This window comes from Dickeya oryzae, assembly GCF_020406815.2.
GTDB lineage: Bacteria > Pseudomonadota > Gammaproteobacteria > Enterobacterales > Enterobacteriaceae > Dickeya > Dickeya oryzae.
Map to the genome: position 1 here is coordinate 2941243 of NZ_CP162670.1, position 57671 is coordinate 2998913.

The 57671-nt window shown below is 48.8% G+C and carries 56 protein-coding genes (2 of these 56 only partly in view); 20 read left to right on the top strand and 36 right to left on the bottom strand.

The annotated features are described in order from the left end of the window. The 10 genes from phoH to LF929_RS13000 all read right to left on the bottom strand — a co-directional run. Positions 1–270, bottom strand: the start of a protein-coding gene (phoH, locus tag LF929_RS12955; RefSeq protein WP_038904909.1) for a phosphate starvation-inducible protein PhoH. It extends 519 nt beyond the left edge of the window; the window shows 270 of its 789 coding nt (coding positions 1–270); it begins with the start codon at positions 268–270; its stop codon lies off the left edge, out of view. 644 nt (positions 271–914) lie between these two features. Then, entirely contained in the window at positions 915–1427 is a 513-nt protein-coding gene (gene fliZ, locus LF929_RS12960) for a flagella biosynthesis regulatory protein FliZ (protein WP_012884248.1), read from the bottom strand. Between the two features lie 52 nt (positions 1428–1479). After that, positions 1480–2202 carry an RNA polymerase sigma factor FliA gene (locus tag LF929_RS12965; RefSeq protein WP_012884247.1) on the bottom strand — a complete coding sequence of 241 codons (723 nt, stop codon included), beginning with the start codon at positions 2200–2202 and terminating at the stop codon, positions 1480–1482. Between the two features lie 342 nt (positions 2203–2544). After that, positions 2545–3972: a hypothetical protein gene (locus LF929_RS12970; protein WP_038907573.1), complete on the bottom strand. Its 1428-nt coding sequence runs from the start codon at positions 3970–3972 to the stop codon at positions 2545–2547. A 102-nt stretch (positions 3973–4074) separates the two neighbouring features. Continuing rightward, a complete protein-coding gene (locus LF929_RS12975) occupies positions 4075–5160 on the bottom strand; it encodes an FkbM family methyltransferase (protein WP_210174265.1) in 1086 nt (361 codons plus the stop codon). Positions 5161–5350: 190 nt separating this feature from the next. Then, on the bottom strand, positions 5351–6484 hold the full coding sequence (locus LF929_RS12980; RefSeq protein ID WP_038907571.1) for a Gfo/Idh/MocA family protein: 1134 nt from the start codon (positions 6482–6484) through the stop codon (positions 5351–5353). Beyond that, positions 6481–7662, bottom strand: a complete 1182-nt coding sequence (locus tag LF929_RS12985) for an acetyl-CoA carboxylase biotin carboxylase subunit family protein (protein ID WP_038909520.1) — start codon at positions 7660–7662, stop codon at positions 6481–6483. The genes LF929_RS12980 and LF929_RS12985 overlap by 4 nt, the downstream gene beginning before the upstream one ends. Before the next feature lie 89 nt (positions 7663–7751). Continuing rightward, positions 7752–8876, bottom strand: a complete 1125-nt coding sequence (locus LF929_RS12990; protein ID WP_038906394.1) for a DegT/DnrJ/EryC1/StrS aminotransferase family protein — start codon at positions 8874–8876, stop codon at positions 7752–7754. A 121-nt stretch (positions 8877–8997) separates the two neighbouring features. After that, positions 8998–12444: a methyltransferase regulatory domain-containing protein gene (locus LF929_RS12995; RefSeq protein WP_210174329.1), complete on the bottom strand. Its 3447-nt coding sequence runs from the start codon at positions 12442–12444 to the stop codon at positions 8998–9000. 228 nt (positions 12445–12672) lie between these two features. After that, on the bottom strand, positions 12673–13515 hold the full coding sequence (locus LF929_RS13000) for a flagellin (RefSeq protein ID WP_246753575.1): 843 nt from the start codon (positions 13513–13515) through the stop codon (positions 12673–12675). Between the two features lie 571 nt (positions 13516–14086). Between LF929_RS13000 and fliD the strand changes: the two genes are divergently transcribed. The 3 genes from fliD to fliT all read left to right on the top strand — a co-directional run bounded on the left by fliD (position 14087) and on the right by fliT (position 16411). Then, the gene (gene fliD / locus LF929_RS13005) at positions 14087–15541 is read left to right on the top strand and encodes a flagellar filament capping protein FliD (RefSeq protein ID WP_210174263.1); all 1455 of its coding nucleotides are present in this window, start codon (positions 14087–14089) and stop codon (positions 15539–15541) included. Positions 15542–15638: 97 nt separating this feature from the next. After that, a complete protein-coding gene (fliS, locus tag LF929_RS13010; RefSeq protein ID WP_038907568.1) occupies positions 15639–16049 on the top strand; it encodes a flagellar export chaperone FliS in 411 nt (136 codons plus the stop codon). Continuing rightward, the gene (fliT, locus tag LF929_RS13015; RefSeq protein WP_038907567.1) at positions 16049–16411 is read left to right on the top strand and encodes a flagellar protein FliT; all 363 of its coding nucleotides are present in this window, start codon (positions 16049–16051) and stop codon (positions 16409–16411) included. The genes fliS and fliT overlap by 1 nt, the downstream gene beginning before the upstream one ends. A 181-nt stretch (positions 16412–16592) precedes the next feature. Here fliT and fliE read toward each other — a convergent pair whose 3' ends face one another. Then, positions 16593–16907: a flagellar hook-basal body complex protein FliE gene (gene fliE / locus LF929_RS13020; RefSeq protein ID WP_038904918.1), complete on the bottom strand. Its 315-nt coding sequence runs from the start codon at positions 16905–16907 to the stop codon at positions 16593–16595. 332 nt (positions 16908–17239) lie between these two features. Here fliE and fliF point away from each other — a divergent pair, with 332 nt between their 5' ends. From fliF to fliR, 13 genes are all read left to right on the top strand, one after another. After that, positions 17240–18964, top strand: coding sequence for a flagellar basal-body MS-ring/collar protein FliF (gene fliF / locus LF929_RS13025; protein ID WP_038907566.1), 1725 nt, complete (start codon positions 17240–17242; stop codon positions 18962–18964). After that, entirely contained in the window at positions 18961–19953 is a 993-nt protein-coding gene (fliG, locus tag LF929_RS13030; protein ID WP_038904920.1) for a flagellar motor switch protein FliG, read from the top strand. Before fliF ends, fliG begins: the two co-directional genes overlap by 4 nt. After that, positions 19946–20689, top strand: a complete 744-nt coding sequence (fliH, locus tag LF929_RS13035) for a flagellar assembly protein FliH (RefSeq protein ID WP_226092952.1) — start codon at positions 19946–19948, stop codon at positions 20687–20689. The genes fliG and fliH overlap by 8 nt, the downstream gene beginning before the upstream one ends. Further along, positions 20689–22059, top strand: coding sequence for a flagellar protein export ATPase FliI (gene fliI / locus LF929_RS13040; RefSeq protein WP_038904921.1), 1371 nt, complete (start codon positions 20689–20691; stop codon positions 22057–22059). The genes fliH and fliI overlap by 1 nt, the downstream gene beginning before the upstream one ends. An 8-nt stretch (positions 22060–22067) precedes the next feature. After that, positions 22068–22508 (top strand): flagellar export protein FliJ, encoded by a 441-nt coding sequence (gene fliJ / locus LF929_RS13045; RefSeq protein ID WP_038904922.1) that lies wholly within the window; start codon positions 22068–22070, stop codon positions 22506–22508. 2 nt (positions 22509–22510) lie between these two features. Next, on the top strand, positions 22511–23851 hold the full coding sequence (locus tag LF929_RS13050) for a flagellar hook-length control protein FliK (RefSeq protein ID WP_226092947.1): 1341 nt from the start codon (positions 22511–22513) through the stop codon (positions 23849–23851). Positions 23852–23984: 133 nt separating this feature from the next. Next, positions 23985–24473 carry a flagellar basal body-associated protein FliL gene (gene fliL / locus LF929_RS13055; protein ID WP_012884229.1) on the top strand — a complete coding sequence of 163 codons (489 nt, stop codon included), beginning with the start codon at positions 23985–23987 and terminating at the stop codon, positions 24471–24473. Between the two features lie 5 nt (positions 24474–24478). Continuing rightward, positions 24479–25495, top strand: coding sequence for a flagellar motor switch protein FliM (gene fliM, locus LF929_RS13060; RefSeq protein WP_038904925.1), 1017 nt, complete (start codon positions 24479–24481; stop codon positions 25493–25495). Beyond that, positions 25488–25904 (top strand): flagellar motor switch protein FliN, encoded by a 417-nt coding sequence (gene fliN / locus LF929_RS13065; protein WP_016940902.1) that lies wholly within the window; start codon positions 25488–25490, stop codon positions 25902–25904. The genes fliM and fliN overlap by 8 nt, the downstream gene beginning before the upstream one ends. Next, complete coding sequence (gene fliO / locus LF929_RS13070) at positions 25904–26323, top strand: flagellar biosynthetic protein FliO (RefSeq protein ID WP_038904926.1); 420 nt, start codon at positions 25904–25906, stop codon at positions 26321–26323. Before fliN ends, fliO begins: the two co-directional genes overlap by 1 nt. A 65-nt stretch (positions 26324–26388) precedes the next feature. Next, a complete protein-coding gene (gene fliP, locus LF929_RS13075) occupies positions 26389–27096 on the top strand; it encodes a flagellar type III secretion system pore protein FliP (RefSeq protein WP_193744885.1) in 708 nt (235 codons plus the stop codon). Between the two features lie 43 nt (positions 27097–27139). Beyond that, entirely contained in the window at positions 27140–27409 is a 270-nt protein-coding gene (gene fliQ, locus LF929_RS13080; protein ID WP_038904928.1) for a flagellar biosynthesis protein FliQ, read from the top strand. Positions 27410–27411: 2 nt separating this feature from the next. Further along, on the top strand, positions 27412–28194 hold the full coding sequence (gene fliR, locus LF929_RS13085) for a flagellar biosynthetic protein FliR (RefSeq protein ID WP_038907562.1): 783 nt from the start codon (positions 27412–27414) through the stop codon (positions 28192–28194). Positions 28195–28331: 137 nt separating this feature from the next. Here fliR and flgL read toward each other — a convergent pair whose 3' ends face one another. The 11 genes from flgL to flgB all read right to left on the bottom strand — a co-directional run bounded on the left by flgL (position 28332) and on the right by flgB (position 38667). Beyond that, positions 28332–29261: a flagellar hook-associated protein FlgL gene (gene flgL / locus LF929_RS13090; protein WP_210174257.1), complete on the bottom strand. Its 930-nt coding sequence runs from the start codon at positions 29259–29261 to the stop codon at positions 28332–28334. A 34-nt stretch (positions 29262–29295) separates the two neighbouring features. Beyond that, positions 29296–31215 carry a flagellar hook-associated protein FlgK gene (gene flgK, locus LF929_RS13095; protein WP_210174256.1) on the bottom strand — a complete coding sequence of 640 codons (1920 nt, stop codon included), beginning with the start codon at positions 31213–31215 and terminating at the stop codon, positions 29296–29298. A 126-nt stretch (positions 31216–31341) separates the two neighbouring features. Then, entirely contained in the window at positions 31342–32295 is a 954-nt protein-coding gene (flgJ, locus tag LF929_RS13100; protein ID WP_038904940.1) for a flagellar assembly peptidoglycan hydrolase FlgJ, read from the bottom strand. Continuing rightward, positions 32295–33404, bottom strand: coding sequence for a flagellar basal body P-ring protein FlgI (locus LF929_RS13105; protein WP_038904941.1), 1110 nt, complete (start codon positions 33402–33404; stop codon positions 32295–32297). The genes flgJ and LF929_RS13105 overlap by 1 nt, the downstream gene beginning before the upstream one ends. A gap of 16 nt (positions 33405–33420) precedes the next feature. After that, on the bottom strand, positions 33421–34137 hold the full coding sequence (locus tag LF929_RS13110) for a flagellar basal body L-ring protein FlgH (protein ID WP_033581297.1): 717 nt from the start codon (positions 34135–34137) through the stop codon (positions 33421–33423). 137 nt (positions 34138–34274) lie between these two features. Further along, positions 34275–35057 carry a flagellar basal-body rod protein FlgG gene (gene flgG / locus LF929_RS13115; RefSeq protein WP_012884217.1) on the bottom strand — a complete coding sequence of 261 codons (783 nt, stop codon included), beginning with the start codon at positions 35055–35057 and terminating at the stop codon, positions 34275–34277. Positions 35058–35083: 26 nt separating this feature from the next. Continuing rightward, positions 35084–35839 (bottom strand): flagellar basal body rod protein FlgF, encoded by a 756-nt coding sequence (locus LF929_RS13120; RefSeq protein WP_038904942.1) that lies wholly within the window; start codon positions 35837–35839, stop codon positions 35084–35086. Between the two features lie 21 nt (positions 35840–35860). Beyond that, entirely contained in the window at positions 35861–37060 is a 1200-nt protein-coding gene (gene flgE, locus LF929_RS13125) for a flagellar hook protein FlgE (RefSeq protein ID WP_038904943.1), read from the bottom strand. A 66-nt stretch (positions 37061–37126) separates the two neighbouring features. After that, complete coding sequence (gene flgD, locus LF929_RS13130; RefSeq protein ID WP_038907557.1) at positions 37127–37798, bottom strand: flagellar hook assembly protein FlgD; 672 nt, start codon at positions 37796–37798, stop codon at positions 37127–37129. Between the two features lie 12 nt (positions 37799–37810). After that, positions 37811–38215: a flagellar basal body rod protein FlgC gene (gene flgC, locus LF929_RS13135; protein WP_012769280.1), complete on the bottom strand. Its 405-nt coding sequence runs from the start codon at positions 38213–38215 to the stop codon at positions 37811–37813. Positions 38216–38247: 32 nt separating this feature from the next. Then, the gene (gene flgB, locus LF929_RS13140; protein WP_038904945.1) at positions 38248–38667 is read right to left on the bottom strand and encodes a flagellar basal body rod protein FlgB; all 420 of its coding nucleotides are present in this window, start codon (positions 38665–38667) and stop codon (positions 38248–38250) included. Between the two features lie 166 nt (positions 38668–38833). Between flgB and flgA the strand changes: the two genes are divergently transcribed. The 3 genes from flgA to LF929_RS13155 all read left to right on the top strand — a co-directional run bounded on the left by flgA (position 38834) and on the right by LF929_RS13155 (position 40389). Beyond that, positions 38834–39502: a flagellar basal body P-ring formation chaperone FlgA gene (flgA, locus tag LF929_RS13145; protein ID WP_038907555.1), complete on the top strand. Its 669-nt coding sequence runs from the start codon at positions 38834–38836 to the stop codon at positions 39500–39502. Positions 39503–39647: 145 nt separating this feature from the next. Further along, the gene (gene flgM / locus LF929_RS13150; RefSeq protein ID WP_038904947.1) at positions 39648–39947 is read left to right on the top strand and encodes a flagellar biosynthesis anti-sigma factor FlgM; all 300 of its coding nucleotides are present in this window, start codon (positions 39648–39650) and stop codon (positions 39945–39947) included. A 4-nt stretch (positions 39948–39951) separates the two neighbouring features. Further along, positions 39952–40389, top strand: a complete 438-nt coding sequence (locus LF929_RS13155) for a flagella synthesis protein FlgN (protein WP_038907554.1) — start codon at positions 39952–39954, stop codon at positions 40387–40389. Between the two features lie 76 nt (positions 40390–40465). Here the strand turns inward: LF929_RS13155 and LF929_RS13160 are convergent, their stop codons facing one another. The 14 genes from LF929_RS13160 to flhD form a co-directional block, all read right to left on the bottom strand. Next, positions 40466–40888, bottom strand: a complete 423-nt coding sequence (locus LF929_RS13160; protein ID WP_050570658.1) for a flagellar protein FlhE — start codon at positions 40886–40888, stop codon at positions 40466–40468. Next, positions 40888–42981 carry a flagellar biosynthesis protein FlhA gene (flhA, locus tag LF929_RS13165; RefSeq protein WP_038907553.1) on the bottom strand — a complete coding sequence of 698 codons (2094 nt, stop codon included), beginning with the start codon at positions 42979–42981 and terminating at the stop codon, positions 40888–40890. Before flhA ends, LF929_RS13160 begins: the two co-directional genes overlap by 1 nt. Next, complete coding sequence (gene flhB / locus LF929_RS13170; RefSeq protein WP_038904952.1) at positions 42974–44125, bottom strand: flagellar biosynthesis protein FlhB; 1152 nt, start codon at positions 44123–44125, stop codon at positions 42974–42976. Before flhB ends, flhA begins: the two co-directional genes overlap by 8 nt. A gap of 230 nt (positions 44126–44355) precedes the next feature. After that, positions 44356–45000, bottom strand: coding sequence for a protein phosphatase CheZ (cheZ, locus tag LF929_RS13175; RefSeq protein WP_012884206.1), 645 nt, complete (start codon positions 44998–45000; stop codon positions 44356–44358). A 9-nt stretch (positions 45001–45009) separates the two neighbouring features. After that, positions 45010–45399: a chemotaxis response regulator CheY gene (gene cheY, locus LF929_RS13180; protein WP_012884205.1), complete on the bottom strand. Its 390-nt coding sequence runs from the start codon at positions 45397–45399 to the stop codon at positions 45010–45012. 35 nt (positions 45400–45434) lie between these two features. Further along, the gene (locus tag LF929_RS13185) at positions 45435–46487 is read right to left on the bottom strand and encodes a chemotaxis response regulator protein-glutamate methylesterase (protein WP_038907551.1); all 1053 of its coding nucleotides are present in this window, start codon (positions 46485–46487) and stop codon (positions 45435–45437) included. Then, entirely contained in the window at positions 46487–47362 is an 876-nt protein-coding gene (gene cheR / locus LF929_RS13190) for a protein-glutamate O-methyltransferase CheR (RefSeq protein WP_016940924.1), read from the bottom strand. The genes LF929_RS13185 and cheR overlap by 1 nt, the downstream gene beginning before the upstream one ends. Before the next feature lie 714 nt (positions 47363–48076). Then, complete coding sequence (locus LF929_RS13195) at positions 48077–49780, bottom strand: methyl-accepting chemotaxis protein (protein WP_038907550.1); 1704 nt, start codon at positions 49778–49780, stop codon at positions 48077–48079. Positions 49781–49899: 119 nt separating this feature from the next. Continuing rightward, positions 49900–50397, bottom strand: a complete 498-nt coding sequence (gene cheW, locus LF929_RS13200) for a chemotaxis protein CheW (RefSeq protein WP_016940926.1) — start codon at positions 50395–50397, stop codon at positions 49900–49902. 35 nt (positions 50398–50432) lie between these two features. After that, on the bottom strand, positions 50433–52475 hold the full coding sequence (gene cheA, locus LF929_RS13205; RefSeq protein ID WP_193744499.1) for a chemotaxis protein CheA: 2043 nt from the start codon (positions 52473–52475) through the stop codon (positions 50433–50435). Positions 52476–52492: 17 nt separating this feature from the next. Further along, positions 52493–53623, bottom strand: a complete 1131-nt coding sequence (motB, locus tag LF929_RS13210) for a flagellar motor protein MotB (protein WP_038907548.1) — start codon at positions 53621–53623, stop codon at positions 52493–52495. Further along, positions 53620–54507, bottom strand: coding sequence for a flagellar motor stator protein MotA (gene motA / locus LF929_RS13215; RefSeq protein ID WP_012884198.1), 888 nt, complete (start codon positions 54505–54507; stop codon positions 53620–53622). The genes motB and motA overlap by 4 nt, the downstream gene beginning before the upstream one ends. 133 nt (positions 54508–54640) lie before the next feature. After that, positions 54641–55219, bottom strand: a complete 579-nt coding sequence (gene flhC, locus LF929_RS13220) for a flagellar transcriptional regulator FlhC (RefSeq protein ID WP_038906399.1) — start codon at positions 55217–55219, stop codon at positions 54641–54643. 2 nt (positions 55220–55221) lie between these two features. Continuing rightward, complete coding sequence (gene flhD, locus LF929_RS13225; protein ID WP_016940930.1) at positions 55222–55572, bottom strand: flagellar transcriptional regulator FlhD; 351 nt, start codon at positions 55570–55572, stop codon at positions 55222–55224. A 1423-nt stretch (positions 55573–56995) separates the two neighbouring features. Here flhD and LF929_RS13230 point away from each other — a divergent pair. After that, positions 56996–57671, top strand: partial view of a methyl-accepting chemotaxis protein gene (locus tag LF929_RS13230; protein WP_210174250.1) — the 5' end (the start) only. It continues 1061 nt past the right edge of the window; the window shows 676 of its 1737 coding nt (coding positions 1–676); its start codon is at positions 56996–56998; its stop codon lies off the right edge, out of view.

Below are 57671 nucleotides of genomic sequence, written 5' to 3' on the forward strand. Positions count from 1 at the left end.
GAGAAACGTTTTGCCACAACCTGCCTCCCCGGTGGCAAAGATTAACTGTTTATTTTCTATTGCAGACAAGTAGTGTTCCTGCGCCGGGTTTCGGGCCTCAATGATTGAGGAGTCACGGCTCTCACGCGCCATACCGATAGCTTCAATGCCGCCCAACTGAACCAGAGAAGTGACCGAATCTTCTTCACGCTGACGATGACTGCGCGACTCACGTCTGATAACACGTTTGGCTTCACGACGCGCTTTGATCACTGCTTTTTGTCTTCCCATAGTGGCACCTTACAGTTTGTTTCACTGACCGAACGACCTGAGATCGGCGGTGTTTTGTTCACAAATGAGGTTTGGCTTCCTTATTAAGCCGTAGCGTTGGAAATGACGAAAACCAATGCATAACCGACACCGCTCCCCTTGCGAAGAGTCGTGTTCAACATTGGCATAAGTGAATGGAGCGGAAATCGCTCTATGGGGATTATCGCAACAACCGGGAGACAGTGAAAAAACGGAGCGGGAGAGAGAACCTCCACCTTGACAAGGCGGCAGAAACGGGCGAATTTGCTGACTATTCCGTCCAGGAAAGGACTCTACCATTCGCGTTCCTCACTGTGACAATAACTATTCGGATGAATAATGATTGACCGCATCAGGCATCCGACAACTGGGATGAAATTACCGTCCGTAGATGTCATTACGATGACAGTGCTATATTTTGCCCCGTCATGGCAAGTATTTTTGCATAGCCATAACATAAAACTCTATATTGCGCCCACTCTGGGTCAGGCCAGTTATACCCAAAATAATTCAAGTTGCAGGGCAACACGCCGGCAACTTCAAGTATGACGGGTATATATTGGATTAGTCACACGGGATTCGTGCAAGGGAGATATCCTCCGCCAACTGACGGAGGAATCCGGGGGTTAGTAATGTTTCTGCCAGTGCAGATATTGGTCATACTTGCGCAGGGCACTGCGGTATGTGTTTTGTTCGATATCAGGTAAATAATCGCAGACACGCTGCTGAATATTACCGTCTGAGGTGAAACTTTCCTGTGGGTAATTTTTCGCCAACAGTAATTCATCCAGACGTCGTAAGCGAATGACATATTCACGCATAGTGCTGTGTCGCACTTCTGTCTGCTCTATCAAATACTGCGTAAACGCTTTGATATCGAAATAATTGGCGTGCGTATTGCAGGAGACCTCGCTGCAAAAACGGCATAGTGGGATAAGTTCTTCCTGCACAGACTCCCAGATCGTGTTGTCAATCAGTCTATCCATCATGGCAATCGACTTCTTGTTGATCAGCTGATCACGAAATACCAGCGACACGCGATCCAATTCTTTGGCGCAATGAGCGCAGTGTGTTTGTCTGTGCTTGAAGTCCTTCAAATAACGGCTAAGAAGCTGCTTCTTCCTGGTTGATTGAGGCATGAGTCCATTCCTGACTGTAGGGTGGTACAACTACATGTCTGTGTGCTCCAAATTAAACGTCACTCATTAATTTTGCACGCAGACGCTTTATCGCCTGGCTATGCAACTGACTAACGCGCGACTCGCCCACCTCAAGAACCGCACCGATTTCCTTCAGGTTCAGTTCTTCCTGGTAGTAGAGAGTCAACACCATTTTTTCGCGCTCTGGCAGGTTTTCAATCGCGTCCATCACCCGTTGACGTAGATTTACGTCCATCAACAGGTTTAATGGATTGGCATCCTCATTCCCTTCCAGTAACGCCTCAGCGCTATCCCCATGCTCTTCTCGCCACTCATCGTAAGAAAACAACTGGCTATTGTTGGTATCCAGCAGAATCTGACGATATTCCTCTAACGAGATGTTCAGGGTTTGGGCCACTTCCTGTTCGGTTGGGGCCCGGCCGAGTGACTGTTCAGCCTGCTGCATTGCCTGCGCCACTTCCCGGGCGTTACGCCTGACGCTACGCGGCGCCCAGTCCCGGCTGCGCAACTCATCCAGCATCGCGCCACGAATACGTTGCACGGCATAGGTAGTAAATGCCGTGCCTTGCAACGAATCATAACGCTCTACGGCACTGAGCAGCCCAATGCCCCCTGCCTGCAGGAGATCATCAAGCTCAACGCTCGCCGGAAGACGAACCTGCAACCGCAAGGCTTCATGGCGCACCAACGGAACATAGCGCTTCCATAATGAATTTTTATCCATTGTGCCTTCAGCGGTATACAGTTCGCTCACAGTGATAAATACCTATAAAATTAAGGTGCTCAACATCATTATGCGTTTAGCATACTATGACAATCGGAAGAATAGGTGCAGAAAAAAGGCTTTTTTCAGATATGCTGCCAAATTCCCATTTCTGAAAATTGTAGCGGCTATAGCGCAAGGTGGATACCTGTCCCACCAGGAAAGGCGCATTTTTTGTGATATTGATGTGCAGTTACTGACTGATAATGAAAGAAACTATTAACACAATAATTGTCATGATGAAGGAAAAATCAGACTGCTATTACTGCACAATCCGCTTTATGCTGAATAAGGTGGTGTAGCCACCACCTTATTCCTACTCATCGACTGATCTTATTGATTAATTTTATTACCATATTTTTCAGACAGATAGTCTTTATATTCTGCGTAGCGATTTTTGGCATCCTTGATGGTCGTCACCACCCAGGAAAATGAGCCTTCCCTGTGATTAACATCACAGACAAAAGAAGCATCAATACGCGATACATGGGTCGACTTTCCAATACCATCCAGGACAGCAGATAACGCAACCTGATCTAGAAACCAGACGGCGTTATTTTTCATCAAGTTATTCCATATAAAAAGCGCAACTTTTTTGATGAATCGTCTGGACTCTTCGCTACCATTTAGATAAACAAACCCAGCAATCGCTTTTTCCCAAAACGGTGCACTATCGCTTTTCGTCAAAGCAATGTCAGCACTCCCTACCCTATGGCTGATAAATTGCCAGTCATTTCTCATCAGACAATCTGCATCGACAACGATCAGCGGTCCTTTAATGAGAGGCAACAGATAATTGGCAGCAACAAATCGTCTGCAGGCGTAATGCACATTGATACCCGTTACATCAGCAATAAATTCGGATGTACAAGAGATAGTTAACTCAGGGAATTGAGCATGCTTGATTTTTATATCTTCAGCTGTTGCATCATCAATATTATAAACATGCAGATGCACATTGAATTTTTCACGGTTCGTCTCGTAAAGAGAGTAAATCAGATACGCGGCATGCTGATGATAATACTTGACATCACAGGCAATCAATACAGTAGGTTTATCATTATCTGACTCTCTTTTCAGTAGCCACTGATAATGATCGTAATTGATATCCTCTGTTTTTGATATGAGTGAGCTAAAATCAATGTAGGAATCAGGGTAACCACCATTTTTGAAAATGGTCGAGACCACCATCAATAACGTCAACGGATCTTCGCCAATAAGATAGGAGTTCGCCGTCATTTTTTTGACAAGTAAGAATGCATACTCGTAATCCTCTTCCAGAATACAAGTAAGCAATAGAATCTTAAAGATAACAGGCACATCTTGCAGAGTATCTAAATTGTTCTCGATGAGTCCAATCGCCTGTTCTGTCGCACCAATACGAAAAAGAAGCTGGATCGATGCGACCAAATACTCAAGATTCGGAGCTAACTCCAGCACGTCACTGAGATAGCTGATAATACTGTTAATATATTCGGTCGGCATGCGTACCTGCTGACCGTCCCACTTTTCATCGAAAGACAGATTAGACAGTGCTATCGCATTAAGCAGCTGTTTTAACGCGCGATCCTGAGCTTCGGGTAAATTACTCTGACTGGTGGACAGACTTTTGTTCAGGGTATAGAGATCGCTGCTTCTATTGACGATAACATCAAGGACAATTTTTTTCGGCAGATCACCAATGCTGCCAATCATCAATTCACGACTGAACACATCCCGATAGTATTGATGTGTTGATTTTACCTGCGTGTAATCTGCCATAAACAACCTTCAATTGTTGTATTTACTGTTACAGCAACATGACCATACATATAACAGAATGTCTTTTCGGGTGATGAATATCATCACCCGAATAAGAACGTATCAGTCGGCCACAGGGATAAAGAACATAATGGTTTCAGCCCACCCTTCGGTGTAATGACGCAAATAAATGCGATAGTCACTCCGAAGACTCAGAATATATTCGGGGATTGTCCAAAAGTCGCTAGGGTAATGATAAACCGCCACCGCCAGCTTCGGATGATCATCCAGAATATGCTGCTTCATTCCGGTTAATGCGGCGATTTCCGCCCCTTCCAGATCAAGCTTGATAAAGCTAACCGGTTCATTCACCACGCTATCCAGCGTCGCGACTTCAATTTTCACATCCCCGTCTTCCGAAATATGGCTGGCTGAACCGTCACCCGAGGAAAAGCTCAGCGTCGTATTACGGTCGAACAGCCCCAGCAGATGATAGTTAACGTTATGCAAATTACGCATATTTTCTTTCGCTAACACCAGGGTATCACTGCCCGGTTCGAAGAAATGAATACTGCCATAACCAGGGCAGCGTTTAGCAAACTCCAGGCTGGTAAAACCATCAAACCCGCCACCATCGACAAAGACTTCTCCTTCGGAAAACACAACGAATGGTTCGAAGTACTGTCTGTCGACACAAAAGTCGTATTTTTCGATGGCAGCCAGATTGGCTTCAAGGCGGAAACGCAAAATATCGTCAAATACCTGGCGAGACTCATCGTCTATCAGCAACCCACGAATCCACTCAAATTTTGCGGAATTGGTCGCATGTTCTTTGCGCATATCCGTGATGCATTCAAGCTGTGGAACGCTACCATTGCTCAGATCAGCAAACGCGAAATAGTCCATCACCTCTTTAACGCCGGCCGCTTTCAGTTTTTCTACGCCAGTTTTGGGCCGGGAATTGGTCACCGCAGACACCACCATGCTGTCTTTATCGATTTGATTCAGGCGCAGCACCGGCTTACCCAGCCATGTCGTTAGGGTAGTGTACTCGTCAATAAAACCATCAACCGGTGCGACTCTGGCGACCGCCTCTGCATACGGGTTCACACCCAGTACATAGCGTTTAGTCCCATCTGTACGGGTAAAACGCTCAAAAAAGTTAGCTGTTGCGCTGTTTGCTGCCGCAGGCTTACTGGTTGTATTCATTCGTTTTCTCTCCAATACCTTCTGATATCGCCATGAGTCATCACCCTCATCATGTACTGCTCTGACATGGCTGTTATCCGTCATCGCAGTTTTACCAGTAAAAGTTTAGCGACAATAACACCGGGTGATCTCTAAACCGATACAGTACAAAATCAGCAACACATTATTTTGGGTATAATCAGGTCATCGCTTATTCCGTGATCCTAACCTTTTCGCCTTTATGCGCACTGGCTGCCGCGGCCTGAAGATAACGTATCCCCCTCATCGCAACATCACTACCAAACACATACTCGCACGCGCCATCTTTAAGATAAGAAGCGATGTCCTCGTAATAGTTGGCGAACGCTTCTATAAATCCAGCCGGGTGCCCAGCTTTAAAACGGTGGTATCGCGGTTGCGACGCCACCAGATTATCTGGGTGAGTTCGGTCTATTACACTGGAAATGCCATTGATATTGCTGAGTTTCAAATGCTCAGGATCCATTTGTAGCCATTCAGCCGCCCCTTTGCTGCCATAAATCCGGATACGTAAGCCGTTGCGGCAACCCAGTGCTGCTTTGGTGTACCAGTAGTTACACACCACCTGGTTGGTATAACCGGAAATGCAATGAACGGTATCCTCCACATCAGGGATCTCACCAAAACGGTGGTGTACGGCATACACATCCTCAGCCTGCTCACCGATAATGTAATCCACCATCTGATGAGCATGAGCGCCCAGATCCAATGACACGGTAGGGATCACACCATCATGCTGCCGCCAGTCTTGTGGACGAGGTACCTCCCCACTTTTGACATGACGCAGAAATCCCTCTTGAGGCATCTCAACCATCACCTGTCTGATCTGGCCCAGCTCGCCACTGGCAACACGCTGCCTTAGCTCTCTAACCATCGGGTAACCGGAATAGTTAAAGGTAACCAGCAAGGTTCCATTCATTTTTTCCAGCGCATGCTGGATGGCAGCGACCTCTTCAACATTGGTAGCCAGCGATTTTTCACAAATGACCGGTAGTTGATGTTCAATACAGGCAATAACAATGTCTTTATGCGTCGGTGTCGGCGTCAGGATAACGACCGCATCCAGCTTACTGGCTTCCGCCTGTAAGAAACTGGCCAGGTCACGATATACGCGATCTGCCTGGATTCCCCAACTGGCGGCAGTCTGCTGATTAATATCCTCATGACGGCTAAAGAAACCCGACACCAGTTCGAAATGACCATCCATTTGCGAAGCTATCTTATGTGTTTCGCCAATTGCCGAATTAATACCACCACCGATGAACCCAATTTTGAGTGCGCCACCGGCGCTTGTTATATTTTTCATTTCATTCTTCCCAGAAAAGAGTGGCACACATTCAGATGATGTTTCAGACTCTCGGTATTACCTAATAGTTGGGTTTGATCAGCAAAGGTCATAAAGACCACCGCCGCACGATCACCTGGTGCCGGGTTTAGAATTTCGCCACTTTTCTTCAGCACAACACTTTCCAGTAACTCACCAGGTAGCTTGCGATAACGCAACGCATTGAAGATAGTCTTTTCAGACACCGATACCGTGTGTCTGGCAACATAGTGGTGGGCAGGCGGGCGCTTATTGGCAAATGTCGTAGGTGACGACAAGAAAGGCGCCACAAAATATTCCGCATAAGGAATATCAGTGGAATAACGAATCAACTGACAATAAAGATCGCCGGGGCAACGTCGGGTGAGCTCAATCAGCCAAAAATTATCACCATTAGCAATAAACTGTGTATGCAGCAGGCCATCGCATAATTTCAGGTCGGCAACAATGCTATTAATACAATCGCTCACCGCATTTTTCAGCGCTTCACTCATCTGATGGGCAACACAACTGCTATCCACCTGATAAGGGTAAACGGTGCAATATTCATTAACGAAGAACTCGCAGGCTATCTCACCATTGCGAATAAAGGCCGAGTGACTGTGCAATGAGCCCTGCTTGAACTCTTCTATCACGACTTGACCGCTTGCAGAGGAGGATGCCGCCAGTTGATAAGCCGGTAAAATATCCTGCTCACACTGGACTAACGTAATACCACGGCCACTATAGGCATCCACGGGCTTCACCAAAATCGGGTACGACAGTTGTCCTGCGCAGGCAATATCACGTACCGCGGTGGGAACAGGCAAGCCTTTGCGCTGAGCATAACTACGAAATTCATCTTTTCTCAGCAAAATGTTGGTTGTCTCAACCGAATCGAAACCAGGCATACCTAATGATTCAGCAACCCAAGCTCCGGTTTCGTAAGACACATCCGTCACACCGGGTAGGATAGCCTTAACATTTTCCTTTCTGACAATACCGAGGATTGCCTCTTTGTCCGAATAATCCTCAACAATCGACCGGGTTGCACGGATATGACCAGGATCGCCCGGTTTACCGCTACACACACCGATGGCAACCCCCTGCTCCAGGCACGCTTCCAGCAGTGGTAACGCAGAAAAACCGGCATCAAGCATTAAGGCATCTATCGTCGACATATCCATTCTCTGTTACAAAATTTCAGGTATCTCCTGAGGAGATATGCCCCCTTTGCTCGCGTTCAGTCGCGATAAGGGGAGCCGGTTTATTAACACACGTTTTCGTTCAACGTGCGCTCGATAATCTCAATGATGCGATCCTGGTCGTCAGCTTCCAGCCCTGGATAAATAGGAAGACACAACACCGAGTTGGCCACATTCGTCGCTACAGGCAAGTTAGCAGCACTCGCGCTGTTAATACCGCGGTACATTGGGAAGCTGCTGATTAACGGATAGAAATACCGACGAGACATAATGCCTTGCGCTTTTAACGCACTATATAGTTTCTCTCGTGTGTCGAATGAGCAATCATCCATAAAAAGCGGAAAATAGGCATAATTCCAGTCAATTGAGTCAGGTACGCTCAGCGTTGTTAAACCTTGAATACGGGCTAACCCGTCACGGTAATAGTGATAAATACGTTTTCTATCTTCCAATGCCTGTTCAATATATTTCAGCTGTAATAAGCCAAACGCAGCCTGCACTTCGTTCATCTTGCCGTTAATACCTGGCGCTACAACGGTAGTCTCATCCGCAAAACCAAAGTTTTTCAGATAATCAATCCGCTTCTTCATTTTCGCATCAGGGCAGATAATCGCACCGCCTTCTATGGTGTTGAATACCTTGGTTGCATGAAAACTCAGGATAGAGAGATCGCCATAATTCAGAATACTGGATCCCTCTTTTTTTACGCCGAAAGAATGTGCTGCGTCATAAATTACTTTCAGACCATACACATCGGCAATTTCCTGAATTTTATCCACATCACAGGGAATACCATAGCAATGGACAGGAAGAATCGCGGATGTGAGAGGTGTAATCGCCTCTTCGATCTTTTTAGGATCCAGATTACAGGTGACGGGGTCGATATCCACAAAAACAGGTTTCAGGTTATTCCACAGTAACGAATGCGATGTCGCCACAAACGAATAAGGTGTGGTGATAACTTCACCGGTGATACGCAATGCCTGCAATGCCGTCAGTAGCGCCAGCGTGCCATTGGTAAACAAGCACAGGTGCTTAACACCCAGATGCTCTGCCAGTTCCTGCTCAAGTTGCTGATGAAAAGGCCCACCATTTGTCAGGTACTTGTTATCCCATATCTTTTCCAGATAGGGCATAAACTCATCAAGCTGAGGCAGTAAAGGGCTCGTTACATAGATATTCTTGCTCATCATTCACCTGTCCTTGCGCTTATGTCGCCATGCATAACGCAGCGTTATCTATTTTTTATCGCTATCACTGCTCCCGCCAAACCTTGCCACACAAACGAAAACAGCGGTACCTTCGTCAGTTTTATGACTCACTTTCCCAGTCAATGCTAAATGAACTGGGTTCTTTTCCTTCGCAGTACATCTGCCATGCGTTGCGTATCGCATGCTCGAAATACACAGACGGAGACAGGACGGAGTTCATTCTGGCAGCAATGCGTCCCCGAATTCCGGCACGCACATCGCTCAGTTTTTCTAACGACTGGCTCCAATACAACGCTTTTTGGAGAAACTCGTCTTCACTCGTCGAGATAAAGTCATCCAGCCCCAGAATGCGCATCGTGACGCTGCCTTGCCGTGAGGCGATAGACTCCCCTTCAAGGGTCAGTACAGGGACGCCCATCCAGGCCGCATGACTCACCGTCGTACCACCGGTATACGGATAGGTATCCAGCAATAAATCCACTTCGCGGTGCATTCCCAGATACTCTTTCAAACCGGTCCGCATGCGGAAAGATAGCTGTTCCTCGTTGACACCATATTCAAGCAGCCGTGTACGGAAATAATCTATTGTTTCCTGGCCCGTCATGTATCCCATGATCAAACGCGAATTCGGTATTGTCGTCAGAACATTAGCCCATAAAGCCAGTGTTTCATCAGAAATTTTCTGCGGGCGGTTAAAACTGGCAAACGTCAGATAGCCATTCTTTAAGGCCGGAAGCTCGTTTACATCTGGGCTGTCTTTAACCGGCTCAAAGTATTTAACCGAGGGCAAATAAATGATTTTTTCTGTCAGATACGGATCCAGTGCCCCGCCTTGACGGTAATGTACATCAAGCAGAATGTAGTCAACCGTCTTCATCCCCGTGGTGCCGGGATAACCTATCCAGGTCATCTGGATCGGTGCGGGCTTCAATGCCAAAACCGGCAGGCGGTTATAGGCCGTATGACCGGACAGATCAATCAGGATGTCTATCTCATCCTGATTGATGAGCATCGCCAGTTCCAGGTCGCCCATCTTATCGACGTTATGCCAACTGGCTGCAGTCTGTTTTAAGCTTTCAGCCTTTGCATCATTACGTTGAAAACTTGAATAGGCATAAAGCGAGAATAGAGTGCGATCAAGCGAGTTCCAGATAGGCTCCAGGAAGTTGGTTACGGGATGATCACCAAAATCGCCGGAAATAAAACCAATGCGTAACGGGCGTTGGCTATCTTTGTTCTGTATATAGCTAAAGTGCTGATGATAATTCGCAGCAGCGGCTTCAACGCGGTTACCAAATAAGACATGCTCCTGATACAACGCTTGCGGCGTCACGTCGACATCATGGGACAGCCCCAGTAACAAGTTACTGTACAGATGGAACGCCTCTGGCATCAATTCAATCGTTTTACGGTGATACTTGATGGCGTCCTTACGGCCCAGATTATGGCAAATCATCCCCATATGGCTGATAAAGTTGGGGTTTTCAGGGTCTATTTGCAGCGCTTTTTCCATACAAATAAACGCCGAATCAAGATTATGGGTAATGTTCAGCAATACCGCCAACGTGTCCCACGCCAACCCTTTTCGCTTATCACAACGCAGTACCTTTCTGGTCAGTGCCATGCCATGGTGCCATTCATTCTTTTTCCAGAAGCACACCGATAAATCGACATAGAAATCCCAGTTAAAAGGCATCAGTGCGATGGCCCGAGTAATGACGCCCAGTGCGCCATCAAAATCACCGGTTCGCACATAGGTATTCACAAAGGGGTACCAAACACTCAGGTTATCTGGATAGGTACTGATAATTTCTTCCGCTTTCGTTCTGACTTCAGCGAAATGCCCCAGCGCAGTGAGGCGATCCATCTCTTCGTATACCTTGCGACTAAGCGGGTTCTTATCCTGTAGTTTATTCTTTTTATGTGTCACGGGCTTTTCTGGTTCGATGAAGCCACCCGCATTCGTTTCACTGACGTACACCACCAGTGACTGAATATAGACCGCAACCTGCGTGGCATCCGCTTTTACTATCGCCTCCTGCAGGTAATCTCGCCATGCCCGTGGCGTTCCCCATACCACGCCTTTATTACGCAGCGCCCAGAGTTGGCTATAAAAGGCGTTGTCGTTATCCTTGAGCGATGGGGGTAATTGCTGCAGAAAAAGTCGCTCATCACTATCGAGCGAAACCGGTTCATGCCAAAAATTGAATGCTAAATCTGTTGTAGCAAGGCCTGGCAACCCAGTCAGCGTCTTATGCCGACTGTTACGATAAGGACAATTTCCTATCCGGATATAAACGCCGTCGATCCCTTTTGCAAACAAACTTCTGAGTGCATCCAGCACATCCTGCTGGTGATTATCCGTTTCTTTTTCCGGGAAACGCGTATTAAAGACCAATTGATCCAGACTCAAGCTGGCAGGCCAAGCCTCACCTAACGCATCGAGAATACTCAAGACCACTGGGTTGTCAGTACTGATGGTTTCGCCGTTACCGGAAGTGTGAGCATTTAATATTCGATTGCCATCGGCTCTGACACGTTGAAAATTTCCAGCCCAATTGAAATCCGCAAGTTTTGCCAGATCAGGCCCGGACAGGATATCGCCTGCGCGTTCCTGCGGAACCAGTATGCTAAAACGCTGAGAACGATTGACGGCGAAATCCAGATACTGCTGGCGCAAATAGACCGTATTTTCAGGGCAAATCGTCTCATGCAAATGCGAAACCTGATCGCCATAATGCTCCGCCAGCTCGGTGTATGCGCGAACATCTCCTACATAGGCGAAGCCCGCCTGCGTAATTTGTGAATAGAAATCAACAAAATAGCAAGGCTGATTCAGCCCTTGTAGATAGAGCAACGCGAAGTCTACATCAGACTGTTTTTCAGCTTGTTCAATGAACGATTTCAGTGCGGCATTTTGAGGGTTATCCGGCGCAGTCCCTAAAGACATGTAGGTCAACATGGCTCGGGCACTGGCATTTGCCGTCTGTTCATCGCTAGCAAGACCGCTATGAAGTTGAATAGCATCTCGTAGAATTTCGCCGGTTTTCCATCCAGGGTAAGTATTGTAGCAATAGCAGACAATGCCTTCTGTTGTCAGATGTTCATGGCAGAATCGCAGCAAGGCATCTCGCGTTTCACCGCCAATGAGACTAAACAGACCGTGGATAATAATGTAATCGAATGTCCCAGGATCGCAGGCCAGTAGAGACTCCAGGTCCAGTGCGAATAATGCAATGTTCTCCAGTTCGAGCTGCTGTATCAGTCCGTTGCCTTTTTCAATTTGCTCCGCATCAAGATCGACCCCGACAGCCTGCGCCTGTGGATTTGCCAGCGCAAAAGGCAACAAATTGCCACCATCTTTACACCCAATCTCAAGTACACGCGCCTTTTCCGGCGCAGCGGACTTGATACCGTAAAGATGTGCTGTGGCTTGCAAATGAAAGGGGGCGGTATGAGGGATGGGAGGTGACATCGAACTCAGTGGTGCTTTACCAGTATCTTCACCCAGGTCAGTATTATTCGCTAAAGGCTGTGTATCTGGCATGGTCACAAGGCATTTCCTTCAATACTTTATGCGGAGATAAAATTGCTTCCAGTATATAAGAAAACCTTTTTCACCAATCCTCTGAGCATCAAATTATAACTTCCCTATTTCATCGCTTAAGAAGTCGATTTTTATTCTGATAATTTTATTTATCGCGATAACATCACAGAATAAAAAAAACCAACCCCTAAGGGTTGGTTTCTGAATTCATCACTGCGTAAACCGAGATTACTGCAACAGTTTCAGAACAGTCTGCGGAACCTGGTTAGCCTGAGCCAGTACAGAAGTACCAGCCTGCTGCAGAATCTGCGCACGGCTCATGTTAGATACTTCGGTCGCGTAGTCAGCATCCTGAATACGGCTACGAGCACCGCTCAGGTTGTTGATGGTGTTGCTCAGGTTGTCAATGGTAGACTGGAAGCGGTTCAGAGTCGCACCAATGTTTGCCTTAGAGGTGTTTACAGTCTGCAGAGCTGTGTCGATTGCAGCAACCAGAGCAGTTGCGCCAGCAGAGGTAGACACGTCGGTATTGGTAGCGGTGATACCCAGGCCACCAGCAGTCGCGTTGATCAGTGCAGAGCTACCAACGGAGATGGAGTCGTTAGTTGTGGTGCCGGCACCAACCTGAATGTTGAAACCAGTAGCGGTAACAGAACCGTCCAGCAGTTTTTTGCCGTTGAAGTTTGCGCTGCTAGCAACACGGTTGATTTCGTCAACACGACGGTTGATTTCAGTCTGGATTGCAGAACGGTCGTTAGTACCGTTGGTGTCGTTCGCTGCCTGTACGGCCAGCTCACGAATACGCTGCAAGTTGTCGTTGATGGTGTCCAGGTTACCTTCAGCGGTCTGAACCAGAGATACACCGTCGTTGGCGTTTTTGGAAGCCTGGGTCAGACCTTTGATCTGAGCAGTCATGCCGTTAACGATACCAGAACCTGCTGCGTTGTCTTTGGCGCTGTTGATAGCCAGACCAGAGGACAGACGTTCGATAGCAGTCTGCAGGGATGATTGAGATTTGTTCAGGTTGGACTGGGCCAACAGCGACATGCTGTTAGTATTAATGACTGCCATAATTGTATTCCTTTCATCTCTATTAATGGGGATGGGCTGTTGCCCCCGGTGTCATCACCGTCACTAACTGTATCGGCCGGGGTAAAACAACCTTTAGTTTTTTTTTGAAATTTTCGCGGTTCCCTTAAAAACCCAGACTGCGCAGCCGTTGCAAAGAGGAAAGTGAGGGGAAAATGCGATGACGGAATACGCCAATCATCCTACTTCTATAAATGACGGCTTATCAAACCATCCTAAAGAGCCAACCGGATAAACGTTCGCTATGCGCAACTGCCATCACCTTTACTGATGTCGTCGCAAAAAACCATGGATGGAAAACGCGCATGCAATGTGATAACCAGAGCTCAGGCGCACGACATTCGATGTGTTACCAGCCGGGCCCTGGATGCGAACGCAACAATGTTTCTTTGCATTACGTTCATAATACCGTGATAGAGTCCCCAGTGTGGGTAGGCGTGATGGAAATCAAGGTGAATAACGATTACGCTGAAATTTACATTACGCCTGTAAACTTTTCGGATACAGTGCCGATAAGACTGTCAGTTCACAATTTAAATGCAAGGGTGTTTCTATGGCTACGACGGTTAGCAGTAACTCAGACATTATCTCTTCGATAGGTATGAACTTGGGTACCTCGGTCAGTGGTTCCTCACTCGACCTGAGCACTCTGCTTACCAAGCTGCAAACCGTCGAAGAACAGCGTTTGACGCCTTACCAAAACAAGCAAACCTCGCTGAGTGCACAAGCAACAGCTTATAGCGCTGTCGAAGCATCAATGAAGAGCCTGCAGACGGCAACCACAACGCTGCAGAATATGAAGAGCATTACATCGACTGCAGTGACAAGTACCAACACAGCATTCAGCGCCAGCACAGACAGTACGGCTGTGGCAGGGACTTACAGTATTTTTGTTAATAACCTCGCCCAGGCCCAATCGCAAATCTCTGGGGCTTTTAGCAGCGCCTCTACCGCGCTGGTCTCCGGCGGCACCTCCAGCACCAGCAGTACGATCACGATTTCTCAATCCAGCCAGTCTACGCCACTGACCATTACATTGACGGATGACAAAACGTCATTGAATGACATTCGTGACGCTATTAACAATGCCGGTGGCGGCGTTAGCGCCAGTATCATTAATAACGGCACCAGTAACTACCTGATGCTGACCGCAAAAGACACCGGTACAAAGTCGGCGATGACCATCTCCGTAAGCGGTAATCTGTCCAGTTCACTGGGTAGCTTTACTGAACAGGTAGCCGCCAAAGATGCGTCATTTACGCTTAATGGCATGTCAGTCACTAGCCAGAGTAATACGGTAACTACCGCTATCACTGGTGTAACGCTGAATCTTAAAGCGGCATCAGCGACAGGTTCGTCTGCAGAAAGTCTGAGCATTTCCTCAGATACTACCAGTACACAACAAGCGATCCAGAATTGGGTCACAGCTTACAATAATGTGCTGGATACAATTAACAAGCAGACGACTTATACCGCCCCAACATCCACTGAGCAGAGTAACGGCACTCAGTCTGCCAGTAATGGTGCCCTGGTTGGTGACAGTACCGTTCGTACCATTCAACGTCAATTACAGAGCCTGATGACCAACCTACAAAGTGGTAGTGGGAGTCTGCATACCATGGCTGACCTGGGGATTACTCAGGACCCAACCAATAACGGCAAACTGCTTGTCGATAACACCAAACTGACAAATACACTGAAAACCAGCGCTGGTAGTGTAACCACATTCTTCGCCGGCAACGGATCCACTACTGGATTTGCAACGCAGGCAGGTAATTATCTGAGCCAGACGCTGGATTCAAGCGATGGCCTAATAAAATCAGCTCAGGCTAGCATCAAAACTAGCCAGGCATCAGTAACGAAACAGCTTGCCAGTATTCAGGACAGTATTGATGCGACGATGAGTCGTTATAAAACTCAATTTACCCAGCTTAACACCCTGCTGGCTACACTGTCGTCAACCAGTAGTTACCTGACGCAGCAATTTAATAAAACCAGCAGTAGCTAATTAGCCCGGATGTATCTGACGTGCTCTATTTGGGGCACGTCAGATAACAATAAGTATTATTTTTTATCATTATTAATCGGTTATTCAACGCATGGTCATGTATAGAAAGAGTGCCAGTCAGGCGTATGCTCAGGTGAGTGTGGAAAGCGCAGTAATGAGCGCCACCCCCCATCAGCTGATCGTTATGTTATTTGACGGGACTAAAAGTGCACTTGTCCGGGCAAGAATTCTTCTTGAGCAGAATGATGTCGTCGGCAAAGGGAATGCGCTATCGAAAGCCATTGACATTATCAGCAATGGCTTAAAGCTCGGATTAGATATGGAAAACGGCGGTGAACTGGCAGAAAATCTCGCCGACCTTTACGACTATATGGTGCGTCGATTATTGCATGCCAATATTAATAATGACTTGCAGGCGATTATGGAAGTGGAAGCTCTCCTTGATAACATTGCGGATGCATGGAAACAAATTGGGCCGGGTTATCAACCAACGACGGAAACGCGCTAATGGAAAATCTCTCTCCATTACTAACTGAGTATCAGGGGTTACTCACACTCATCCGGAATATCAGAACCATGGCCCTCAATGGATTATGGGATGATGTTGTTGAACAGGAAATTGTTTATATTCAGTCAATAGAGAGAATCAGCCAGATTACAGTCCCTGCCAATATCCCCAGCACGGTGCAATTACAGTTCCGGCAACTGCTTCAGGATATACTGGATACGGAAGCGCAAGTGAAGGAACTGCTACAAAACAGAATGCAAGAGCTGGCGGTCTTGATCCAGCAGTCTCAAAATCAAAAATCGGTCAATAATACATATGCCGAGTTTTCCAACGATATTCTTCCTGGAAAACCCCAGCCCTGATTCACACCGCCGCTTTATCCGCTGACGAGCCCTGACCACGCAGAACGGGCTCATCGCTACGATGTTTATAACGATACGTTTTTCTTAAAAACCAGGGTGAATAACCACTGGCTATTCACCCTGATACCAAAGCGCAATATATAACGCCCCCAGATTGCATCGCAATGTGACCGGCTTGCGATTATATCGTCATATTCATCACTTCCTGGTAGGCCGACACCAGCTTATTGCGCACCTGAACGCCCATCTGCAAAGCAATGGAAGCCTTCTGGTTATCAATCATCACATCGTTCAGGGCAACCCCAGGCTTACCTAACGTAAATGCCTCGCCTTGTGCCTGAGCTTGTGTGCGTGTTTCGTTGATTTTCTCAATTGCAGCTTTCAGCTCACTGGCAAAGCCAGATTGCGACGCCGTGGTGGAATCTACCCCACCGGCAGCTTTGGTTGCGGTGACCTGCATTTGTTGCAATACCGCATCAATACCCTGAATAGACATGCCCTATTCCTCAACTAAAGATTGAGAACATAATAAAAACCAAATAAATTATAAACATACATAACACCAGCAAGAAAAAAACGCTGGTAACGCAGTTTATTTCACATACATCTCTTTACCGGTTTACTACGCTATCATATCCATCAGGTAGTAAATCGTATAAATGACATTAAAAATGCCAGCTTATCGACCCATCAATTTTCGCGTTACGGAAAATAATGGCATGCCGGTAAATGTAAGTGATGAGTTTTTATGATTGCGCAATCAGGGAGTTCTGTTTTGTTACGTTACAACGTTATCCATATCGTTCAGCAACCAGGCAGAGATAGAGTATGAACGCCTTAACATCCGGAGCCGCTACCGGAGGGAAAAGCTTTGGCGAGATACTCAACCGTTTACGCGCCAATCCTAAAATCCCTTTGTTGATTGCTGCGGCAGCAACGATTGCTATTGTTGTCGCCTTATCCTTGTGGGCTCGTGGCCCAGATTATCGTGTGCTCTATACCAATCTGAACGAGCGCGATGGTGGCAGTATTATTTCCGAACTGGGCAAAATGAATATCCCCTACCGCTTTGCGGAAAACGGTGCAGCCATTCTGGTCCCGGCAGACAAAGTTTATGACACCCGATTGAAACTGGCGCAGCAAGGTTTGCCGAAAGGTGGTGCCGTCGGTTTCGAACTGCTCGATCAAGAAAAATTCGGTATCAGCCAGTTCAGCGAGCAAATTAACTACCAGCGCGCCCTTGAAGGTGAACTGGCAAGAACCATGGAAACGCTGGGGCCAATCCAAAGCGCCCGCGTTCACCTTGCCATTCCTAAACCCTCGCTGTTCGTACGTGAGCAGAAATCTCCCTCTGCGGCGGTTACCGTCACACTGCAACCAGGTCGTGCACTGGATGATAGCCAAATCAACGCGATTACCTATCTCGTTTCCAGCAGTGTAGCCGGACTCCCAGCCGACAAGGTGACCGTTGTTGATCAGACTGGCAAACTGCTGACGCAAAACGATGGTTCAGGGCGCGATCTGAATGCCGCGCAGTTGAAATATGCCAACGAGGTGGAAAGTAATTACCAACGTCGCATTGAAGCCATCCTGACACCGGTTGTTGGCGCGGGTAATGTGCATGCGCAGGTCACGGCTCAAATCGATTTCGCCAATCGTGAGCAGACTGATGAACAATATCAACCGAACCAGACGCCGAATCAGGCCGCAGTACGTTCTCAACAGACCAGTCAAAGCGACCAGCGTGGTGGACCCAATGTAGGTGGTGTGCCTGGCGCGCTGTCTAATACCCCGACTCCTGCGCCGACAGCACCTATTTCAACGCCGCCGGCAAACAACGCAAATAATGCCAATAACGCTAACAATACCAATAACGCGAACAATGCTAATGCTGCGGGGAACAATACCCAAACATCGGCAAGCAATTCGGCAAACCAGACATTCAATAGCCGTCACGACCAGACGATCAACTATGAAGTTGACCGTACTATCCGGCATACCAAACAAAGCACAGGGAGCGTCCAGCGTTTATCTGTCGCAGTTGTGGTTAACTACACACAAGGTGAGGATGGTAAACCAGCCGCGCTCAGCGATGAGCAGCTCAAGAAAATTGAAGCGTTAGTCCGTGAATCCATGGGCTTTTCCAGTGACCGTGGTGACTCTGTCAACGTAGTCAACACGCCATTCACCGTCACAGATACCTCTGCAGGTGAACTGCCCTTCTGGAAGAAACAGGCATTCTTCGATCTGCTGATTGAAGCAGGCCGCTGGTTGCTGGTACTGATTGTCGGCTGGATTATGTATCGCAAACTGGTACGTCCACAGTTGCAAAAACGTGCTCAGATACAACAAGCTGCTGAGGCTGCTGCGGCGCTTCGTGGTCAGGATTCGGGTGTCTCCGTCACCATCAGTGCAATGGAAGAGGAAATACAGAAGAAATCCGAGCAGCGGGCCCATGCCGAGCTGCACAGCCAGCGTATTCGTGAGCTGGCCGAGAACGATCCTCGCGTTGTCGCACTGGTAATCCGCCACTGGATGAGTAACGAACTATGAGTCTGACAGGTACAGAAAAAAGCGCCGTCTTGTTAATGACCATCGGCGAAGATCGTGCAGCGGAAGTTTTTACGCACCTTTCGACGCGTGAAGTACAGCACCTCAGTACTGCGATGGCCAACATGAAACAGGTCTCTCAATCCGAGTTGCTGGAAGTATTGCGCGAGTTTGATCTTGAAGCCGAGCAGTATGCCGCATTGGGTGTCAATGCCGGCGATTACCTGCGCTCAGTGCTGGTGAAAGCACTGGGTGAAGAACGTGCCTCTAGCCTGCTGGAAGACATTCTTGAAAGCAAAGAAACGTCTTCTGGTATGGAAACGCTCAACTTCATGGAGCCGCAAAGTGCGGCCGACCTTATTCGCGACGAGCACCCGCAGATTATCGCGACCATCCTGGTGCACCTAAAACGTGCGCAGGCAGCGGATATTCTGGCGCATTTCGATGAGCGTATGCGTAATGATGTGATGTTGCGTATCGCCACCTTTGGTGGGGTGCAGCCATCAGCATTGGCGGAATTGACCGAAGTGCTTAACGGACTGTTGGATGGTCAAAACCTCAAACGCAGTAAGATGGGTGGTGTTCGTACTGCGGCGGAAATCATCAACCTGATGAAAACGCAGCACGAAGAAGCTGTTATCGATGCGGTACGCGAATTCGACGGCGAACTGGCACAGAAAATTATCGACGAAATGTTCCTGTTCGAAAACCTGGTGGAAGTGGACGACCGCAGTATCCAACGTCTGTTGCAGGAAGTGGAGTCCGAGTCTTTGCTGGTTGCCCTGAAAGGCGCCGATCAGCCGTTGCGCGAGAAGTTCCTGCGCAACATGTCGCAGCGTGCGGCAGAAATTCTGCGCGACGACCTGGCAACCCGTGGCCCAGTCCGTATGTCTCAGGTGGAAAACGAACAGAAAGCCATTCTGCTTATTGTGCGTCGTCTGGCAGACAGCGGAGAAATGATTATCGGTGGTGGTGATGACGCGTTTGTCTAATTCTTCCAGTGATCTTAACTGGCAACCGTGGAAGTTGGATGACCTTTCCGCTCCTACCGCCCCTGCAGTTAAAGAGGCGGCAGCACCGGCTGCGCCCTCTTCCGCGTCAGCCGCGATGTCGTCAGAAGATGATAACGGCTTTTTTGCCATGTCTGATTTCCAGCAACCGCAGGATGACCTGGCAACATTACGCGAACAAGTGCTGCAACAGGCTCGGGAAACCGGATTTGCTGAAGGTAAGCAACAGGGATATGCAGCCGGTTATCAGGATGGACTCCAGGCGGGTACACAGCAGGGCTTGCAAAATGCAGCCCAACAGCAGCAGCCAGTTATTGCCCAGATGCAGCAAATGGTCAATGAATTCCAGCAAACATTGGATTCTCTTGACAGCGTCATCGTTTCACGGCTGATGCAACTGGCTTTAACCGCCGCCAGGCAGGTCATTGGACAGTCGCCGGTTTGTGACGGAACCGCATTAATGGGGCAAATACAGCAGCTTATCCAGCAAGAGCCCATGTTTAGCGGTAAGCCGCAGTTGCGGGTGCACCCTTCAGACCTGGAAATGGTGGATCAGCACCTCGGCCCAACCCTCAGTCTGCATGGCTGGCGGTTATTGGCGGATAATCAGTTACACCCCGGTGGATGCAAAGTCAGCGCTGAAGAAGGTGATCTCGACGCGAGTATTGCCACACGCTGGCATGAACTTTGCCGACTGGCCGCACCGGGAGAACTTTGATGACAGTGCGTCTCTCCCGTTGGCTTTCTTCCATTGATGCATTTGAGAAACGCATCACCAATACGCCTTCAATACGCCGTTACGGACGGCTAACGCGGGCAACGGGATTGGTGCTTGAAGCAACTGGCCTTCATATGCCATTAGGCTCAACCTGTTTGATTGAACGGCAAACCGGCAATCAGGTTGACGAAGTTGAAAGTGAAGTCGTCGGATTTAATGGCCAGAAATTGTTCCTGATGCCACTTGAAGAAGTCGAGGGCATCATCCCAGGTGCTCGTGTCTACGAGCGTGTTGGCCTGACCGGTAGCAGCCAGGGTAAACAATTGCCATTAGGCCCGGCATTGCTGGGACGAGTGCTGGATGGCAGCGCCAAACCGCTGGATGGCCTGCCGACGCCGGATACCGGCTATAGTGCTCCGCTGGTGACAGCACCGTTTAACCCTCTTCAGCGCACGCCCATCGAACATGTGCTGGACGTGGGTGTTCGGGCCATTAATGCCTTGCTGACCGTTGGTCGAGGTCAGCGTATGGGGCTTTTCGCTGGCTCCGGCGTGGGTAAAAGTGTGCTACTCGGTATGATGGCGCGCTATACTCAAGCTGATGTTATTGTTGTTGGGTTGATCGGGGAGCGTGGACGTGAAGTCAAAGACTTCATTGAAAACATTCTCGGTACCGAAGGGCTCGCCCGCTCGGTGGTGATCGCAGCACCAGCGGATGTCTCTCCCCTACTGCGTATGCAGGGTGCGGCTTATGCTACACGTATCGCAGAAGATTTCCGCGATCGTGGACATCATGTATTGTTAATTATGGATTCGCTAACGCGTTATGCGATGGCTCAGCGTGAAATCGCGCTGGCAATTGGCGAACCACCGGCAACTAAAGGTTATCCGCCTTCAGTTTTCGCAAAACTGCCTGCGCTGGTAGAACGTGCAGGTAACGGTATTTCAGGCGGCGGTTCGATCACTGCGTTTTATACGGTGTTGACCGAGGGCGACGATCAGCAAGATCCGATTGCTGATTCAGCCCGTGCGATTCTGGACGGCCACATTGTGTTGTCCCGCCAGTTGGCAGAATCCGGGCATTATCCGGCTATTGATATAGAGGCATCGATTAGTCGTGCTATGACAGCATTAATCGATGAGAACCATTATTCTGCAGTGAGGCAGTTCAAACAGTCGTTATCCAGTTATCAGCGCAATCGTGACCTGATTAGCGTTGGTGCCTATGCCGCGGGTAGTGACCCGATGCTTGATCGGGCAATACAGCTGTATCCGCAAATGCAACATTTTTTGCAGCAGGGAATGTTTGAGCGCAGTTCGTTTGATGAAGCCTGTCAGGCACTCAATAACATTTTCCCGTATAATAGATAGGAGGGCGAATGAGTACTCAGTCAACCTTCGTCATGCTCCGTGATTTGGCTCAAAAGGAAGTCGATGCGGCAACAACGCATCTGGGCCAGGTGCAAAAAGCCTATTCACAGGCTGAACAGCAATTGAATATGTTGTTAGGCTACCATGATGATTATCGCCAGCGGCTCAACGATTCGATGACCGAAGGTATGGCCAATACCGCCTGGCAGAATTATCAGCAATTTATTTTGACTCTGGAAAAAGCGATTGAGCAGCATCAGAATCAGTTATTAAATTGGTCTTCTCGTTTGGAGCAGGCGATGAAAGCCTGGCAGCAAAAGCAACAGCGATTAAATGCATTTAGTACGCTGCAACAACGTGAACAAACCAAAATGCTGGCACACGAAAATCGCCTGGAACAAAAGCGGATGGATGAGTTCGCCCAACGTGCATCAATGAGGAAAACATAATTATGAACTTGCCAGCAATGACAACCACTACAACGATTGACGCAAGCAGCACGACTACGCCTCAGGGGAACTCTCTACTTGCGCTGCTGGGCAAGGATCAACTGCCAGAGAATTTTGTGCAATTACTCTCGCAAAAACTCTCTGCAACGCAATCTGCCAAGAAAACGGTCATCAGTGATCAGGAAGCGGCTGAATTCAAAGATGCTCTTGCAAAGAGTGGTATTGAGGCTAACAGTGATGAATTAAATGCCATCCTGACCGCCTTGACCAAAGGAACGCTGACACTAAGTGATCTACAGTCGGGTAATTCCCTTGAGTCGCTCCTGGCAAAAGCGCAGAAAAAAGACAGCGTAAAAGACGAAAAAACAACGAATACCGACGCATTAGCGATGCAAGCGTTGTTTGCGATGATTCCGGCGCAGACTTCTGCTCAGGGGAAATTAGCCACTGACGGTACAAGCTCAGCGCAATCTGTATCTGATGCGCTGGATGCACTGAAAAATGGTAAAGGCGACAACAGTGTTCTGAGTTCGTTAATCAGCTCAACGAAAAACACTGACACATCAGCACAAGGCAATTTTGCGCTGAACGCCTCTACAACAGCGACAAATAACACCGGCTCAACACTGTCTGGCACCGGTGCATCAGTTGCTGCCGCCCCAAATGCTGGATTACGCGCCACTGACAATAGCTACGATCAATCCAAAGAGAATGCTCTGCTGGTATCGCGTAAAGAAGACAGTGCCAGCAACCCGATTGCCGCCACCGCGCCTGCCGATGCCGGCACACACTCGTCATTACAAGCACTATCTACATTGTTTGCCAGTAATGCGGCGCCAACCCAACCGGCAGCGCAGCATGTCACCAGCCAGATTAGTGCGCCTTTGGGTACTCAACAGTGGAATGACGCACTGGGTCAGCAAGTTGTCATGTTTACCCGTAACGGGCAGCAGACAGCAGAACTGAAGTTGCACCCGGAAGAACTCGGTTCACTGCATATTACGTTGAAAATCGAAGATAATCAGGCCCAGATTCATCTGGTCTCTGGCAATAGTCAGGTGCGTTCCGCACTGGAATCCGCTCTCCCCCATCTGCGCAATGCCATGGCTGAGAATGGTATCAATCTGGGACAAAGCAGCGTAGGCTCAGACGCCAGCAGCTGGCAGCAGTCCCAGCAACAGGTGGCAAGTAATGCCAACGGGAATGGCGGCGGCAACGCTTCGTCTTACCAACAGCAATTTGGTCAACCTGATCGTACAGGCGCTGAAGCGGACACACTGGCTGTACCAGCACAGTTGCAATCAATGGTAACGGGGCTTAATGGCGTTGATATCTTTGCCTAATGAAAAAGTTAACGCTTTTTTTATTGTTTATTCATTGTATTGAAGCGGTGAATAGGCAGGATAATCATGATATCACGCATTTATCTCATGGCTAACATTGCCATGAGATACTGATAAATAACAGGATACATCATTGGCTACGTCTAATAAGAAAGCCCAGTCAGGTGGTAAAAAACGCTCCCTCTGGCTGATAATCTTGATTGTTATCGCCCTGGCAGCTACAGCAGGGGCGGGTGCTGGCTGGTGGTTCTTGAATCATAAAAAAACCGAGACGGCATCCAGCGAGCCGCCTCCGCCGCCGGCACCTGTATTCATGCCGTTGGATACATTCACCGTTAACTTGTTATCCCCAGATAACAACCCGGATCGGGTGTTGTACGTGGGCATTACCCTGCGACTGCCGGATGAAGCAACCCGTGCACGCCTGACGAACTATCTGCCGGAAATTCGCAGTCGTTTGATTATGCTGTTTTCCCGCCAGAGCTCATCTGTTCTGGCAACGGAACAAGGTAAACAAAAACTGGTTGAAGATATCAAGCAGGTATTAAGCCCACCGCTGGTCCCTGGACAACCTAACCAGGTCGTCAGCGATGTCCTGTTCACTGCTTTTATTTTGCGGTAATCACTATGGGTGACAGCATTCTTTCACAAGCAGAGATTGATGCTCTGCTAAACGGTGACAGTGGTGATAGCAGCGCTGATGCCAGCAGCGCCGCTTCCCAAAAAGATGGGGATGTTAAGCCCTATGATCCCAATACACAGCGACGCGTTATCCGTGAGCGTCTGCAAGCGCTGGAGATCATCAACGAGCGTTTCGCGCGCCAATTCCGTATGGGCTTGTTTAACCTGCTTCGTCGTAGCCCTGATATTACCGTTGGTGCTATCAAGATTCAGCCGTATCATGAGTTTGCACGTAACCTGCCGGTTCCAACCAACCTCAACCTGATACACCTGAAGCCCTTGCGCGGTACTGCGCTATTCGTGTTTTCACCCAGTCTGGTTTTCATTGCCGTCGACAACCTGTTTGGTGGCGATGGTCGTTTTCCTACCAAGGTTGAAGGCCGAGAATTTACACATACCGAGCAGCGCGTAGTGCGTCGTATGCTGAAACTGGCTCTCGAATCCTACAGTGACGCCTGGAACGCGATTTACAAGCTGGATGTGGAGTATGTGCGTTCGGAAATGCAGGTAAAATTCACCAATATCACCACATCGCCAAACGATATCGTGGTAACTACCCCTTTCCATCTGGAAATTGGTACGCTGACCGGTGAATTCAGCATCTGTATTCCATTCTCCATGATTGAACCTTTACGCGAATTGCTCGCCAACCCGCCGCTGGAAAACTCGCAGCAGGAAGACCAGCACTGGCGTGAAACACTGGCAAAACAGGTACAGCACTCAGAGTTAGAGCTGGTTGCTAACTTTGTTGATATTCCGGTTCGACTGTCAAAGGTATTAAAACTCAAGCCCGGAGATATTTTGCCGATTGATAAACCTGAACGCCTGGTAGCACATGTGGATGGCGTGCCTGTATTGACATGCCAATACGGTACGTTAGATGGTCAGTATGCCTTGCGTGTTGAACACTTGATTAACCCCATTTTAAATTCTCTGAATGACGAGGAACCGCTCAATGAGTGACATCAAGAAACCGTCCGAAGAAACGGATTCCGTGGACGATCTGTGGGCTGATGCATTTAATGAGCAGCAGTCGGCAGAAAAAGGCGCGTCGGGTAGTACTGATAATATCTTCAAAAACTTTGATGTGCAGGATACCCAAGGGTCAATGCAGGATATCGACCTGATTTTGGATATCCCGGTTAAATTGACCGTGGAGTTAGGGCGCACCAAAATGACGATCAAGGAGCTACTGCGCTTGTCACAGGGCTCTGTCGTGGCACTAGACGGTTTGGCTGGTGAGCCACTGGATATCATGATTAACGGGTATCTGATTGCTCAGGGTGAAGTGGTTGTCGTTTCCGACAAGTATGGTGTGCGTATCACCGATATTATTACACCATCAGAACGTATGCGCAGGCTAGGCCGTTAATGGCTGGCACCACCGCACAACAGACTACATCGACCATTCAGCAGCCACCAGTGGCTGCTGAATCCGTTATTTCTGGCGGTGCGCTCTTGTCACAAGTGGGTACCGCCCTGTGCGGCGTGTTATTGCTGATTTTACTGGTCGCCTGGGCACTGCGAAAACTGGGATTTGCGCCGCAGACTAAGAAAAGCAACGTCATGAAAATGGTGTCGACTTATCCAGTTGGACAGCGTGAGCGTATTGTGATCGTTGAAGTTGATGACACCTGGCTTGTATTGGGGGTTACAGCCCAACAAATAACCCACTTGCACACCCTGCCCGCTCATCCCATTAACGATGTACCGTCGGCAGAAAGTATTGCGCCAGCCGATTTTCTTCAGTTCCTTAAGAAAGCGACCAAGCGTCCGGAAAAAACCGAATGAGTACCCCCCTGCGTCCGATTTCACTTTCTCCCTGGTTCCGCCTGCTTCGTTACCCTGCGGCCTTCATGTTGTTGCTGATTGCGCCTTACGCACTTGCACAGTTGCCAAGCATTATCAGCCACCCACTACCTAATGGTGGGCAGAGCTGGTCCTTACCCGTTCAGACACTGATCTTCATCACTGCGCTGAGCTTTATTCCCGCCGTACTGCTGATGATGACCTGCTTTACGCGTATCATCATCGTGCTGAGCTTGCTGCGTAACGCATTAGGAACCCCCACGGCACCCCCTAACCAGGTTCTGCTAGGTCTCAGTCTGTTTCTGACTTTTTTTGTTATGTCGCCCGTACTGAACCGTATTTACGATGAGGCTTATCGCCCGTTCAGTGAAGACAAAATCAGCATGGAAGTCGCTATTGATAAAGGTTCAAAACCGCTGCGTGAGTTTATGCTGCGGCAAACCCGGGAAGCAGATTTAGCGTTGTTTACCCGTTTGGCTCAGATTCCCTCGCTGCAAGGCCCGGAAGCTGTACCGATGCGAGTATTAGTACCGGCTTATGTTACCAGCGAACTGAAAACCGCCTTTCAGATTGGTTTTACGATTTTCATTCCTTTTCTGCTGATTGACCTGGTTGTCGCCAGCGTATTAATGGCACTGGGTATGATGATGGTTCCTCCAGCGACGATTTCGTTGCCATTCAAACTGATGCTTTTTGTGTTGGTTGACGGATGGCAATTACTGCTGGGGTCGCTGGCCCAGAGTTTTTATACTTAGTTAGTGCGGACGCTGCTGTCCACCACATCAGAGGAATGCCTGTATGACTCCTGAATCCGTCATGGCTTTAGGCTATGAAGCAATGAAAATAGCGCTGATGCTGGCAGGCCCTCCTCTTATCGCTGCGCTAGTTAGCGGTTTGATTGTCAGCATGCTTCAGGCGGCTACACAAATCAACGAAATGACCTTGTCATTCATCCCCAAGGTTCTTACGGTGTTTTTTACCCTTGTGGTCGCCGGGCCTTGGATGCTTAGTGTCATTCTCGACTACATGCGTACAATGTTCAGCCAGTTCCCTAACATGATCGGGTAGATATGGTTACCCTCAGCAGCATCGATATGATCGGCTGGTTCAATCAATTTTTCTGGCCACTGGTCAGGATTCTGGCACTGATTAGCACTGCCCCTATTTTTAGCGAACGGGCTATTACCCGCCGAGTGAAAATCGGTATAGGCGTGCTCATCACTATTGTCATTGCGCCAAATATCCCACATTCCTCGATCCCTGTCTTTTCTGCAGCAGGTGTATGGATGCTGTTTCAGCAAGTCGTGATCGGCGTCATGTTGGGTTTCACCATGCAACTGGCGTTTGCGGCAATCCGACTAGCAGGAGAGATTATCGGTCTGCAAATGGGGCTGTCATTCGCCACGTTCTTTGACCCCAGCGGTGGGCCCAACATGCCAGTCGTATCCCGGTTCATGAACCTACTGGCATTATTGCTTTTTCTGACGATGAATGGGCATTTATGGCTGATTTCATTGCTGGTTGACAGTTTTCATACCATTCCGATTGGGGCTGCACCTGTCAGCGGTAATGTCTTTATGACTCTCGCTGGCGCTGGTGGAAGGATCTTCTCTAACGGGCTGATGCTTGCACTCCCGCTCATTACATTACTGCTCACCATTAACATGGCGCTTGGGTTATTGAGTCGGCTGGCGCCACAGTTAACCATCTTCGCTATCGGTTTTCCTATCACCCTTTTTACCGGGATTATTACCGTAGGATTCCTGCTTTTCCTTATTTCCCCTTATGCCGAAAAACTGTTTGGCGAAACCTATGATCTTCTGGCTGATTTGCTAAACCAGTTTGCCGGATAGTCCCTCGATCATTGGGCCTCGAATCTTTTTCATGCACTGCGCACAATAAAAAAAAGCATGTCATCTTATGAAGGATGACATGCCAAAAAGAATACGCCCGGTTTAAGCGTATCCAAATACTGGACCGCTATTCCATATTATTTGTTTAGCTGGAACAGCGAGAGGCCCTGCATATCGCTAAATGCTTTATATGATGCTTGCAAGGATTGCTGTTGCATCATGTATGTGGAGATGGTTGCGACCATATCGATATCAACCAAATCGCTCAATGTTTGCTTATTGGCATTGCTGCGATCAGTACCAATACTGTTCAATGTATCGACTTCCTGCAACTGAACGCCCAAGGTGGCTTGCGCAGAAGAAACATTCGTCAGCGCATTTTTGAGGTTCTGGCTAGCCGCGTTGATAGACGCCGTATTGGCAGCCTTTACCGCATCCGTTGCCCCTTCCAGCGGTGTTTCCAACGCACTAATCGCACTGTCCAGAGCACCAAAGATATCCGCGGTACCGCTAGCGTTATTAAATACGTCTGACCCGATATGCCCGACCGTCATGACGCGATCCGCATCCACCTGCTGAGAAATAGCCTGAGTACCACCAACATAGCTCACTGTACCGGCAGCATTGGTAGTAAACGGTTGAGCATCGGTCTTGTAACCGCCGAAGATAAAATTACCATTACCGTCGGTGCTGTTCCCCAGGTTGAGCAACTGAGCTTTCAAGCCACGCAAAGAGGTAGCGATGAGCTGACGATCGTTATCATTCTTTGTACCATCAGCACTTAACAGTGTGGTACTGGCGCTGGTCAATGCAGTCGCAACGTTAGTCAGTACAGAAAGCTCACTATTCATGCCATTTTCGGCAAATGTACGCGCCAAAGAATATTGATCGTTTTGAGCCTGAGCCTGGTTGACCATTACCGCTTTAGAGGCCGCAATCGGATCATCAGAAGGGTTCACCACCCGGGTATTACTGGCTAACTGTTGACCCGTCTTGCTGAAATTTGACAGCCCGTCTGTGACGCCCTGCATGCCTTGCTGAAAAATAATACTGGTACTCAGTCGCATAATCTATTTCCTTACTGATTTTATCGTCACAAACTTAGCTACGGATCGCCAACAGGGAATCAAAGATCGTCGAAGCCGTCTGGATTACCTTGGCATTGGCCATGTAGTACTGTTGGTAACGAACAAGATCACCGTACTCTTCATCCAGGTTTACACCAGACACAGACTGCTGCTCCGTGGTTAACTGCGACACCACGTTCTTCTGAGATGTATCAGTCACCTTAGCCGTACTCGTCTTGTTACCAATGTCCCCAACCAGACTGGCATATGCCTGACTGATACTCGATTTACCTTCAACGACTTTAACCGTCTGCAAATTCAGTAATGCTTTAGCATTCGTGTTATCACTAACCCCACCACCGGTAGAGGTTAGCGAAGAACCCGCCGCTGCTATCTTGGAAGAATCTGAGATGACAACAGACATACCAACGACGACATCGCGCACACCTTTCACAGTAAACACGTCTTTAGCCGCTGGTGTACCGGTGATATCTAATTTCATACCATCAAAAATCAGACTGGCGGGTGTAGACCCACTGGCTGCGGCATAGGTGGCAGAAGAAGACAAATCAGCGCCATCTGACAGACGGGTAATCGACCAGTCGCTGGCAGCTGGACCTACGAATTTAACGGTGTAATCGCTCGCTTTGATGTAGTTGTTATCATTGCGTGTCAGCGACGCAGCCGAGGCTGTCGCTGGCGCAGTTTGCGAAATGGAAGACTGTCCCGGTGATACTTTGAAGCTGAAGGTATCCCCCGACGCGGCGGAACCGGAAATATCGATAGTGAAACCATCAAACGTTAACGCCGAACCCGACAACGTTGAGCTGGCAGTGGTACCGTCAGACCGGGTAACACTCCAGGACGTTCCGTTGTACTGCATCGAGTACGTATCACTGAGATAGGAAGAACTCAGCTCCGCAGCAGACGTATTTTTAGCGCTTTTCAATGTGACGGACGAACCGACGCCAAAGAAGTCCCCACCCTGGGCGTTGTTCAAGTCAAAACCGGCTTTGTGTTGCTGGTTGAAAGCATCAGTAAACGCCAACGCCATCTGGCCTAATTGGTTACGGGCGCTATCGAGCGTACTGGTACGGAAATTAAGTAGCCCGCCGAGAGAGCCACCGGTAATCGTGCTCTCTTTCACTTCACTCACACCAGCAATAGCATCGTTGTAAGCAACGGTAGTACGGGTAGGGTCAGTGCTGGATGTCGTCGCAACAAGCGTATTAAAGCTTTTACCTTGTACCAGTGTCAGGCCGTTTTTCAGCGAGACGTTGTACATATCGCCATCCTGAACCGCGACATCGACACCAACCAGCTTGTTCAACGAATCAACCAATGAGTCACGTTGGTCCAGCAAATCATTTGGCGCCGCGCCATTATTCGCGCCTTTCAAGCGCACAATCTGATCGTTGATATTGGCGATTTGCTGGGCATAAGTGTTAATCTGCGTCACTGTGACGGAGAGCTCGCCATTGATGTTGCTGTCCATATCACGCAAATACTGATCGGTGATTTTGAACTGGTTGACCAACGCATTGGCTTTACCCAACACAGTCTGACGAACGGACGAATCACTGGAGTTACTGGTCAGGTTCTGCAGGTTCTTAAAGAAATCCTGAATAGAAGTTGACAAGCTGGATGAACTGCTCGATAGCAGGTTGTCAATTTTGGAAATCTGGTCGTAATAAGAAGTCGTCGCGCTACTGGTTGCCTGCGCCGCACGCAACTGCTTGGCGATAAAATCGTTGTAATCACGGTTAATGCTGACAACCGTCACCCCGTTACCAATGTAACCGGCAGAGGTCGTTGTACCATTATTCTGTGCCAACAGCGCGTTTTGACGGCTATACCCTGCAACAGCCTGATTACTGATGTTGTTACTGACAGTGCTCAGTGCCGCTTGTGCTGCACTCAAACCACTCATTCCGGTGTTAATCAAATTGGACATGCTGGGTTCCTTTTACTCTTACTCATGCGCAGACAGGGCACAACCTATTGCCGGGCACAAAAAGATATCGCCGTTATAAATTAACTTGTATAACTATCGGCAAGCGGGCTGAAAACTTGAGAAAAATTAGAAAATCCCGCTCAGATCATGTGTATAGGCCTGAACTGCCTTTTCACCTGTATTTTTCATCTGCTGGATCATGCTGACCAGCTTCTTCGCATAAGCTGGATCCGTCGCATACCCCGCCTGCTGTAATGCTACCGCGGCCTGTTCCGCCGTTGCCGCCGCAGACACGCCAGCATAACGGGGATTCTGAGTTAACAGTTTGGCATAATCATTCAACGCTTCCAGATAAGAACCATACACGCGGAAAGCAGCAGTGACTTTTTTGGCAACACCTTGTTCGTACTCTGTCGTGGTGATTTCCGTGACCGGTCCATCCCAGTTGCTACCAGCCTTAATACCGAAAATGTTGTGGCTACGACGCCCATCGGTGGTAGGGATTTCATGCTGTCCCCAACCCGATTCAAGAGCGGCCTGAGCCATAATGAGGTGATGTGGAATACCACTTTGCTGACTAACCAGCATGGCGGGTGTGGACAAACGCGAAATAAAATCAGCACTGCTCATGGGCAATGGTGATGACTTTTCCGATAGCTTAGGCATCGCTTTACGCACCATCTGCTCCACGGCAAATGAAGGCATATTGCGAGCCAGTTGACCATCAGGCTTAAATGGCGTCGATGGTGCAGGTTGCTCAATTCCGACTATACCCTGCCCCATCATCTGTTTTTCAATAACAGCGGCCAGTCCTACCCCTTTGCCTGACGACATTTGTTGAGCCAACTGCTGGTCATACATTGAGGTGATCATACGCGTCTGATCACTACTGAACATACCATCCTTCGGTAGCGTATCACGCATGCTCTTCATCATCATTTGCACGAAGACGCCTTCCAACTGCTTGGCCACAGCACGGATCCCTTCCCGGCTCTGGGGATGGCTCGATACATCCCGCTTTAGCGCGTTAAGCGACTGTGTTTCATAAGCCGGGTTGTTAAACGTCTTCATGTCACTCATCAGATGATTTCCAGCTTCGCTCTCAGGCAACCTGCACTTTCCATTGCCTGAAGAATTGACATCAAATCCATGGGTGTGGCACCAAGTGAGTTCAAGGCTCTAACTACACTGTTGAGGTTAGCACTCGAGTTCACGCGCTGTAATGCTCCACCTTCCTGACGCATAGAAATTTCCGTTTGCGGCGTAACGACCGTCTGCCCACCAGCCAGCGGTGTATTTGGCTGACTCACCACATTCTGTTGATTGATAGTCACCGACAGATTGCCCTGTGCAACGGCACAATTTTCCAGTTGGACATTGCGGTTCATCACCACTGAGCCGGTACGGGAATTGACGATGACTTTGGCATCCAGCGTACCGACATTGACTTCGATATTCTGCATATCCGCCAGGAAGCGAACCTGAGCACTGTTACCAGCAGGTACGATAACTCTTACGGTGCGTGAATCCAGCGGTGCCGCCGAACCGCCACGACCGAAACGGTTAATCGCATCACTAATACTCTGCGCCATAGTGAAATCGTCTTGATTCAACTGCAGCATGATCGTATTGCCGGTCCCAAAGGTGTTCGGTAGCTCACGTTCAATAATCGCACCACCGCTAATACGACCACCTGATAACTGGTTGACCTGAACACTGCTACCACCAGCCGCCGCACCCGCGCCACCGATCAAAAGGTTACCTTGTGCGATGGCATAGACCTGATTGTCTACACCCTTCAGCGGCGTCATCAGCAATGTACCGCCTCTCAGGCTCTTGGCATTACCCATAGAAGAAACAACCACATCGACAGTCTGCCCTGCGCGAGCAAACGGCGGCAATTTAGCCGTTACCATTACTGCCGCTACGTTTTTCAACTGCATATTGGTGCCGGCAGGTACGGTTATCCCCAATTGGGATAGCATGTTATTCAAACTTTGAGTGGTGAACGGCGTCTGAGTAGTCTGGTCACCTGTACCATCAAGCCCTACCACCAGACCATAACCGATGAGTGCGTTATCACGCACCCCCTGAATCGTCACCAAATCGCGGATACGCTCAGCTGATGCTGGCGGAGCCACCATCACCAGCAAAGCAAGAAAAAGAGTAAAAACTGAAGTGATCCGCATTATGTGCCTCATCAATTTAGAACGGCGAAACATTAAGGAAGAAGCGCTGCAGCCAGCCCATGGTCTGCGTTTCGTTAATGTAGCCATTACCCACATATTCCATACGCGCGTCCGCCACTTGCGTCGACGGCACGGTGTTGCTGCCGCTGATAGTCCTTGGGTTTACCACCCCAGAGAAACGAATAAACTCGGTTCCCTGATTAACGGCGATTTGTTTCTCACCAACGACATGCAAATTGCCGTTTGTCAGCACCTGATCGACCGTCACGGTGATTGTGCCAGTGAAGGTATTATTCGCGTTAGCTCCGCCCTTCCCGGTAAACGCATCTTTACCGGTAGCATCAAGTGCCGCCCGGTTGTTGCCCAAAGGCCCTTCAAGTAAACGTGGTGTCGTGGTCATACCAAAGGAGCTGGATGCATCCCGGCTGGCATTCGCCGACGAGTTCTTGCTGGCACTGACGTTTTCCTGCAACACGATAGTCAGCGTATCCCCGACGTTTCTCGGTCGACGATCCTCAAACATCGGCTGATATCCGTAATTCATCGCCTGACCGGTCTGGAAAATAGACCCATTAGGGATAGCCTGTAACGGCGATGCAGGTTGCGCTGTCGTTGGTCCAGTGACAACCTTATCATGAGGTACATAGGCGCAACCGGACAGTGTTAACATCATCACGTATGCCAGCAACCGGGGCCGACACGGCTGCAATGCGGCAACCGACTTCGTATTCATCATCACTACGGATATCGCCTTACTTTCAGTAACCTATCCACATATTGAATCAAGGTGGCTACTTCACCCATTTGCGCGCTACACGCAAATCAGTAAAAAGCCACCCTATCTTATACACAAACGCTACCCAGGAAAGATTACAACTGGGTCAGTTTTTGCAGCATCTGGTCCGTGGACGAGATGGCCTTACTGTTGATTTCATACGCACGCTGAGTCTGAATCATGGAGACCAGTTCTTCAGCCACATTCACGTTCGATGTTTCAACATATTTTTGCATAATCAGACCTGCGCCATTCAATCCAGGCGTACTCTGGGTCGGGGCACCGGAACTGGCCGTTTCTGCATACAGGTTTTCACCCATATTCTGCAATCCAGCTTCGTTGATAAACATGGCCAGGTTGAGCTGTCCGACCTGAACGGGTGCAGTTTGCCCTTGCTGAGTCACGGTCACCACACCGTCACGACCAACCGTAATATTGGTCGCATTCGCTGGAATAGTGATCGCAGGCTGAACCTGAAAACCGCTGGATGTCACCAACTGACCATTCGAGTCCAGTTGAAAAGAACCATCACGGGTATACTGAGTTGTGCCATCTGGCATCAATACCTGAAAGAAACCTGCGCCGTTGATTGCCAGGTCTTTAGCGTTACCGGTTTCAGTCAACCCCCCTTGAGTGTGGATACGCTCGGTCGACACCGGACGCACACCCGTCCCCAGTTGCAGACCTGAGGGCAAAGTGGTCTGTTCAGAAGACTGCGCCCCCGGCTGGCGTACAGTTTGATACATCAGGTCTTCAAATACGGCACGCTGACGTTTAAAACCGTTGGTACTGACGTTTGCCAGGTTGTTGGATATGACATCCATATTGGTTTGCTGGGCGTTCAGACCGGTTTTGGCAATCCATAAAGAACGGATCATCGAGTCACTCCTGTGCGCAAGGGCACTTAATTCATCGCAAGTATCTGATTAGCACGCTGCGTATTATCGTCAACGCTGCTAATCACTTTCATCTGCATCTCAAAACGGCGTGAGTTGGAGATCATTTCCACCATCGACTCAACCGTATTGACGTTACTACCTTCCAGAACCCCAGGCATGACTCTGACCGTAGCGTCATTCTGCAGTACTGCACCACGCTGCTGCTGCACAGCAGGGGATACACGGAAGAAACCGTCATCACCACGAACCACTTCATTGGCTGTCGCTTTGACCAGTTTCAAACGCCCGATCTGAGTGACCGTATTAGCGGCATCACTGGGATTCAAGGCGTTAATGGTGCCGTCGGGGCCGATAGTCAGTTGGGTCTGCGGTGGAACCTCGATCGGTCCGCCATCACCCATGACCAGTTTACCCTGAACGGTCAGTTGCCCGTTGGAGTTAATCTCCATATTCCCATTACGGGTATAGGCCTCACTGCCGTCCGCGGCCCGTACTGCCAGCCAGCCGTCCTGAGAAAGTGCAACATCCATAGAACGCCCGGTGTAATCCATAGAACCCGGGGTGGTATCCACCCCAGGTGTCGAGGACACTACCAGTGTGCGGGTTTCATTCGTAACCCCCTGGATTGGCACGGCACGCATCGCAGCCAGTTGCGCGCGGAAGCCCGGCGTAGAGGCGTTAGCCATGTTATGCGACGTAACAGCTTGCTGCTCCAGCGTCTGACTTGCCGCGCCCATCGCTGTATAGATAGCGTGATCCATGCAATATCCTCGTTATGATAATTAACGCAGGTTAACCAACGTGTTGAGTATCTGATCCTGCGTTTTGATCGTCTGAGCATTTGACTGATAGTTACGCTGAGCAACGATCATATTAACCAGCTCTTTACTCATATCAACGTTAGAACTTTCTGTTGCCTTGCCTACCAGCTTCCCGAGGTTACCAGAACCCGCCAGACCGACTACCGCCTGACCAGAATTGCTGGTTGCCGCCCAAACGTTATCCCCCTGAGGAGACAGCCCTTCCGGGTTAGCAAAGCTAGCCAGTGCAATCTGACCGAGTACCTGAGTTTTCGAGTTGGAGTAAGAACCGACAACGGTACCATCGTTGCTGATGCTGTAACCGGTCAGTTCGCCCGGCGCATAACCATCCTGTGTTGGGGTCTTAGTACTGTTGGAACCGCTGTTCTGCTGTACCGTACCGGTAAAGGCAAGCGTAAAGGTACTGGCGGCAGAACCGTTCAGTGTCGCCATACTGATGGTTGCAGGTGTGGTGGTCGTCAGTGCACCACTACTATTGAAAGACAATGTCGTCGGCCCCTGGAAACCGGCACCGCTAATGCTGGTGTCCTGTGCGTACACGTCCCAACTGTTAGCAGCGGTTTTCACGAAATACAGCCCGAAGTTGTGTGCGTTACCCAAACTGTCGTAGGTCGTAATAGAACCTTTGTAGTTTGAGGTGTTGGTCGGGTCGGTTGCGTTCCAGGTATTGGTGCTATCAGAAGAGTTCAGGTTGGCAATAATCGAAGCCGTCGACGTCGCTTTAGCCGACATTGTCGTTTCGGGAATACTTAGCGCAACCGGACTTGCACCCTGTTGAATGGTCGGTGGTGTACCGGTGGCGGGATACCCCGTCAATTGCAGGCCCTGTGAGTTGACGATATTACGGCTGCTGTCCAACGTGAACTGGCCGTTACGGCTATAAACCACGCTACCGTTAGTATCAAGCAAACGATAAAAACCGTTACCGTTGATGGCTACGTCAAGCGCACGAGACGTATTGTTGATGGAACCGTTGCCGAAATCCTGCAGTACGGACGCGACTTTGGTACCCAAGCCTACGTTGGAGCCCGCGTACATATCGGCAAAAGAGATATTGCTGGCTTTAAAGCCAACAGTAGCGGAGTTGGCAATGTTGTTACCAATGACGTCCAGATTACTAGAGGCAGCGTTTAAGCCACTGACCGCCTGAGAAAAGCTCATGATGCTCTCCTGAATATTGATGAACTGTTATTCACTAAAAAGTGACGCGCGTTATATCCGTAACTGCTACAAAATCTGGCGTACATTATCCAACGTGGACTGACCACTTAGACCCAAATCCAGCAATGCACCGCTGCTATTGGTCACAACACCATTCACATAGGCATAATTCAGAGCCTGAACAACCTGTTGAGTACCGTTTGAGGTCGCAGACACCGAGATAGTATAAGAACCATCCGGTGCCGTTGTACCATCAGTAGCCTTGCCATCCCAGGAATATGCATGAACCCCGGCGCTCAACGCTCCCAGATCAATGGTGCGAATCACTTTCCCTGAGCTGTCAGTGACGTTGACGCTAACGCTATCCGCTGCACTTTCCAGTTCAACACCAAACGGTGTGGTGGTTTCTTTACCCACCAATACGCTGGTACCGGGCACCAAAACACCATGACCAATTAATGAGGCGGCCTGGATAGATTGATTGCTATTGATTTGCGTAGAGATAGAACCGAGGGTGGTGTTCAGTTTTTCGATACCACTCACCGTGTTTAACTGTGCCAGCTGTGAAACCAGTTGGTTGTTATCCATCGGATTTGTGGGATCCTGATTCTTCAACTGAGCAACCAGCAGAGTCAAAAAGCTGTTCTGTAGGTCAGCAGCACTGCTTCCGCTAATAGACGATGTCGACGTCGTCGATGTCGTACTTTGAGCACTACTGACAGAAGAGGTAGTAGCCATGATTTCTCCAGATTACTGACCAATAGTGAGAGTCTTTAGCATCATCGATTTTGTGGTATTCAATACTTCCACGTTCGCCTGATAGCTTCGGGATGCTGAAATGGTGTTCACCATCTCATTGACAGGATCCACATTCGGCATGCGGACATAGCCTTTGGCATCGGCCAGCGGATTACCCGGCTGATAGACCAGTTTTTCCGGAGAAGGATCTTCAACCACCTTAGCGACTTTCACACCACCGGTCGCCTGCCCCGGAGCCGCATCGACCTCAAAAACCACCTGCTTGGCGCGATAAGGCTGACCATCAGGGCCTGTAACGCTGTCGGCGTTAGCCAGGTTACTGGCGCTAACGTTAAGGCGCTGAGACTGGGCAGAAAGCGCCGAGCCGGAAATATCGAAAATATTAAGTAACGACATGAGACATCAACCTTATATCTGTCACCAAACTGTTATGATGACCCGGACTGCAGTACCGACATCATCCCTTTAATCTGCCCGCTGATGAGAGTCAGGCTACTTTGATACTTGAGACTGTTGTCCGCGAAATTGGTACGCTCGCGATCCATATCAACAGTGTTGCCATCAAGCGCAGGTTGAGTCGGCACGCGGTAGAGCAGATCGAGCGAAGGTGGTTCTACAGCCTGCGCAGGAATGTGGCGTGTAGACGTCAGGCTCAGCGAGACGGATTGAGGGCTGGTACGCCCTTGCTCCATGACCTTGTTCAGTTCGCTGGCGAAATCAATGTCACGCGCCTGATAACCAGGGGTATCGGCGTTAGCAATGTTAGCCGCCAGAATCTCCTGACGCTGGGCACGGAGATTCAACGCTTCTTGCTGAAACCGTAGCGCCGCATCCAATTTATCGAGCATGCTCCCTCCGCAATTTAAACTTTAGTCTGCGTAGGATAATTCTCATCCTGCAAAAATCATCGCAAGAATAGACATAAAATGAAGCGCTATTTATTGCCTTAACTGTAAGCAAGTGCCGTTACACTGGTAGCGTGAAATTAACTGGGTTTGAGAGAGCATAAAACGGATGCTGGATATCAGAAAATACATACAGTTATCGATTTTGGGTTTGCTGTTTGCCCCGATACTGGTGAATGCTGCCGATCTTGCATCACAGTTATCCCGTTTCTTTTCGGATAATTTTAAAGGCTCATCCAATACGGTGAACGTTGTCGTGAAAACGCCCGAAGCGCAATGGCTCGTCTGTGACAACCCACAGATTTCATTGCCAGGAAACGCAAGGATGTGGGGTAACCTTTCCGTGTCAGTGCGCTGCAATCAGGACAGGCGTTTTGTTCAGGTTGAAGTACAGGTTACCGGGAATTATGTGGCGGCAGCAGCCCCAATTAGCCGGGGTACCGAGCTGGCATCAGGAGATATCCGGATGGTCCGCGGCAGGATAGACCAACTGCCGCCTCATGCCTTGTTTACACAAGAAGACGTTCAAGGGGCCGTCGCGTTGCGAGATATTGCCCCCGGTCAGGCCATCACCCAGGTCATGATCAGGAAGCCCTGGGTGATCCGTGCCGGGCAAAACGTCCAGATTCTTGCGCAGGGAGATGGCTTTAGTGTGCGCAGCGAAGGGAAGGCAATGAACAATGCGGCATCAGGACAGCAGGCAAGAGCCCGTACAGCGTCAGGACAGGTTGTTTCTGGTATCGCGAACGGGGATGGGATTATTCTGATCTCACAATAATTTGCTAAAGTAATGCTCAATACTGCCGATATGATGAACATAGTCGCTGATGATAATGCTGGTCAAGTTAGCAACCTGAGTGGGCAGTTAAATCTATCTCACTGATTATCATCATTTATACCTTTTATGACATGAGCACACTACCATGAGCATTGATCGGACCCAGTCAGTCAAACCGGTAAGCCAGGTTCAGCCTCGGGATACTGGCGATGTGGCAAAATTAAAGCGTAAAGAAGAAGCCGGGCAGCAAAGTTCTGTGACGGGTACTCAGGTTAAGTTGAGTGACGCTCAGTCTAAACTGATGCAGCCATCTGCCCAGGATATCGACGTACAGCGTGTTGAAACGCTGAAACAGGCTATTCGTGACGGTTCATTAAAAATGAACGTCGGTAAAATTGCTGACGCATTAATCAAAAATGCGCAGGACTTGATTTCAGGCGAGTAATTCAATGGAAAAACTTGTAAAGCTGCTAGAGCAACTTCTGCTCAACATGCGTGAACTCGAAGCCGTGTTGTCTGACGAGCAGTCGTTGCTCTGTGCTGGTCATGTTGATGGCCCCGCTCTGCAAGTGATCACCGATAGAAAAAGTTCATTGTTAGCCACTATCCAGCATTTGGATAAGATTCGTCTTCAGGGCGAGTCTGCATTGCGAGTAAAAGCCCCCTACAGCTCCCATCCTGCTGTGGCTCACGTCTGGCAACAGATTACCGCGTTAAGTGAAGCACTGCGTGATAAAAACCAGCACAATGGGTTGTTGCTTGGTTACCACCTTGATCATAATGAAAAAGCATTGGCGGTACTAAAACCACGTCATGCGCAGTCTCTGTATGGGCCTGATGGTCAGTCACGGAGTAATTCAATTTCTGGTCGTCGGATTAGCATCTGACCTCATTAGGTCTTTTCTGCTTACTCACTACACAGCTGAATCCACAGATGAGCTGCTGCCGTTCATCACTAATGGGTTACTTGTAGTTTACTGATATCTCGTTAGATGCTACATCAACCGACGTTGCCATACGCCCGGAACCGGGCACATAAAATAGCATTCTAAATTCACTATTTGCCGGTATACCTTGCAGTCCGTAGGTTTGCCCGCTGGCACCATCCAGATTAATGCATCGATTAGCCGCACAGAGCTTAACAGCCAAATCTATCGGTGCGGGCGATTTCAATTGATATCGCCAGTAAACCACGGTGACGGATTGGGTGGGGGTAACACCCAATCCAGAGGGAGGAAGAAAAGCAGGGGAAGATGCTAACATCCCTTTGTATTGAAATGATGGCCCTGTCAGACTGGCATTCCAGCCGCCTTGCTGAGCATAGACAACGGGCGATGATATTGCTGCAGTCATCCCCCAAAACACGGCCATCATGATTTTTTTCATCAGGAAAGTTCGCCACCAATCATTGATGTCATTCTGATTTGACGACTATCGCTAATCTCAAGGTTCGACAGTACGGCAATTTGCGGCAGACTGCGGCGCAGGAATCGCGACAATAGCCCACGCAGTGCATGGTTGACCAACAACACTGGCGGCGCACCCAATGCTTCCTGCCGTTGCAATGCCTGCCGAGCCTGATCCAGTAACCTGTCACTCAATCCAGGTTCCAGACCGCCTCCTCCCTGAAGCGCTTGCAGTAGCAAACGCTCCAGCGCGCCATCAAGACCGATGACCTGAAGTTCCGTATCACCTGGGAACCATTGCTGAGTGATGGCCCGTCCAAGTGCAATACGTACAGCCGTCGTCAGCTCATTAGGATCCGTTTGCACTGCCGCATGTTCAGCCAGCGTTTCGATGACCGTGCGCATATCGCGAATCGATACCTGCTCGCTTAACAAATTCTGCAATACTTTGTGTAACGTGGTTAACGTCACCACGCCTGGGATAAAATCCTCGGTTAGCTTTGGCATTTCCTGAGATACGCGGTCCATCAGTTGTTGCGCTTCCTGGCGGCCAAACAACTCACTGGCATGCAAGCTAAGCAAATGATTCAGGTGAGTCGCCACTACTGTACTGGCTTCAACTACGGTAAATCCTTGCGTTTGTGCCTGCTCCTTCAATGCACTTTCTATCCAGACCGCAGGCAAACCAAAAGCGGGATCTTTCGTTAAATCTCCCGGTAGCGCACCCACCGCATTACCGGGGTTAATCGCCATCCAACGCCCCGGATGTGCTTCACCGCTACCAATCTCAACACCTTTCATCAGGATGCGATAGCTGGCCGGCTGCAAGTCCAGGTTATCCCGAATATGCACCACCGGTGGGAGGAACCCCATTTCCTGGGCAAACTTCTTACGGATACTGCGAATACGTCCAAGTAACTCACCGTTTTGCTGGAAATCCACCATAGGTATCAGACGATATCCCACTTCCATACCAAGAGGGTCTTCCAGTTGAACGTCAGACCAACTGGCTTCTATCACCGGTGGTGTTGTAGGAGTGGCAGCCGCCGCCTCCGTCGCTGCAAATGCGGCTTTATTCTCCCCTCCTTTCTTTATCCACCAGGCTAACCCCAACAGCGTTGCGGTAAACAGCAGGAAGACAAAGTTAGGCATACCAGGAACCAGACCAATCAGTCCCAACACCCCCGCACTTAAGATCATGACACGTGGGTTATTGAACAGTTGGGTCACCATCTGTTGACCGACATCCTGATCGGTACTAACCCGGGTCACAATCACACCGGCAGCGGTTGAAATCACCAGCGCCGGAATTTGTGCAACCAGACCATCACCGATGGTCAGAAGCGTGTAGTTTTGAACAGCCTGCCCCAGCACCATATCGTGCTGAACGACGCCTACCAGTAAGCCACCGATGATGTTGATGGCCATGATCATCAGCCCGGCGATAGCATCACCACGTACGAACTTACTCGCACCGTCCATGGAGCCATAGAAATCCGCTTCCTGGGTGACTTCAGAGCGACGTTTTTTTGCTTCATCCTCACCAATCAACCCGGCGTTCAAATCAGCATCAATCGCCATTTGTTTACCGGGCATTCCATCCAGAGTAAAGCGTGCGCCAACTTCCGCGATACGCCCAGCACCCTTGGTGATTACCATGAAGTTGATCAAGACCAGGATAATAAACACCACGATACCGATGGCAAAATTACCCCCGACCAGGAAGTGACCAAAGGCTTCAACCACTCTCCCTGCCGCACCCGCGCCGGTATGCCCTTCCATTAGAATGATACGAGTGGACGCAACGTTGAGTGACAAACGCAATAGCGTGGAAAACAACAAGATAGTCGGAAAGGCCGCAAAATCGAGCGTACGCTGGGTAAACATTGCAACCAGCAACACCATAATGGACAGTGCAATGTTGAACGTAAACAGCAGGTCCAAAATAAACGGTGGCAGCGGCAGAACCATCATCGACAGGATGAGCAATATCAGAACAGGTCCTGCCAGAATCTGCCATTGCGAACCTTTCATATTGCCAGGTAGACGAAGTAAAGAGGCCAGGTTAGCCATCGGTTGTTTTCTCTTTAGCAAAATCCAGTGCATCCGGCACAGGTAAGTTTTTAGGTTTACGTGGAATCAATCCGCCTTCACGTTTCCAGCGTTTGAGCTGATAGACCCACGAAAGCACTTCGGCAACAGCGGCATATAATCCGGTCGGGATCTGCTGCCCAATTTCAGTATGACGGTAAAGGGCTCGAGCCAACGGCGGCGCTTCAAGTATCGGGATACGGTTCTCTGTACCAAGTTCACGGATGCGTTGGGCTATCCGATCAGCACCTTTGGCCAGCACTCGGGGTGCACTCATTTTCTTTTCATCATACTTCAGCGCAACAGCATAGTGAGTCGGGTTGGTGACGATAACGTCTGCCTTCGGCACATCTGACATCATTCGGCGTTGTGCCATCGCCCGCTGCTGCTGGCGGATACGGTTTTTAATATGCGGATCCCCTTCGTGCTCTTTGTATTCGTCACGAATCTCCTGCTTGCTCATGCGTAGCCGCTTAATGTGACTCCATATCTGCCACGCCACGTCAAAGCCAACCATAGGGAACAGCCCGAGGATCACCCAAAAACAACACAAGAACGCGATATTCAGCGCATCTTTTATCGCCATCCCCATGGGTTCCGACACAAGGTGCAACATACTATTCCAGTTGTGCCGGAGAAACCAAAAAGTAATAAGACCGACAATGACGGCTTTAAGGATTGCTTTAAATAACTCAGCCAACACCTGGGTCGAAAACATGCGCTTCAACCCAGATAACGGGTTCATCTTACCAAAATCGAAACTTATCGCCTTAGTACTGAAAATTAGACCACCCAGCAGTATGGGGGCACCCAAGGCGACCAATACTAATCCAAACAGGATAGGCACAAGCGCCATCACCGCCTGCTCGAGCAACGTACCGACATGGGCGATTATCAACCGTTCGTCATTAATGAAACCGTGGTCAAAAATCAGCCCTTTAGCCATCATATCAGACAGTCTGCCAGCCATACTGGACCCATATCCCCATAAAATAGCGAGGCCGGCAATCAGCATGAATACTGACGTCAGTTCCTTCGATCGGGGGATCTGACCTTCTTCTCGGGCTTTTTCTGTTCGTTGGGGGGTGGGAGCTTCTGTTTTCTCCAGATCGCTATCATCTGCCACTAGAGCCGCTCCTGTTAACGCTCGCTGACATAAAGTTATACAACGCTAGCATGACAAAATCTGGCAAATTCTTATGGGTAGAACAAAGGAGAAAATAAGTGGCTATTTATTTTATTGCATAAGAAAAGGGGCAGGAATTTACGATCGGGACAAGCCCGACCGTAAAAATCCACATACCTTACGCCACGATGCCCACTCATACGAAGGATGAAATGGGTGTCGGGGTGAAATCAAAAACCCAGGCTATCCAACAGGTCATCGACCTGATCCTGATTGGAAACAATACCTGCAGCGGTTTTATCAACCTGAGGCCCGTTAAGCAGACCTTCATTCGCACGACGTGCATCAGACGGTTTCTCTGGAATATTTTCCAGCAATACCATCAGCAGTTGTTTTTCAATTTCCTGAACAACATCCATCATACGTTTAATAACTTGCCCGGTTAAGTCCTGGAAATCCTGTGCCATCATGATTTCCAGTAACTGGGCATTGGTAAACGCAGTATGATCCGGGACTGACTCAAGGTAGCTACGCGTATCGGTAACCAACTCACGTGCCTCAGAGAGTTCAATCGGATTCTCAAACCACTGATCCCAACGGGTTTTCAAGGCTTTAGATTCTTCTTCCAGTTGGTTCTGACGAGGCTGGGCGGCTTCAACACAACTCAATGCACGCTCTGCAGCCTGCGCAGTCATCTGAACAACATAATCAAGGCGATCACGCGCATCAGGAATTGCTTCGGCCGCTTCGGTGATAGCCTGATCTAAACCAAGCTCTTTCAGGCTGTCACGCAGCATGCGTGTCAATTGCCCGATACGAGAAATAATCTCTGTAGCAGACGCATGATCGTTAATGGGCATCGGATGTGGATTCATGGCATCTCCTTACATACCAAGCTTTTCGAAAATCTTACTCAGCTTTTCTTCAAGCGTAGCGGCAGTAAACGGTTTAACAACATAACCGCTGGCACCAGCCTGTGCTGCAGCAATAATATTCTCTTTCTTTGCTTCAGCGGTTACCATCAACACTGGGAGCTTGGAAAGCGCGCCGTCGGCACGGATAGCCTGTAACAGTTCCAGTCCGTCCATATTAGGCATGTTCCAGTCAGAAATGACAAAATCGAAACCGCCTGAACGAAGTTTGTTCAGAGCATCAGCGCCATCCTCCGCTTCTTCCACATTGTTGAAGCCCAGTTCTTTTAGTAGATTTCGAACAATACGACGCATTGTCGAAAAATCATCCACTACTAAAAATCTGAGTTCTTTATCAGCCATACCTACTCCTAATATTATTGCTCACCCCGGAGCTGCTATATACGTAATGCCTGTCCGGCAGAAACTTGTGCCAGCATCCGCTGACTCACCTGGTGCAAATCCACCACCTCATCGACACCACCGAGTGCAATAGCCTCTCGAGGCATACCGAATACTACACAACTGGCTTCATTCTGCGCGATCGTATACGCCCCCGCATTATGAAGCTCCAGCATTCCTGCGGCACCATCATTCCCCATGCCGGTTAGGATTACTCCTACTGCATTTCGTCCGGCGTACTGTGCAACAGAGTGGAACAGTACGTCAACAGAAGGACGATGACGATTGACCGGCGGACCATCATGCAGTTTTACCTGATAGTTCGCGCCACTACGCGCCAGCTCAAGATGACGAGCGCCAGGTGCGATATAAGCATGCCCTGGCAGGACACGTTCACCATCTTCGGCTTCTTTTACTGTAATCTGACACAGCTTGTTCAGTCGTTCAGCAAAAGACTTGGTAAATCCTGGCGGCATATGCTGAGTAATCAGTAATGCCGGGCTGGTTGGCGGCAGCGGCTGTAAAACATGTCGGATTGCTTCAGTACCGCCTGTTGACGCCCCAATTGCGATCAACTTTTCACTACTCAGCAGCGGCATGCTGGGGAGCAATACCGCAGGTGCAACACCCGTACTACGCTGCGGCAGGCGTGCTTTGGCAGCCATACGGATTTTTTCCGCAATCAGCTCACTGTATGCCAGCATCCCCTCGCGAATACCCAATTGAGGCTTGGTAACAAAGTCAATAGCCCCAAGTTCAAGCGCCCGCAAAGTAATTTCAGAACCTTTCCCCGTCAACGAAGACACCATCACCACAGGCATTGGGCGAAGGCGCATTAACTTCTCAAGAAAATCAAGGCCATCCATACGTGGCATTTCCACATCAAGCGTCAACACCTGCGGGTTGAATTTCTTGATCAGATCGCGTGCCACCAATGGGTCAGGTGCAGTAGCAACCACTTCCATATCGGGATGACTATTAATAATTTCGGTCATGATCTGCCGCATCAGGGCAGAATCATCAACACATAATACTTTTATTTTGCTCATTATCTTTCCTTAGCCAGCCCATAAACAGTCTGCCCGCGCAGGTAGAATTCCCGACTGATCTGACTGAAGTTCTCTGAGTGTCCGGCAAACAATAATCCGCCTGGTTTAAGTAGCGGAACAAAACGACGCAAAATGCGTTCCTGAGTCTCTTTATCGAAATAAATCATCACATTACGACAAAAGATCGCATCAAAAGGCGCAGGTACAGACCATTCTGGTGCCAATAGATTCACTTGCTGAAAATGAATCATGTTCGCCAGATCCGGACGAACCCGAACCAGACCACTGTGCGGCCCGGTTCCACGCAAAAAGAAGCGCTGCATCTGCTGTGGAGAAAGTGATCGGAGATCTTCCTGCCGATAAATACCCGCAGAGGCTTTCTCTAAAACTTGTGTATCAATATCACTGGCTGTTATCTGGCAGTTGCTGGCACGATCGCCATAAACCTCCGCCAACGTCATAGCCAGAGAATACGGTTCTTCACCGGTAGAAGCTGCAGTACACCAGATACTGTACCCACCCTGCTGCCGTTTGCGGGCATGCTCAGCAAGGATAGGAAAATGGTGAGCCTCGCGAAAAAATGCCGTCAAATTCGTTGTTAACGCATTGATGAATGCCTGCCACTCAGCACTGTTAGGATCTGACTCCAGCAGCGCGAGGTACTGACCAAAATCATTGATTCCCAACAAACGCAACCGTCTAACCAGGCGGTTATAGACCATTTCACGTTTATGGTCGGCCAGCACAATACCAGCACGTTGATAGATGAGCTGACTGATTCTCCGAAAGTGAACATCAGACAGCGGCAACCGTTCAACCATCTGACTTAAAATAGATGTAGAACCTGAACGATTTGGCGATGGTGTATTATTCATATCTGACCGCCCGAAAATGGATAGATGATTTTATTGTTTTTCAATCAGACTTCCCATTATGACTATTACAGGTCTAATGCCTTATCTCAAGCTTCGCCACGCGATGAACACTATCTATCAACATACCACCGGGAAACTTGCTTTTATCCGTCTTTTTCCGACGAATTAATAGCGGTAATCACACAATGGTTTGAATTGATGCTTTTGACATTGTTCATCATGAAGATTGTTCACACTAAAACAATTCAATCTTCATCGTCGCCACACACCCCGAGTAGCACCATCGTTACCAGCCAACGCTGCTGACTGAGAGTCGCCCTTTAAGGCTCGCTAAAATACGCCTATACAATTGGCATTAGTTATATAAATCGGCTGTATTAAACCTTTCTTTAACTAAAGAGGCGTCATAACGGCAACAAAAATTAAAACTGCAACATTTGTCTCAAAACCGTCAGTTCCTCTGTACTGCCTCGGGACTATTAGTGCACGAAATCCCTTAAAAAAAACTTAAGTAAGCAACACTAATATAGATGTTATCAGCTATTTTTTCTGTTCTGTGATGCAACTTTCATCAGAAATAGAGCTGAAAGATGAAAAATTAGCCAATCGAAAATTTATACTCAACACCGTTGCTCAGGATAAATTTCCATTACTATTTAACTATCAATCGGGTGGGCCATATCCTGACCCACCCGACGCAGTCACTAAAAACGATTAAAAGGTTTCCCAGTTATCGGTAGTTTTACTGGTTCTGGCCTTTTTCTCTGTCTCCGTTGTTACTGAGGTTGCCAGCAAGGCGGGTCTGGCAACGCGCGCTGAAGCAGCAACCGCAGCAGGCTGGGTTGTCATACCGTTGTTTCCTGATAAACGGAACACCGCTACCGCCTGATTCAGTACCCGAACCTGCTCTTCGAGCGAGTGAGCGGCAGAAGCAGACTCCTCAACCAACGCAGAGTTTTGCTGGGTAACCCGATCCATTTCTGTCACCGCCTGACCGACTTGATCGATACCACGGCTTTGTTCTTCAGAAGCCGATGCAATTTCACCCATGATGTCAGTCACACGGGTCACCGCACCCACTATCTCTCCCATTGTTTCACCGGCACTTTCAACCAGTACTGAGCCTTCTTCAACCCGGTTTACCGAATCTTCAATCAGAGACTTAATTTCTTTCGCCGCCTGCGCACTGCGCTGGGCCAGACTGCGAACCTCACCAGCAACAACGGCAAAGCCCCGTCCCTGCTCCCCTGCTCTCGCGGCCTCAACAGCAGCGTTCAGCGCCAGAATATTAGTCTGGAACGCAATACCGTCGATCACACTGGTGATATCAGCAATCTTCTGCGAGCTTCCCGCAATGTTATGCATGGTTTTCACCACATTATCGACCACTTTCCCACCTTTTTGCGCAGTCTCAGACGCGCTCAAAGCCAGTTGGCTCGCCTGACGTGCGTTTTCAGCATTCTGCTTCACGGTAGAAGTAAGTTGTTCCATGCTGGCAGCGGTTTCTTCAAGTGCGGCAGCCTGCTGTTCCGTTCTTGACGACAGGTCAGTGTTACCCGCACTGATTTCCGACGCACCGGTGTAAATGGCCTCTGCACTTTGTCGAACTGCACTCACCGTCGTAAAAAACTCGGTTTGCATATGTCGCAGGCTATCAGCCAGAATGCCCATCTCATTTGTGCCGTGAAAATCAATCCGGGTCGTCAGATCACCTTTCGCCATATGACGAATATGCCCAATAAGGTTGTGCAGTGGCTGAACCAGAGAACGGTTGATACCCAACCAGACGATCAACGCCATAACCACAACGAATATCGCGACAGAAACCAACAACCACAATGCCGTCGAATAAGAAGCATTATTCTCTTCTACCGCATTGGCATAAACTTTATCGTAGGAGTCTTTGTAAGAATAATAAGCTTTCTCGAACCGGTCCTGAAAACCTTGGGTAGGTTGATCAAAAAACTCCTTCAGTTTTCCGGTAGAGATAAAAACAATCAACTCACTTAATGCATTGTTCAGTGCGGTATAATTATCTTTTACCGCCTGACCAATAGCAGGATCTTGTTGATTCGTATATGGTATTTTTTCATAATTGGCAAAGTGGGTGTTGGCGATAACCAGTTGCTTTTTCGCCAGTTCAATCAGATCTTTTGCTGATACCCCGCCGGAAACCCCACCAGATATGTCCATCGCATAACGCGTTCCTGCACGGTTCAGCGTGTTACGCGTTTGCAATAAGTAAGACCAGGTCGACTCCAGTTCTGATTTCTGTTGGTTAATAATTCTTGTCGTCGTGAAGATATCTCTGTCCGACTTCAATGCATTGAAAAATAGTCCGCCGGAAATGATTTGTAGGGCAATAAATAACCCAAGAATAATAACTAGCCCAGTAACAACTTTTATACGATTCAGCATATTAAAACCTTAATTGCAACGATCCCTGATGCTTTGGTATCTCTACAGCCTTTTAACTTCCAGAGATTGGGGGTAATAAATGATATGGGCCACCGAAGTGGCCCAGTATGGCTTTTTTATCAAACCTTCATGACGCTATCAACCAGCGCCATTTCTTCGCTACTGAGTAGCCTTTCAATATCTACCAGAATCAACATACGTTCCCCCAACGAACCCAGTCCGGTGAGGTATTCCGTTGACAGCGTGACAGCAAACTCCGGTGCCGGGCGAATTTGTTCAGCTGTCAGGGACAGAACATCAGAAACGCCATCGACCACGATGCCCACAACCCGCTGTCCCAGGTTTAATACGATAACAACAGTATTGTCATCATAGTCGACTTCCTGCTGCATGAATTTGATGCGCAAATCGACAATCGGTACGATAACGCCACGCAGGTTGGTTACACCTTTAATAAACTCAGGGGTATTGGCAATACGGGTAACTTGATCGTAACCGCGAATTTCTTGAACCTTCAAAATATCCACGCCGTATTCTTCATCACCCAGCGTGAAAATCAAAAATTCCTGACCTACTGTCTCGCCTGCTAATTTTGTGACATTTGCAAGTCCAGTCATGTTTCTCACCTTTAATCTATAGCTGTAATTTGCTGTTAAGCTGCGGTTTCAACCACACGCTTTTCCCGATAAAGCGCCTGCAACGCAGAAACATCCACAATCAGCGCTACGCTACCATCACCCAAAATAGTTGCGGCTGAAACGCCTGGCACCTTGCGGTAGTTACTTTCCAGGTTTTTCACAACAACCTGATGCTGACCAATCAACTGGTCAACCAGCAAGGCATAACGACGGCCAGCACTCTGCAGAATAACGACGATACCTTGAGTGGCATCCGTTTTTGCTCCGGCGACATCGAATACCTGATACAGCTCAACCAGTGGCAGATATTCGCCACGAACCTGCAACACTCGCTCGCCCCCCGCCAGAGGATACAAATCCTCAGACTGAGGCTGCAGAGATTCCATCACAGCGTTAAGCGGAAGTATAAAGACTTCATCATTAACCTTGACGGACATCCCATCAAGTATGGCCAGTGTCAGCGGCAGCAGAATGCGAATCGTCGTTCCTTTACCTTTCACGAAATGGATTTCAACATGCCCACCCATTTCCTGAATATTCCGTTTCACCACATCCATACCAACGCCGCGGCCTGACACATCGGTCACTTTCTCTGCGGTAGAAAAACCTGGAGCAAAGATCAGCATACCGACATCTTCATCCGTCATGCTTTCACTGACAGCCATCCCTTGGGACAATGCCTTAGCCAGAATACGTTCACGATTCAGACCAGCGCCGTCGTCAATCACTTCAATGCAAATATTGCCGCCCTGATGTTCCGCAGACAGTATCAGGTTCCCTACAGCAGGTTTGCCCGATTCAATGCGCTTCTCAGGTGATTCAATACCGTGATCGAGACTGTTACGCACGAGGTGCGTCAATGGGTCAATGATGCGTTCAATCAGGCTTTTATCCAGTTCGGTTGAACTCCCTTGCAGGGTCAGTTCAACTTCTTTACCCAATTTAGCAGCCAGATCGCGAACCAAACGTGGGAAACGGCTGAATACATACTCCATCGGCATCATACGGATGGACATTACCGATTCTTGCAGGTCACGAGCATTTCTCTCAAGTTGCCCCATGCTATTGAGCAGATCGCCATGTGCGACAGGGTCAAGAGCGCTGGAGCGCTGTGCCAGCATAGACTGAGTGATAACCAATTCGCCGACCAGGTTAATGAGTTGGTCAACTTTTTCTACCGCTACACGGATACTGGTATCACCTGTTTTCTGTCTGCCTTTAGCGGCCTCATTATTACCGCCAGCAGGCTTAGCCACTGGAGCAGCAGCCGCAGTCGGTGCAGCAGGCTGAGCTGGTGCAACCGCAGGGGCAGGCTCGACAGGTTCCGTTGCGGCGACAGGCGCTGGCTCTGCTTGGGCTGGAGCCCCACCAGTAGCAGACTTGAAGCTGATCTGATCTGGCTCCAGCACAAAACACAATACAGCGCTGATGTCATCTTCGCTGGCTGATGTATCGAGCGTCAGTTCAACACTGTTACTGGTCTGTACGGTGTCCTTCACTGTTCCGAGATTACCCAGCTCTTCAATTAACTGAGGAATATCCGACTCTTTCAGATTAGTAAGGGCTATACGCAATCCCGAGTGGCTGCCGGCAGACGCCGGAGCTGAGGATGCGGAAACCGATTGTTCGGCCTCTGCTGCTTTGACAGGGGCGGCCGCTCCAGCAGTACCATTTTCTTTGGACTCCAGAGCAAGCTGGCGCAGAGCCTGACAGATATACTCAAAGCTTTCGGCGTTGGGCTCTTGCGCGGTTTTGTAAGCATCCAACTGATCCTGCATGATATCTTTGGTTTCCAAAAACAGGTTGATAATGTCAGTGCTCAGCCGCATTTCACCGCGTCTGGCACCATCCAACAGGTTTTCTAGTATATGTGTAGTTTCCTGTAATACAGTGAAACCAAACGTTCCCGCGCCCCCTTTAATCGAGTGAGCAGCACGAAATATGGCATTCATCTGTTCCGTATCGGGCGCTAACGGATCAAGTTGCAATAGATGCTGCTCCATGTCCGCCAACAATTCATCTGCTTCATCAAAAAATGTTTGATAAAAAGCACTCATGTCCATGCTCACGTGGGTCACCTCTGCTGTGAATCGCGGCTTGTTGAAGAAGGTGTCGCCTGGCTATCAGGTGCTGCTGGCAAAGCTGTCGTAGGCTGCCGACGGCTTGTTGCCGATGAGCCATTCGCTCCCGACGCAGGCACCGCTGTTGCGGGTGCCTGAACAGGAGCCACAGTTGAGCCAGATACAGGCGTCCCATTGGTTTCGGGTTGTGGTGCAGCCGTACTGTTACCGTTATCGGCAGGCGCGGTAACTGGCTTGGCTTTATCCATCCCCATGTTTTGTAAATTTTCTATTTTATCAATGTTTACTGCACTGCTTTCAGCATTTTCACGTTCGATATTCTCCTGAGCCTGCTTATTCAGGACAACCAGACTGATACGCCGGTTGATGGCATCACTGCCGCCTTTCGCCTGCTTCAAATTCATCGTGTCAGCCATACCAACAACGCGCAACACTTTGCCATCGGCAAGTCCGCCCGCAATTAACTCACGCCGGGAAGCGTTGGCACGATCAGCTGAAAGCTCCCAGTTACTATAGCCACGCTCTCCCATCGCATACTGCGCATCATCAGTATGGCCCGATAAACTGATCTTATTGGGAATATCATTCAAAATCGGCGCGATGGCTCGCAAAATATCGCTCATGTAAGGCTCAACCTGCGCACTACCCGTCTTAAACATGGGACGATTGTTACTATCGATAATCTGGATGCGCAAACCTTCATCAACCATTTCGATCAACAGGTGCGGCCTTAATGCTCTGAGACGCGGATCCGCTTCAATCAACTGATCGAGCCGTTCGCGCAATTTATTCAGCTTAATTTCTTCAAGACGCCCATCCATCGTATCAATCTGTCGCTTCACATCCCCTTCCTGCTGTGTCGGATCAGAACCGCCACCGGGGATAGGATTGGACGCATCACTGATCTTCGGACCAGATGTAATGGCAATTTTTAATGGTGTACGAAAATACTCAGCAATCTGAGCCAACTGGGAAGGCGAAGAAATGGCAATCAACCACATGACCAAAAAAAGCGCCATCATAGCGGTCATGAAGTCAGCATAAGCAATCTTCCATGAACCGCCATGGTGGGCGGCATGTCCCGATTTACGTTTTTTGCGGATAATGGGATGCTGATGTTTCATGCGTCATTTTCCGATGCCTGCTGTGCCGGAGCCTTCACATTACGAATATGCTCTTCCATTTCAGTAAATGAAGGACGCACGGTTGAATAAAGCGTTTTACGTCCAAACTCAACGGCAATCTGTGGCGCATAGCCATTCAGGCTGGATAACAGAGTCACCTTGATACATTGTAGCACCTTGAGCTTCTCTGAGTTCTTCTGACGCAACAGTGATGCCAAAGGCGACACGAAGCCGTAAGCCAACAAAATACCCAGGAACGTCCCCACCATAGCATGGGCAATCATCATACCCAGTTCTGCCGCAGGACGATCAACAAATGCCAAAGAGTGCACTACCCCCATAACTGCAGCGACGATACCAAATGCAGGCAAACCATCCCCCATCAGGTTCAAACTGGTGGCCGGTACTTCAACTTCATGCTCGACGGTTTCGATCTCTTCATCCATCAGCGTTTCAATTTCAAACGCATTCATGTTGCCGCTCACCATCAGGCGCAGATAATCCGTGACGAATTCGACAATGTAGTTGTCAGCAAGAATTCGGGGATAATTGGAAAATATCTCACTCTCTTTCGGGTTATCGATGTCAAATTCCAGAGAAAGCATCCCCTGCTGGCGAGACTTAGCCATTAACCGGAATAAGACTGCCATCAGGTCCATATACACGGCTTTGGTATATTTGGAGCCCTGAAATAGCACCGGCAAAGCCTTCATCGTCGCTTTGATAGCTTTGGCATTGTTACCGACAATAAAGGCCCCTACTGCCGCGCCACCGATAATCAGCAGTTCTGAAGGCTGATACAACGCCCCCAGCTCGCCACCAACGATAAGATAACCGCCAAGTATGGAGCCTATAGTGACAAGATAACCCAATATAACCAGCACAAGAATTCCTTATAGATAGTAAAAGGGTAGCTGAGAGAGTTATAAATGCAGTCTTACCAACGACTTATTTGGAAGGGATACTGCCATCGAGCAATGAACGCGCGATGACAGAACCACAAAATCGCCATCAGGCTCAGACTGCATGCTTAACCTGTTCGTCCAGCAGTTGAGGTATGATATCGGCAACACTCGGCGAAAGTTTACGTCTTTTTACTGCTCTGGAAGGTGGCTGGCATAGACTGCAGACAAAACTGTTTTTGGGCTGGTGCGCATGGGTGATAAACATACCCTTGCAGCAATTGCATGAGGACAACTGCAACATGCCGCTATCGACAAAGCGTACCAGTGTCCAGGCGCGGGTCAACGCCAGCAACGGCACATCACTTTGGGGGGCACATTGTTCGAGGTAAAGGCGATAAGCCTTGATAACCGCTTCAACACCACTGCATTGACTATTTTTGAGCAAAAACAGGTAGGCGTTATAAAACATGGAAGAGTGGATGTTCTGCTCCCATGTCATGAACCAGTCGGTAGAAAACGGCAGCATCCCTTTAGGCGGAGGGCTACCTCTCAATTCTTTATAGAGCTTAATCAAGCGGCCACGGCTTAATTGGGTCTCGCTTTCTAGCATCTGGAGGCGTGCGCCCAGTGAAATGAGCTCCATCGCCAGTTGTATGTCCTTAGCTTCCTGAACAATACTTTTCTCAGCCATCATTATGCCCTTTTCTTAGGCAAGCTCTCTTCTTTTGAAGATAGCTCTTGTAATAAATGACTCGACAACAAAATACCGGTATGAATCTGTTGCAGATCATCGACCCGGGATTCTTGTGTTAATAACTTAATCGTATTGTGATCACTGAAACGGAAGTGGCATATCAGTTGATTGGTTTCAGCTAGCTTGACCATTTGCGGTAAGGTCAACTGCATCAATGCATCAGCCATTTCTTCATTGATACCCAACCGGAACATCGCTGATGCTTTTTCGTCGTTTATTAATCGCTGAGCCAGTAACAAATAAGACAAATTGATGTCATAAATGTGCTTTAGCAATTCAGAGGTACCCATATTCCCATCCCGACAGACTATGTTTCAAACATAAGTTAGGTGATAGACTGCTCACCCGCTAAACAATCACTCTCCATAGGTGGCATGAAAACTATCGGTGCCAGACAATTCTAATACTTTATAATCTTCTAATATGACGAAAAATACAGCATCAATGTTTATAAGTTTGAGATCCCATCTCTTCATAACGTCAGGCTCATCCTTTCCCTGTATTGCGTCCAACATAGAACGTAGGATTAATCCTAATGCTACGCCACTGTACCGCCTTCGGCCTGATTCACACAACGCAAGCCTATTGGCATTTTGATAATTATGTGACCGTGATCACAAAAATGAAAGAGGCAAAACATAATATTTCACTGATTTTTGCTCCGCTGTGAAATTTTCCTGAACACAATATACGCATAACAGAAGAAAAAAACTCCCCATGGCAACACACTCTTTTGACAAAACATCATAAACAATTGATATTATTATATAAAAAACAAATCCGATGACTAACAATTTTTGTCCTACTTCTGCGACCATCTTGATTTACATTAACATTTCTAATTTTATAACCTGGGTTATTATTTTATAAGTTTCCTATCTGTTCCGGTGCATCTGTGTCACCAGTGCACCATGGAGACTGACCATACACATGTACATCTATTCCCGACATCTCAGCACCTGAACGAGAAAACACCCTCGTTATCATCACGCAAAGCGGCAATGTCATGGAGGAATTCCCCACACGTATCCTGAAGTTACGCCAAGTCTGTCGGGTCTGCTGCAAAGGACAGACGCACATTACTAAAAGCGATTGCTGAACTTAATAGAAGAAAGCGCTAATGCCGTCACGTCTGCGGGTAATCCGCTACCGATACAGGCACATTAATTACCGTTGTGTTAAAAACGCGAGATGGCTTAGGGCTTCCCCAGATGAAGGACCGACAACATGGTGAGGCTATGGACTGCCAGAAATCACTGTCTGCTATCAGCACACCGCGAAAAAAGTGCAATTTTGCTCACCCCCTATTTACCTACCTTTATTTGCTTTCCCGGCGACGGCACCAGAAGAGATATTGGGCTAAATCCACCAGGTTTTACATCAGAGCGCTTAGACAGGTTCCTGCTAAACTGGTAGACCATACACACCTGTGTTTCCAGGAGGGCTATTTCCCTATTTTTAGGTATCCGTTATGTTGAATAGCTACCGATTGGCTGAATAAAAAAGAGACAGAACCTGATATCCTTCTGCCAGCAGATTCGTGATCGACATCGCATTGAAATTCATGAATGTTCCACATTATATGACGATGTTAGATTATGTTGGTATTTTGAAAACGGATCGCCACACAGCTGTTTCCAGAAACAAAAGCACCCAAACTACACCTGCAAGTAGTACGGTTGATGTACATATATTTTTCCTGAAAATGAGCGAATGGATATGAAAATGATGTCAAAGTCTGAACAACAGGGTAAAACCGGCATACTGGGTAATCTTGGACTGGTGCCGTTATTTGTCATCATTCTGGGCGGCATTATGCTGTTGTTTGCCCTGGCTATCGGTACGTCCAGTTATTTTCTGGTGCGTGCTAATCAAAGTCTGGATTATGTCACTCAGGAAATTGACGTCCGTCTTGGGCTGTCAAACAGCTCTAACCATCTCAGAACCGCCCGTCTGTTGATTATTCAGGCTGGCGCTGCGGTGCGCGTTGGGGACACTGATGTATTCAACAACAACCTGAAACAGGCAGAACAGCGCATTGCCGCCTCGAAGGAGGCATTCAAAGCTTATCAAAACCGAAGTGTCAAAACCGATACAGATTTGGCTCTCGACCCCGAACTGAATAAAGCCTATAACGACTACCTTGAGAAAGGCATCATGCCGATGCTTAAGGCAGCTAAAGACGGCTATTTCGAAGAAATCCTGACACACGAATCAGAAGAGGTTCGCCTTCTCGATGATGCCTATAACAAGCCATTACTGAAAGCCATTGCCTTTCGTACTGAACGTGCCAAAGCACTCAATAGTAATGCACAGTACGAGGCCAAATTGGGTTACACCCTGATGGCTGTCAGCTTCGCCATCGCGATTGTCATGACCATGCTAACCT

What these genes read in the sequence shown, in the direction of transcription:
- LF929_RS13160 (WP_050570658.1), bottom strand. Translation starts at nt 40,888, where the DNA reads ATGAAAAAAATCATGATGGCCGTGTTTTGGGGGATGACTGCAGCAATA.
- flgA (WP_038907555.1), top strand. Translation starts at nt 38,834, where the DNA reads ATGCTGGATATCAGAAAATACATACAGTTATCGATTTTGGGTTTGCTG.
- flhC (WP_038906399.1), bottom strand. Translation starts at nt 55,219, where the DNA reads ATGGCTGAGAAAAGTATTGTTCAGGAAGCTAAGGACATACAACTGGCG.
- cheA (WP_193744499.1), bottom strand. Translation starts at nt 52,475, where the DNA reads ATGAGTGCTTTTTATCAAACATTTTTTGATGAAGCAGATGAATTGTTG.
- flhA (WP_038907553.1), bottom strand. Translation starts at nt 42,981, where the DNA reads ATGGCTAACCTGGCCTCTTTACTTCGTCTACCTGGCAATATGAAAGGT.
- flgG (WP_012884217.1), bottom strand. Translation starts at nt 35,057, where the DNA reads ATGATCCGTTCTTTATGGATTGCCAAAACCGGTCTGAACGCCCAGCAA.
- LF929_RS13195 (WP_038907550.1), bottom strand. Translation starts at nt 49,780, where the DNA reads ATGCTGAATCGTATAAAAGTTGTTACTGGGCTAGTTATTATTCTTGGG.
- LF929_RS12970 (WP_038907573.1), bottom strand. Translation starts at nt 3,972, where the DNA reads ATGGCAGATTACACGCAGGTAAAATCAACACATCAATACTATCGGGAT.
- fliN (WP_016940902.1), top strand. Translation starts at nt 25,488, where the DNA reads ATGAGTGACATCAAGAAACCGTCCGAAGAAACGGATTCCGTGGACGAT.
- flgK (WP_210174256.1), bottom strand. Translation starts at nt 31,215, where the DNA reads ATGTCCAATTTGATTAACACCGGAATGAGTGGTTTGAGTGCAGCACAA.
- flgB (WP_038904945.1), bottom strand. Translation starts at nt 38,667, where the DNA reads ATGCTCGATAAATTGGATGCGGCGCTACGGTTTCAGCAAGAAGCGTTG.
- flgJ (WP_038904940.1), bottom strand. Translation starts at nt 32,295, where the DNA reads ATGAGTGACATGAAGACGTTTAACAACCCGGCTTATGAAACACAGTCG.
- fliF (WP_038907566.1), top strand. Translation starts at nt 17,240, where the DNA reads ATGAACGCCTTAACATCCGGAGCCGCTACCGGAGGGAAAAGCTTTGGC.
- flgC (WP_012769280.1), bottom strand. Translation starts at nt 38,215, where the DNA reads ATGTCGTTACTTAATATTTTCGATATTTCCGGCTCGGCGCTTTCTGCC.
- LF929_RS12995 (WP_210174329.1), bottom strand. Translation starts at nt 12,444, where the DNA reads ATGCCAGATACACAGCCTTTAGCGAATAATACTGACCTGGGTGAAGAT.
- flgE (WP_038904943.1), bottom strand. Translation starts at nt 37,060, where the DNA reads ATGAGCTTTTCTCAGGCGGTCAGTGGCTTAAACGCTGCCTCTAGTAAT.
- fliD (WP_210174263.1), top strand. Translation starts at nt 14,087, where the DNA reads ATGGCTACGACGGTTAGCAGTAACTCAGACATTATCTCTTCGATAGGT.
- fliJ (WP_038904922.1), top strand. Translation starts at nt 22,068, where the DNA reads ATGAGTACTCAGTCAACCTTCGTCATGCTCCGTGATTTGGCTCAAAAG.
- fliT (WP_038907567.1), top strand. Translation starts at nt 16,049, where the DNA reads ATGGAAAATCTCTCTCCATTACTAACTGAGTATCAGGGGTTACTCACA.
- cheR (WP_016940924.1), bottom strand. Translation starts at nt 47,362, where the DNA reads ATGAATAATACACCATCGCCAAATCGTTCAGGTTCTACATCTATTTTA.
- cheZ (WP_012884206.1), bottom strand. Translation starts at nt 45,000, where the DNA reads ATGAATCCACATCCGATGCCCATTAACGATCATGCGTCTGCTACAGAG.
- LF929_RS13185 (WP_038907551.1), bottom strand. Translation starts at nt 46,487, where the DNA reads ATGAGCAAAATAAAAGTATTATGTGTTGATGATTCTGCCCTGATGCGG.
- LF929_RS13120 (WP_038904942.1), bottom strand. Translation starts at nt 35,839, where the DNA reads ATGGATCACGCTATCTATACAGCGATGGGCGCGGCAAGTCAGACGCTG.
- fliR (WP_038907562.1), top strand. Translation starts at nt 27,412, where the DNA reads ATGGTTACCCTCAGCAGCATCGATATGATCGGCTGGTTCAATCAATTT.
- fliQ (WP_038904928.1), top strand. Translation starts at nt 27,140, where the DNA reads ATGACTCCTGAATCCGTCATGGCTTTAGGCTATGAAGCAATGAAAATA.
- fliG (WP_038904920.1), top strand. Translation starts at nt 18,961, where the DNA reads ATGAGTCTGACAGGTACAGAAAAAAGCGCCGTCTTGTTAATGACCATC.
- LF929_RS13050 (WP_226092947.1), top strand. Translation starts at nt 22,511, where the DNA reads ATGAACTTGCCAGCAATGACAACCACTACAACGATTGACGCAAGCAGC.
- cheW (WP_016940926.1), bottom strand. Translation starts at nt 50,397, where the DNA reads ATGACTGGACTTGCAAATGTCACAAAATTAGCAGGCGAGACAGTAGGT.
- fliM (WP_038904925.1), top strand. Translation starts at nt 24,479, where the DNA reads ATGGGTGACAGCATTCTTTCACAAGCAGAGATTGATGCTCTGCTAAAC.
- fliO (WP_038904926.1), top strand. Translation starts at nt 25,904, where the DNA reads ATGGCTGGCACCACCGCACAACAGACTACATCGACCATTCAGCAGCCA.
- LF929_RS13000 (WP_246753575.1), bottom strand. Translation starts at nt 13,515, where the DNA reads ATGGCAGTCATTAATACTAACAGCATGTCGCTGTTGGCCCAGTCCAAC.
- flhD (WP_016940930.1), bottom strand. Translation starts at nt 55,572, where the DNA reads ATGGGTACCTCTGAATTGCTAAAGCACATTTATGACATCAATTTGTCT.
- LF929_RS13105 (WP_038904941.1), bottom strand. Translation starts at nt 33,404, where the DNA reads ATGCGGATCACTTCAGTTTTTACTCTTTTTCTTGCTTTGCTGGTGATG.
- fliS (WP_038907568.1), top strand. Translation starts at nt 15,639, where the DNA reads ATGTATAGAAAGAGTGCCAGTCAGGCGTATGCTCAGGTGAGTGTGGAA.
- LF929_RS13110 (WP_033581297.1), bottom strand. Translation starts at nt 34,137, where the DNA reads ATGAATACGAAGTCGGTTGCCGCATTGCAGCCGTGTCGGCCCCGGTTG.
- flgD (WP_038907557.1), bottom strand. Translation starts at nt 37,798, where the DNA reads ATGGCTACTACCTCTTCTGTCAGTAGTGCTCAAAGTACGACATCGACG.
- cheY (WP_012884205.1), bottom strand. Translation starts at nt 45,399, where the DNA reads ATGGCTGATAAAGAACTCAGATTTTTAGTAGTGGATGATTTTTCGACA.
- fliP (WP_193744885.1), top strand. Translation starts at nt 26,389, where the DNA reads ATGTTGTTGCTGATTGCGCCTTACGCACTTGCACAGTTGCCAAGCATT.
- LF929_RS12990 (WP_038906394.1), bottom strand. Translation starts at nt 8,876, where the DNA reads ATGAGCAAGAATATCTATGTAACGAGCCCTTTACTGCCTCAGCTTGAT.
- LF929_RS13155 (WP_038907554.1), top strand. Translation starts at nt 39,952, where the DNA reads ATGGAAAAACTTGTAAAGCTGCTAGAGCAACTTCTGCTCAACATGCGT.
- flgL (WP_210174257.1), bottom strand. Translation starts at nt 29,261, where the DNA reads ATGCGACTGAGTACCAGTATTATTTTTCAGCAAGGCATGCAGGGCGTC.
- LF929_RS12985 (WP_038909520.1), bottom strand. Translation starts at nt 7,662, where the DNA reads ATGTCGACGATAGATGCCTTAATGCTTGATGCCGGTTTTTCTGCGTTA.
- flgM (WP_038904947.1), top strand. Translation starts at nt 39,648, where the DNA reads ATGAGCATTGATCGGACCCAGTCAGTCAAACCGGTAAGCCAGGTTCAG.
- LF929_RS12980 (WP_038907571.1), bottom strand. Translation starts at nt 6,484, where the DNA reads ATGAAAAATATAACAAGCGCCGGTGGCGCACTCAAAATTGGGTTCATC.
- fliE (WP_038904918.1), bottom strand. Translation starts at nt 16,907, where the DNA reads ATGTCTATTCAGGGTATTGATGCGGTATTGCAACAAATGCAGGTCACC.
- motB (WP_038907548.1), bottom strand. Translation starts at nt 53,623, where the DNA reads ATGAAACATCAGCATCCCATTATCCGCAAAAAACGTAAATCGGGACAT.
- fliI (WP_038904921.1), top strand. Translation starts at nt 20,689, where the DNA reads ATGACAGTGCGTCTCTCCCGTTGGCTTTCTTCCATTGATGCATTTGAG.
- LF929_RS12975 (WP_210174265.1), bottom strand. Translation starts at nt 5,160, where the DNA reads ATGAATACAACCAGTAAGCCTGCGGCAGCAAACAGCGCAACAGCTAAC.
- fliZ (WP_012884248.1), bottom strand. Translation starts at nt 1,427, where the DNA reads ATGCCTCAATCAACCAGGAAGAAGCAGCTTCTTAGCCGTTATTTGAAG.